We start from the raw sequence: 57,671 nt of genomic DNA, 5'->3' as shown, positions 1-57,671 counted from the left end.
TCGTTTGTCACGTCCTTCTTCGGCTTCTAGTGCCAAGGCATCCACCGTGCGCCCTTATTAACTTAACCTTATTTTTGGTCTTGCGACCTAAACTCTTTAAATATTTACAGCGTTTCGGTTTATTTTCTTGTTACTATTTGATATAGATATTCAATTTTCAATGTTCAATCTTAACACCCTTACAGTGTTAATGGAGCCTAGCGGGATCGAACCGCTGACCTCCTGCGTGCAAAGCAGGCGCTCTCCCAGCTGAGCTAAGGCCCCACAAGACCTCTCAAAACTAAACAAGACCAACGTACAGGTTTCCATTTCCTTAGAAAGGAGGTGATCCAGCCGCACCTTCCGATACGGCTACCTTGTTACGACTTCACCCCAATCATCTATCCCACCTTAGGCGGCTGGCTCCTTACGGTTACCTCACCGACTTCGGGTGTTACAAACTCTCGTGGTGTGACGGGCGGTGTGTACAAGGCCCGGGAACGTATTCACCGCGGCGTGCTGATCCGCGATTACTAGCGATTCCGACTTCATGTAGGCGAGTTGCAGCCTACAATCCGAACTGAGACTGGCTTTAAGAGATTAGCTTGCCGTCACCGACTCGCGACTCGTTGTACCAGCCATTGTAGCACGTGTGTAGCCCAGGTCATAAGGGGCATGATGATTTGACGTCATCCCCACCTTCCTCCGGTTTATTACCGGCAGTCTCGCTAGAGTGCCCAACTCAATGATGGCAACTAACAATAGGGGTTGCGCTCGTTGCGGGACTTAACCCAACATCTCACGACACGAGCTGACGACAACCATGCACCACCTGTCACCTCTGTCCCGAAGGAAAACTCTATCTCTAGAGCGGTCAGAGGGATGTCAAGACCTGGTAAGGTTCTTCGCGTTGCTTCGAATTAAACCACATGCTCCACCGCTTGTGCGGGCCCCCGTCAATTCCTTTGAGTTTCAACCTTGCGGTCGTACTCCCCAGGCGGAGTGCTTAATGCGTTAGCTGCGGCACTGAGTCCCGGAAAGGACCCAACACCTAGCACTCATCGTTTACGGCGTGGACTACCAGGGTATCTAATCCTGTTTGCTCCCCACGCTTTCGAGCCTCAGCGTCAGTTACAGACCAGAGAGCCGCTTTCGCCACCGGTGTTCCTCCATATATCTACGCATTTCACCGCTACACATGGAATTCCACTCTCCCCTTCTGCACTCAAGTTAAACAGTTTCCAAAGCGTACTATGGTTAAGCCACAGCCTTTAACTTCAGACTTATCTAACCGCCTGCGCTCGCTTTACGCCCAATAAATCCGGATAACGCTCGGGACCTACGTATTACCGCGGCTGCTGGCACGTAGTTAGCCGTCCCTTTCTGGTAAGTTACCGTCACAGTGTGAACTTTCCACTCTCACACTCGTTCTTCTCTTACAACAGAGCTTTACGATCCGAAAACCTTCTTCACTCACGCGGCGTTGCTCGGTCAGGGTTGCCCCCATTGCCGAAGATTCCCTACTGCTGCCTCCCGTAGGAGTCTGGGCCGTGTCTCAGTCCCAGTGTGGCCGATCACCCTCTCAGGTCGGCTATGTATCGTCGCCTTGGTGAGCCGTTACCTCACCAACTAGCTAATACAACGCAGGTCCATCTCTTAGTGATGCATTTGCACCTTTCAAATCAATATCATGCGATATCGACTTTTATGCGGTATTAGCTATCGTTTCCAATAGTTATCCCCCGCTAAGAGGCAGGTTACCTACGCGTTACTCACCCGTTCGCAACTCATCCGCTCGGTGCAAGCACCAAGCTTCAGCGTTCTACTTGCATGTATTAGGCACGCCGCCAGCGTTCATCCTGAGCCAGGATCAAACTCTCATTAAAATAATTGTTTGTCTTAAACTCATTCTGTCACTGACAGATTTATTGTTTTTTTATTGTTCAGTTACTACAACCTTAGTTATAGCGCCCTGCACATTGGTTCGTCTTGTTCAGTTTTCAAAGGTCTTTGTCGCTCTCGCGCGACAACTATATTAGTATATCATGACCTGCCCTTACTGTCAACACTTTTTTCCAAAAAATTTTATTTTTTTGAAAGTTTTTTTGTTTATATAAAAAAATCAGGAGTATAAACGCTCCTGATTCCTCTATAATTTAATTGATGTTTTCAATCTCTTTTTTTGATCTCTATTCTTTTACTTCCAATAGACCGATGTCTCCATCTTCTCTACGGTAGATCACATTTGTTGTATTGTCTTCTGCATCACGATAAATGAAGAAGTCGTGTGCTAATAGATCCATTTGAAGGATCGCTTCATCTAAATCCATTGGCTCTAGATCAATTGTTTTTGAGCGAACAACTTTTTCTGTGGTTGCTGCTTCTTCTACAACTGCATCGGTAAACAATTTACCTGCACCAGATTTAATACGATTTTTCTTTTCGATTTTTGTTTTATTCTTACGAATTTGACGTTCAATTTTATCCACAACCAGATCAATTGAACCGTACATATCTTGAGAGACATCTTCTGCACGAAGTGTGATAGATCCAAGCGGAATGGTCACTTCTACTTTTGCGGTCTTTTCACGGTAAACTTTTAAGTTTACTCGAGCGTCTAGCTCTTGATCTGCCTGAAAATATTTTTCAATCTTTTCGAGTTTAGAAACGACATAGTCGCGAATGGCTTCTGTTACTTCTAGGTTTTCACCACGGATACTATATTTAATCATATTAGTACCTACTTTCTAAACATTATGTTTTTATTTATATGTATATTATAACGCTTTCATAAAGTTTTTGCAAATCTTTTTTTACCTTGCGATTGAAAATGTCTTTATTTCTTTCACACCTTTTTCAATTAGTAGGCGCTTCATTAATTCGATTGTTTTGCCCGTTGTGTAGATATCATCGAAGATTAGATATTTCTGCTTTCCTGAAATTTCTCCTTTTAATTGAAAGTGCTGAGAGGTTTTTAATCTTTCTTCTCTTGTTTTTTTTGATTGGGCTAAAGTGTCTTCTTTTTGGAAGACACTGCTGTACTTTATCTCTGCAAAATCTAGTATAGTCGATACTTGATTGAATCCTCTTTCCTGCCTTTTTTCATGGCTGATTGGAGTCGGTATTATCGTATAGCTTTTATACTTTTTCAAGGCTTTTTTGAGGTCACTTGCAAATACCATTCCTAATAAACGATCGCCTTCAAATTTATATCGCTTGAAATAGTCCTTCATTGCTGTATTATATCTATATAATGCTTCATGTTCGACCATATTCCCCTTTTGTATCCAGTATTCGCAATCTTTACATACTTTCTCCTCCTTATCTTTATAACATCTAGGACAATGGATTTCGCCAATTTGTTCGAAGTCTTCTTTGCATTCTTTACAAATCCATTCTTCTTGTTGATTCATAAAAATAAGGTCTGTGAAATGTTCACCAGTTTTCAACTCTTTAGTACAAAGCAAACATTCTTTCAAAATCCAGCCTCCTGATTCATTTCCTTTATTTCTTTGATCGCTTTCTTCATTTCTCGTGTTATGCCATCTGATAGAAAAAGTAGTTTACCTGTTGGTCTTTCTTTACTTCGACCGACCCTTCCTGAAATTTGTACGAGAGCACTTTTAGTAAATAATTTGTGATTACTTTCTAAAACAAAGACATCTACAAACGGAAAAGTCACTCCTCTTTCTAAAATTGTTGTAGAGACTAGCATGGTTATGGCTCTGTTTCTAAACTCTTCTACCATTCGTAGACGGTCTGTTGTCTGTGAGGATACAAAACCTACTGTTTCTTTGGGAAAGTATTTTTTTAAGTTCTCGGTAAATTGTTGTCCTAATTCTATTTCAGATACAAAGATTAACAATGGGTAGTGAGTTTGTATTTGTTTCTTGATCAGTTGCAATAGTTGGTAAGGGATTCTTCCTTTTTCTATTTTTTCTCTAATTTTCGGCACCCATTTTATTTCAGGGACCACTAGTGGGTTCCCATGAAATCTTCTTGGAAGGCTATAACGAATGATTTCTTTTTTCTTGACCTTTTTATCTAACTCATCTGTAGAGGTTGCTGTTAAATATAGGGTATTCCCCTCTTTTTTTATTGCATTCTGAGCTGCTTTATATAGGATTGGATTGTCTACATAGGGAAAAGCATCTACTTCATCTATAATAAGGAGATCAAAGGCCTGATAAAACTTTAGCAATTGGTGGGTTGTAGCGATCACCAAGGGTGTTCTAAAATAGGGTTCCGATTCTCCATGAAGCAAAGAGATGGGGCAGGAAAAATCTTCCTTCATTCTTCCGTACAATTCTATACAGACATCGATTCTTGGGGTAGCAATACAGACTGCTTTTCCTGCCTTGATCGCTGTTGCTACAACCTGATACATCATTTCTGTTTTTCCAGCTCCTGTCACAGCATGTACCAAGGCATGTTTTCCTGCTTTAACTGCTTGGATAAGTCCTTCAGATACCTCTTGTTGATAGGAAGTCAAGGTTCCCTTCCAGTTTAACACCTCCTGTCCTTCAAAGTCCTTCTGTGCAATAGCATAAAGTTTTTGATCACTCCGGATCCTTCCCAATTGGATACAGGCTCTACAATACAGCACCTCCTCACTCAACTTCCAAAGTTTTTGATCAATCAAACTGCCACATCGAAAACATTGGTACCTTCCATTCTGTTTTTCCATAGCTGGAAGTTCTTGGGCAATTTCTTTCAGATCATTTGTCATTTGACTCTCCGTTAAGAGTCTTCCATAAGAATCTTCTATCTTCATACTTATTAATTCGCAAAAGTTGGAGAAAATCATTCTTTTTTTGTAAAATAAGAATATGGAATATGTTACATTTAAAGAGAACGGCACTGTTCAAGAAGAAATCAAAAAATCAAAATTCATTTGTCATGTCAAGCGAGTCTCCTCTGAAGAGGAAGCTAGAGATTTTATCAATGCCATCAAAAAGGAACACTATAAGGCTACACATAACTGCTCTGCTTTCATCATTGGGGAACAAAGTGACATCAAACGGACCAGTGACGATGGAGAGCCTAGTGGAACCGCTGGGGTACCGATGTTAGGAGTTTTGGAGAATCATCGCATCACTAATAGTTGTGTCGTGGTTACCCGCTATTTCGGAGGTATTAAATTAGGCGCTGGCGGTCTGATTCGTGCTTATGCTGGAAGTGTTGCACAAGCAGTTCGAGAGATTGGACTGGTAGAAATCAAAGAGCAAGTGGTACTTGGGATCACACTTTCTTATTCCCAATACCAAGAATTTGCTAATTTCTTAAAAGACCATCAATTGGCGGAACAAGATCCGATGTTTACAGATCAGGTGATGTCAACTATTTTTGTAGATAAAGAAAACACAAACTCTATCACAGCAGCTTTAGTCGAATTTTACAATGGCAAAGTCATTATTGAGGATCAAGGAATTCGTGAGGTTGAAGTACCCCTACTTTCTGTAGAAAAATAACCAAAGAAGCTATCGGAAACGATAGTTTTTTTTTATCACACCCATAAAATTTCTATATTTTACATTCTTCCCGCAAGGGACTATACTTGTTAGTATCAAGAAAACCTAGAACTGAGGTATATTATGGCTATTTATGAAAATATTACAGAATTGATCGGGAACACTCCTATTGTCAAATTGAACCGTCTTGTTCCTGAAGGAGCTGCAGATGTCTATGTCAAACTCGAAGCCTTCAATCCTGGATCATCTGTTAAAGACCGGATTGCTTTGAGCATGATTGAAAAAGCTGAAGCGGATGGCTTGATCAAACCAGGTGATACCATTGTCGAAGCAACTAGTGGGAACACAGGGATTGGCTTGTCATGGGTCGGTGCAGCTAAAGGCTACAAAGTTGTGATTGTCATGCCTGAAACCATGAGTGTGGAACGTCGTAAAATCATCCAAGCCTATGGAGCTGAACTCGTTTTGACTCCTGGAAGTGAAGGAATGAAAGGCGCTATCGCTAAAGCTGAAGCAATCGCTGCAGAAAGAAATGGCTTCCTTCCTCTTCAATTTGAAAACCCTGCTAACCCAGAGGTACATGAAAGAACAACAGGACAAGAAATCGTTGATGCCTTTGGAAAAGATGGTTTAGATGCTTTTGTCGCAGGTGTTGGTACTGGTGGTACTGTTTCTGGTATTTCTCATACTTTGAAAAAGAATAATCCTACTGTCAAAGTCTATGCCGTTGAGGCCAATGAATCCGCAGTCCTTTCTGGCGAAAAACCTGGACCACATAAAATCCAAGGGATTTCAGCTGGTTTTATCCCAAATACTTTAGACACTAATGCATATGATGGTGTTCGTCGCGTATCTTCAGAAGAAGCTTTCGAACTTGCACGCGCTATCGGTGGAGCTGAAGGATTCTTAGTCGGTATCTCAAGCGCAGCTGCTATCTATGCTGCTATTGAAGTCGCAAAAGAATTGGGTAGCGGTAAAAAAGTTCTTGCTCTTGCACCAGATAATGGAGAACGTTATCTTTCTACTACCCTTTACGAATTTGAATAATTCTCTATATCAAAAAAACTTCGATAGGTTTCATCAACCTATCGAAGTTTTTATTTCTTTTCTTGTTTGCTAAAGAATACCTTTCCTTCTTTAACCCAGGTCGGCATCTGTTGAGCTAAGGGCGCAAAACCACTCTTGTGGCGGTCATTTGAAAAACGATGGTGTCGAATACTTCGTTGTGGTGTTTCTTCTAGTGTTCTCAGAGAGAGGCTAGCTTTCTTAGAATATTCATCAACATCGATGACTTGGACAAAGACTTTTTCTCCAATTGAAAGAATATCATGAATATTACTTACATAACCACTTCTAATCTCTGAGATATGAATCAAGCCCGTGACACCCGACTCTAGTTCGACAAAGGCACCATAAGGTTGAATGCCTGTAATGGTCCCTTCTAACTTATCTCCAATTTTCATATTAGTCCTCAATCTCGATGGTTTCAATCACGACATCTTCTACTGGCTTATCCATCATCCCTGTCTCAACAGCCGCGATCTCATCCAACACAGCAAAAGAAGCTTCATCCATCAATTGTCCAAATACGGTATGGCGTTGATCTAGGTGAGGAGTTCCCCCTTCTGTCGTATAGATTTCAGCAATTTCTTCAGGCCAGCCACCGCGGACCAATTCCTTTTTCGAATATGGGAGATGTTGATTTTGTACAATAAAGAATTGGCTACCATTTGTGTTTGGTCCAGCATTTGCCATCGAAAGGGCTCCACGAATATTGTACAGTTCTTTTGAAAATTCGTCTTCGAAGCTCTCACCATAGATGGATTCACCACCCATACCTGTACCAGTAGGATCTCCCCCTTGGATCATAAAATCTTTAATAATCCGATGGAAAATGACACCATCATAATAACCAGACTTAGCAAGAGCTACAAAGTTTGCAACTGTTTTTGGCGCTTGATCCGGGAACAATTGAATGTTCATCTTACCGTGATTGGTTTTGATCACAGCGACAGGACCGTCAGCCGTAGCAAGTTCTAACTGTGGTAACGTCAATTCTTTTTCAACCATATTTAACTCCTCTAAGGCATAGAATATGCCATCTTCTTCTAAATTCTTAGTGATATAATCAGCTTTTTCTTGTAACTCTGGGGCAGATTTTCCCATTGCGATACTAATTCCAGCATAATCAAACAGTTCTAGATCATTTAATCCATCCCCAAATACTAAAACATTCTCTGGCTTCAAGCCCAAATGATTTACAAGATGAGAAACTCCTGAAGCTTTTGAAGCTTCAAAGCGAACAACATCTGATGAATGGGGATGCCACGAAACTAGGCGCAAGTTCTCTTGCAAAGAAGGGGGCAACTCTAGCTCACTATCCTGTTCATCAAAGGTCCACATTTGGAAAATAGGTTCTTTCAAATGCAGATCTGGATCTACGGGTAAGTTAGGATAAATGATGTCAATAGCATCACTAATCAAGGGTGTCCGATTAGACAGGGCGGCTTGATGACTAGCTACTAACCCATAATCAATCTCGGATTCTTTGGCCCAATCCACAAAAGAAGAAACGATTGCTTCATTGATTGGTGATTGGTAGATCACAGTTCCTTTTGTATCTTCTATATAGGCACCGTTTAAGGTTACTAGAAAATCAGGTTTTAAATCCATAATTTCAGGAACAACCCCAAAAACCCCTCTGCCGGTTGCAATCCCTGTTCGAATTCCTTTTTCTTTCAACTGATGAAAGACATCTTTGACAGATTCTGGGATCAATCCCGTTTCTTTTGCACGTAACGTATCATCAATATCAAAAAAGACGATTTTTACTTTTTTTGCTTTATAACGTAATTTTGCGTCCACTTGTCTCCCCCTATTTTCCTTGCTCTATTATAGCATGTTTCAACTTAAAAATCTTCCTGATTCACCAGATGGTGACGGAAAGCATAAACGACTGCTTGTGTCCGATCACTAACTTCTAGTTTCGATAAAATATTGGAAACGTGGGTTTTCACTGTTTTCAGAGAAATAAAGAGTTCATCTGCTATGCGTTGATTTTCATATCCTTTCGTCAATAAAGCCAGAATATCCCGTTCTCTAGCTGTTAGGTCATCGTGCAATTCAGCATGGTTCTTGCGTGACTCAACTTTTTGACTGACTTCAGTCTCAATCGCAAATTCTCCTATTGCAACCTTCCGGACAGCCTGTAAGATCTCCGTTGCTGACGAGGTCTTTAAAATATAACCTTTGGCACCGGCATCTAAGACAGGGTAAATCTTTTCGTTATCTAAATAAGACGTCAAAATGACAATTTTAGCTTCCGGCCACTCTTTTAGGATGGCTAGAGTCGCATCGATTCCATTTAGCTCTGGCATCACAATATCCATGATGATGACGTCTGGTCTTTCTTTCAGCGCCAAGTCCACCCCTTCATGCCCATTTTTCGCCTCTAAGACTTGCTCAATATCGGTTTGCATGGACAAAAAGCTTTTCAATCCCAACCGGACCATTTCATGGTCGTCTACTAATAATACTTTCATACAGTTTCCTTTTCATTTTTATCTTTTACAAGGAGGGGAACGCGAATATCCACAGCCACTCCCTTTTGAGGACTCGTTCTTATTTTAATGGTTCCCGCCATGTCTTCTACACGTTCTTGAATATTTTTCAACCCATAACTCAATCGTTCCAATTTTTCCTGCTCAAAGCCGATTCCATCATCTACCATCCGTAAATGAAGTTGTTTTCCTTCCTGATGCAAAAAGACATCCATTTGTTGAGCTCTAGCATGTTTCAAGGTATTGCTGACAATTTCTTGGACGATTCGAAATAGATGTTCTTCCATATCTTTTGGAATGCTCACGTCATTATGATGGAAGACAACTGTTAGGTTACTCTTTTCCTTCAATTCTCTAAAAATCATCTCCATACCTTCTACCAAGCTTTTTCCTTCCAATTCTGTAGGACGAAGATGTAAGAGCAAGACGCGTAAATCATTTTGGGCTGTCCCTAGAATATCTGACACACCATTTAGTTGCTGCTGGATCTGACTTTTCTCTAACTCAAGGGCCTGCGCTGCTACTCCAGATAAAATCATATTGGCTGCAAACAATTCTTGACTAACCGTATCATGTAGATCACGCGCAATTCTCTTACGCTCGATTTCCACAATTTCTTCTTCATTTCGCATCACACGATTTTCACTCTTTTGTAAATTTTCTTCTAGTCGAAGTAATTTGCTGTCCAATAAATCTAACTGTTGATTCAATTCTTTGGGGGCAATTTCTTTTCGCTGTGAAGCAGTCAGGATAGATTCTACCTTTTGTTGTACTGCATGAACTGTTACAAATTGCGTGATTTTGATAATTAAGACAACCAAAGCCGTCAATGCAAGCGTCAGACTAAAAACCAAAAATAGGAATGACTGAAGCAAGGAAAGATCTGAGAGAAGTTTGCCCCACTGAAAACCAACAAAATGGAAAATGGTATGACAAATGACCGCAACCACCATTAGGGAATAGAAATACAATAGGAGATAGTCTAATTTCTTCATGCGCGAATCACCTCAACATCCCCAACAATACCAACTAACACAATTTTTACAGAACGGTGCGATCTCCGATAATGTGCCGTTTCAATGTCTATGGTTTCATTCCTCATTTTACGGACAGGAAGATCCAAAAACTTCAGATCTCCATACAGGGTGTTAATTTGTAAATGCAACTCCAAATCAATCGGTAAGATAATTTTTGTATTTCCAAACCCTTTCCGTATGATCACTACATTGTCCCAATTGCAAATGGCTACCTCCTCTAAATGGAGGGTGTCATTCCCAAAAACTCGGATCACATTCAGATCTCGATACCCTCGACTTTGTTTTGAAAAATGTTGTAAATCACCAATCCATCGAGTTTTTTCCTGACGAATTTTCGTATCCTCTTCAACATCAAACACAACGGCTTCATTTTCCTTATACATATAAGGGTAGGCGATCAATAAACCATAAACCACCGCAAATAAAATGGCTGCAATCACAAAAGGATTCAGCATCACGATAAAAAACAAGAGCACACTCAGCGCGATTAATAGAAAATTCGCTTTTTGTTTGCCAAAATAGTAATACAAAAGGAGCAAAAAGAGAACCATCAAGACAACAAATCTGGAAAAATCGATTGATAAAATGGTGATCGCTGCTAATGTTAACAAAACGGCTTCAACGAAAATAAAAATTTGTATTTTCCACATAGTCTACCTCATCTTTTCCTATTTTATCAAATTTTTCCTCATTTGACTTCCGTCTGTGGTTGGATAATACTTAGAGCAAAAAAACACCCAAAAGATAGAAATCCTTTGGGTGTCCTTGGTATCGGAATGAATTGTTATTAAATAAGTTCTTTCCGATAACGGTTGTCTAGAGGCATTATTTATACATGAATGCCCAGTAATAGTTACCGTCGCCATTGATGACTGCTGCTACCGCACCTTCTGTGGCATTTGGATCGAGCATTAATTCTCTCAATCCACTGTTATACCATTTCGTTGCGACTGTTGTTGCATTGTCTTCACGGCGAGCTACAAAACCTGTGCTATCGTACTGACGTGAAATAGTATGGGCTTTTGGTAAGGCACGTGAGTTATAGACATCATCTGACCAAGTCAATTCTTTTAAACCTTGTGCTTTTCGCAATTCGTTAATCTTAGCAAATGCTTCCTTCGCTTTATCTAACTCGATATAGTTTGTATTGTCTGTTGCTTCTACACGATAAACGAATTTCACATAGCCAAACTCAACATCTTTGTAGTTCTTGTCATCTACTCCACTCTTCAAGTTAGCGATTAAAACATAGTCTTTAGCCCATGGGTTTTCTTTAGATTGCTCAAAGAGTTCTGGGTCCTCGATTTCCCATTCTACTTTGGCATCCCAGCCAGCATTGTCAATAAATTTAGGATTCATTTTCTTAATGACATAGTCCTTAAATTCATCCACATTCTTAAATGGAAGAGCTTGACCTGCTTTAGCTGTTTCTACAAGATTTGTAGAATAGAGCTTCACGCTTGAGTCACGATCGCTATAGGCATATTCATCATCTTTAGCATCTTCATGGAATTTTGGATCGATTTCAGGATCTTTCGGATCTGTCATTCCATAAAGTTTCCATTTATCTCCATTCCATTTCCAATAAGCAGAGTAACCAGTTGCTTCCGTATCAGAAGGAACGTAGTAATAGTGAGTCGACCCGTCAAAGTAGTAGTTCTTATCTCGACGCAAAGCTGCTGATCCAGGTTTGCCAGGAGGATAGACTATCTTTGGTGCTCGTCCATTTGGAGCCCATGGAAGATGTTCTAATCCTTCTGCTGGTGTCTCAACGTATGGAGGAATTTGGTTTTCACTAGGCTGATCTGTTGATACCAAACCATCATTTCCAGGCACTTCAGGTTGCACCGGTTCTTCTGGTTTTGGTTCACTTGGATTTTCTGGGGTTGGTGCGAAAGGATCAAACTCTCCATCTGCTCCTACAAATGGAGGATTTTCTGGGAAGATCAAGTTGCCGTGATCTTCTGGTGTAGATGGTTCTGATGGATTAACTGGTTGATCCGGTTTATCGCTTGGATCTGGCTCTTCAGGTGTTGGAGTTGGATCCGGAGTCGGTGTTGGAACCGGATCAGGAGTATCAGGATTTTCCGTTGAATTCTTCACAAATACCCATTTGCCATTTTTATAGTAGTAATAATCCCCATTATCCAATACATAATAATGGTAGCCATTTTCATATACATAATGAGGGTCATTGGCAAGGTTATTAGTAGAGTTATTCCGATTAGTTAGAGGCTTCCACTCACCATTGCGGTAGATCCGGTAAGTTCCATCACTCATCCGATAATAATGATTGCCATTCCAATAAATGTAGTTTACATCATTTTCCAAGGAATAACCATAGTTCCAACCATTATAGCCATAATAATTATTCCAGCTAGGATAACCATAGTTATAGCCATAATAATAGTTCCAATTTGGATATCCATAGCCATAACTATAGGTCCATGAATTATAGCCATTATAACCGTTCCAATTATTGTAACCATAGTTATAATAGTTTGAACGATAAGAGGAGGTATTCCATCCTCTATTTTCTGCAGCTACTTTTGTTGCTATAAATGCCGGGACAATCATAGCTGTTGCTAAGATTGCTTGACTAACCACTCTATATTTTCTGTCCATTTAAATAATCTCCATTGGGAAAGTATAGGCGAAAGATACATCAACTATGTGCACATATTTCAAAAGTCATTCTACCTCCCTGTTTCTCAGTTCACAATATTTTTCTCCACTAGTTGTCAAGGCCTATTCAACTAGCAGAAAAAAATCTATTCGTTTACCAATTTCCTATCAAAGCAGGTCTGAACGACTTTTTACTCTTTGATCTCCTTTCATGCAGATTATAGCATGTGGGCTAAAACAAAGGCAAATAATTTGATATTCAATCTATTTTCAACCTCAAATCACCTTATGTTTAATTGACTATTTTATTTTACCGGACTTGAAACCCCTTGTTTGTTAAGGAGTTCACATAATCTATTCATCTGTAGAAAAATAGTTTCTTGAAGCGACCTCAAAGTTTTTCCCTCAACAGGGAAATAAAAAAATCACGACATAGCAACAAAAAAATACAAAAAGACTCAGAAATATATCTGAGTCTGAAATTCATTTTTTAATCTGTATCTGTTGAACTACTACTGCTAGAGGTTTCGGTATCCGATCGTTCTGAAGAAGAGGAACTAGATGTTTCTGAACTTGATGAGGCTTTTGTACTCGAAGAAGCTGTCACTTTAGGTTCATATACCGTTAAAACGATTCGTGTTCGGTTAATATCCACCGTACTTGAAACCTCTGGTGTTTGACTGACAATTTGACCGGCAGAAACAACTACCCCATCAGGGAGATGATCCGTCTTTCTTAATTCAATATTGGCTTCTTTAATTCCAAAGATATCAGTCAAATTGCTTCGAGCAAATTCATAGGTTGAACCAATATAGTTTGGCATCTCAATCGATGTTGTTTCCTTCGCCACTTTCAAAACAATCTTAGTCTTTGAATTCAGAGAATATTGTTCTCCGGCTGCTGGCGTTTGTTCAAGAACTGTCCCTGCAGCATAATCAAAGGTCTCAACTTCTTCAACGGTGATCATTTTGCTTGATACTTTATAAGTGTTTTTCAGATCCTTTTCAGCTGCTGCCCGTGTTTTACCCACGTAATTTGGCATTTCAAAGCTGCTTGGTCCTTTTGAAACGATCAAATCAATTCGACTTTGTTCTTTCTTTTGGGCCCCTGCATTTGGATTGGTTCGAATGACGTAGCCTTCTGCAACCGAATCACTGTACTCTTCTTTCTCTTCACCAACTTGAAGGTCTTGTCCCTCAATAACCGCTCTAGCTTCGGCAACGGTTTTGCCGGAAACATCAGGAACTGTTTTATTGGCTGGGCTCATATACAACAAGAAAGTAAAGGCAGCAAGAACTAGGGCAATGGCAACAAACAAGACCTTGTAGCGCGCCCGCAAGCGTCTTCTTGGCTTTTTACTTGGCGCCATTGTCTGCTGGTCAGATAATGGTCGATTCGGATCAACCGAACTGATTTCACTGCGTACTTCAGAGATTGGAACAGGAGCTGTCTTTGGAGTTGGACTCACTTTTGGAAGAGTCTTTGTATCAGCTTTCGCTTGGTCTTCAAAAACTAGTTTTTTCTCATTTCTTCTCTCATAGGACAAGCAACTTGAAAGATCCACATACATCTCAGCCACTGATTTATAGCGATCCGTCAGTTTTTTAGCTGTCGCCTTGATCACCACATTTTCTAAAGCTTGTGGAACATTCTTATTTTCTTCACGAATAGATGGGAGCGGCTTTTGAAAATGCTGCAAAGCGATTGTAACGGCGCTATCTCCATCATAAGGAATGTGTCCTGTCAACATTTCATAGAAAATGATCCCCATCGCGTAGATGTCACTTTGCACCGTAGCTTTTGAACCACGCGCCTGCTCAGGGGACAAATAATGAACCGACCCCAACATCGAGTTGGTCTGGGTCAAGCTAGTCTCTGCGAAGGCCACTGCAATCCCAAAGTCTGAAACTTTTGCTGTTCCATCTGGTGTCAAGAGGACATTCTGTGGTTTTAAATCTCTATGGATAATGCCACGCGTATGGGCAAGACGCATAGCTAGAAGGATCTGCCCCATCAAACGAACAGCTTCTTCATTTGATAAAGGAGCATTTTCTTTGATATAGCGTTTCAAGTCTAAACCTGCAACATATTCCATTGCAAGGTATTGTTGTCCTTCTTCTTCGCCAATGTCTGTAATCCGAACGATATTTGGATGGTCCAGCTCTGCCATCGCCTTTGCTTCACGCTGAAAACGCGCAACTGCAATGGGATCCGTCTGGTAATTCGTACGCAGTACCTTGACTGCAACTTCTTCCCCATCTAAAATCAAATCACGCGCAAGATAAACATCTGCCATCCCGCCGCGTCCAATTTGTTGGATGATTTTATATCGCCCGGCAAAAATTTTGCCGATTTGAATCATGCTGCGTCCTCCTCAGTAAAGTGGAGCAGTACAACAGTGATATTATCCAAGCCTCCAGCATTATTGGCAAAACGAATCAAGGTTTGAGCTTTTTCTTCCAGTGAAACATCACTCAAGACAATGTCTCTGATTTCATCTGGGCCAATCATATTGGTTAAACCGTCACTATTGATCAAAATATAATCATCTGCTTCAACCGTCCCCAAACCATAATCCGGCTCTAACTCATCTTTTTGACCAATGGACTGAGTGATGATATTACGTTGAGGATGATGGGCTGCTTCTTCCTCTGTAATTTGACCAGCTCGCAACAGTGCATTTACAAGAGAATGGTCACTGGTCAACTGCTGGTATTCGCCCTGACGAATGAGGCCAATCCGCGAATCCCCAACGTGGGCATAAATCACTTGTCCTTCTACAAAAGCCAAAGCTTCCAGTGTCGTTCCCATTCCTTTGTGCTCATCATCTTGCCCAGCTAAATGGATCCGACGGTTCACAGCTTCTAAATGTTCTGCAAACCATTCCCGTACTTGATTAACCGTCTCGATCTCAGAAGAAACCCAAGCCGCACCTAGGTCTGTGACTGCCATTTCACTAGCAATATTTCCGGCACGGTGTCCTCCCATACCATCAGCAAGTAAAACCATAGATTTTCCTGCCTTGTTTTTATATTGATTTGCATAGTCTTGGTTATTTGTCCGTCTTTGACCTACATCGGTTAAGATCGTCATATCCATACTGTCAGTTTCCTCCTGATATTATGAGATTCTCTTAAAACGACTGATAAAGAAGCCGTCGCTTCCATATAATTCGGGTGTAATAAGGATACAATCATTTTTAAGAATATCTTTTCTTTCGTGATCCAATGGGACTTGTTCGAAATTTGGATGGTTTTTCAAAAATTGGTCCACCACTTCAAAATTCTCTTTACCCATAATTGTACACGTACTGTACACTATTATACCACCTTTACGCACACTTTGACAAACACTATCCAGAATGGCCAATTGAATAGCTTGTAAAGATACAAAATCTGCACTCTCTTTATTGTACTTGATATCAGGCTTTCTCCGTATCAAACCAATCCCTGAACAAGGCGCATCCACCAAAATTTTATCGAAAGCATCAGGTCCAAATGTTTCAAAGACTTTTGTCGCATCTAACTTCTTTGTCAAAATTTTGTCCGCAACATGGAGCCGATTAGCATTTTCTTGAATCAATTTGAGCTTATGGTCATAGAGATCCAAGGCTGTGACTTTCCCAGTTGTGAGATAAGAAGCCAGGTGAGTCGTCTTTCCACCTGGCGCCGCACAGGCATCTAAAACCCACTCATCTCCTTGCAAATCCAAAGCCGGTGCCACCAATTGACTGGACTCGTCTTGAATAGTAATGCGCCCTTCTTTGAACAAGGAATGCGCTGCAAAATGTCCCTGTTCTTTCACGAGAGCGGACGGAGCAAGTAGAGAGGAGGTTGCTTCGAGTAGCTGAGCCAACTCTTCTTTTTCGTCTAGATCAATCACACGAATACTGGATTTATTACGCTGATAGAGACTCTTAAAAATAGCGCAAGCACGTTCCTCACCGTATTCTTCGATCAATGCTTTGACCAACCATACAGGTAGGGAATACTCTACCGAATAACGTTTGTTCTTTCGCTTGATCGTATCAATAGCTGGTAGCCCCTCGCGGAGGAGCTTTCTAAGAATAGCATTGACAAACTTCTCACTGCCTTCTTTTCGACGTTTTGCTATCCGAACAGCTTCATTGACGATGGCATGATCGGGAATGCGGTCTAAATAAACAAGTTGATACAAACTCATCATCAAAAGATAATAGAGCCAAGGATCCAATTTCGTCCGGTCTTCAATTACGTGGGCGAGATACCACTCGAGTGTTATCTTCCGTGCTACAGTACCGTATACAACTTCCGTAACAAAGCTTCTATCTTTATCTGAAAGTTGAGAGTGTTCTAGCGCTTGATTTAGTGCAATATTAGAATAAGCTCCCTGTTCAAAAACCTCTTCTAACACTCGAACGATCTGTTCACGCGCATTCATTTGTTTAATTTCCAAAGTGATCTCCTACTTTCAATTGACGGCCAGCGCCATTCAAAAAGTCTGTGATGGACATTTTTGGTTTTCCTGCCGGCTGCACAACTTTGAGGGACAATGCGCCTTCTCCTGCAGCGACCAGCAACTCTTTTTTGGTCAAAGCAATCACTTCTCCTGGATTTCCATTTCCTTCGCATAGCTCTGCTTCATAAACTTTAAAGCGTTGCCCATTTAATAACGTATGAGCGACCGGCCAAGGATTCATCCCTCGGATCTGATTAAAGACTTGGCGATTGGTTTTGGTCCAGTCCAAAACCTCTTCTTCCGGTAAAATATTCGGTGAAAATGTGACCAAACTTGGATCTTGTGGACTTGGCTTGATCTCCCCTGCCAGGTAAGCTGGCAAAGTATCTAGGAGTAAGTCACGTCCAAGGACTGCCAATTTTTCAAACAAAGTTCCCACATTGTCCTCATCTAAAATTGGGAGAGAACGAGCTGCAATCATGTCTCCGGCATCCATTTCCTTGACCATTTCCATAATTGTAACTCCAGCTTCTTCATCACCATTGATCAGGGCATAGTGAATGGGAGCTCCACCTCTATATTTAGGCAATAAAGACGCGTGGACATTCACCGCAAATTGGAAGTTCTCCAACAATTTTGTCGGTAAAAATTGTCCAAAAGCAGCGGTCACAATTCCATCTGCATCTAGGGATAAGAGAGTTTCCATTTCTGGACTACCCGATAATTTCTCCGGCTGAAGAACCGGTAGTTGATGTTCCAAAGCTACCTGCTTCACTGGGGTCATTCGAATCTCTTTTTTGCGACCTACTTTGCGGTCCGGTTGCGTCACAACTGCCAAAATTTCATAGCGCGAATCTGCTAACAATCCCTTTAAAACCGTCGCTGAAAAATCAGGCGTTCCCATAAAAATTAATTTTGTCATTTCTTTCTTCCTTACATAAAACTTTGAGGTTCATTATCAATACTGACACGGAGATCTTGGTTGCCTCTTTCTTGTGTAAATTCTAAGATTTGATTCAAGACCTGAGTCATGCCTTCTTCAAAACGATATTTCACAATGATTTGATAATGATACAAATTATGTGTGCGTGCAATTGGTTTAGGAGTTGGTCCTAAGATTTGGACCTGATCGGATAAGCCAGAACGGAGGATTTCCATAACCTGATGTGACTTCTCCATCACAATTTCCTCACTCTTATGGGATAGGGTTAACCCAACTGTGAAGTAATAAGGCGTATAGCCTAACTGCCGGCGAATTTGCATTTCATAGGCAAAAAAGCCTTCATAATCTTGGTCTTTGGCAAATCGAATCGCATAATGATTGGGGTTGTAGCTCTGAATGATAACCTCTCCTTCTTTCTCTGCTCGTCCGGCCCTTCCTGCCACCTGAGTCAAGAGTTGAAAGGTTCTCTCTGAGGATCGATAATCCGGTAAATTTAAAGAAGTATCCGCATTCAAGACACCCACTAACGTCACATTTGGAAAATCCAAGCCCTTCGCAATCATTTGCGTCCCTAATAAAATATCCGCTTCTCCATTCCCGAAAGCATCTAATATTGCTGCGTGGCTCCCTTTTTTTCGGGTAGTATCCACATCCATACGCAAAATTTTAGCCTCAGGAAAGATCTCTTGTAATTCATCATAGGCTTTTTGTGTTCCTGTCCCGTAATAACGAATGGAAGGACTTTGGCAATTTGGACAGTGTCGAGGAATCGCTTTGCTATAGCCACAATAATGACAGTTCATGGTTTTAGTATCCATGTGGAGGGTCAGTGAGATATCACAATTGGGACAAGTATCCACAGTTCCACACTCGCGACACATGACAAAGCTGGAATAACCACGGCGGTTCAACATCAAGACGACCTGCTCTTTTTTCTGCAAGCGATCAGCAATAGCTTCCACTAGAACCGGAGTGAAGTTACCAGCTTCATTTTGGCCAATATAATCACGGAAATCAACGACTTTAACTTCTGGAATTTTGGCTGCCGGATTGGCCCGTTGGGTGAGACGAATTAATTCATAAACCCCTTTTGTTGCACGAGCCCTCGATTCTAAACTTGGTGTAGCAGATCCAAGAAGCAAGACTGCTTGATTGTACTGAGCCCTTAGGACTGCGACTTCCCTTGCGTGGTAGCGTGGATTACTATCTTGTTTGTAGGAAGCCTCATGCTCCTCATCAATGATGATGGCTCCGATGTTTTTTAAAGGGGCAAAGATGGCTGAGCGCGCTCCAACGACTACCTTGGCCTCCCCACGTTCAACTTTTCGCCATTGATCATACTTCTCACCATTTGATAAGCCCGAGTGCAGAATAGCTACTTCCTGGCCAAAACGCGAGATAAAACGATCCGTCATCTGTGGCGTCAGGGAAATCTCAGGAACCAACATAATAGCCGTTTTCCCCTTATTTAGAACTTCTTGAATAATCTGCAGATAAACTTCTGTTTTCCCACTTCCAGTCACACCTTCTAGTAAAAAAGGTTTTGATGTTTTCCCAATTTGAGAAACTACTGTTTCGACAGCTTTTGCTTGCTCTGAATTTAAAAGCAGAGCCTGGGTCTGTTCTTTGCCTTCATAATATGCAGCCGCCCGATTCACTTCTCGTTCTGTAATTTCTAAAACACCCTGTTCGATAAAATAAGCCACCACTTCTCGTGAAAAATCCTGATACAATCCTGCTAAGGGTTGCTCCCCTTGCTCTAGTAACAGGCGCTCTTTCAATGCTAGCCTTTTTTTAGCTCTTCCTGATGGTTGAAGTTCTTTTAATCCTTCCTGGTTAACGCGATACCATTTTTCTGTTTTAATTTGTTTCCTATCCTTGGCCTTGTATTCAAGTACCAAATCTCCTTTTCTGACCAACCGCATCACTTGGGCTTGATCGGCCGCATCTAGAGAAGAAAAAGAAACTTCATTTTTTTCACCAAAAAGTTTCACTTTGAGAGTTGGATCTAAAGAAGGTTGAGGATACAAAATCTTATCATAACTCGAATTGAGGAGAGAAGGAAGCATGGTTTTTAAAATCGTGATCTTATAAGAAAAAACACTTTTTCGTAATTGATCTGCCAACCAGAACTGCTCTTGATTTAAGACCGGAGTGTAATCCAAGACCTCCACAATCGCTTTTAATTCCTCGCTTGTGTCTGCCTCTTCTAAAACATCTACCACAATCCCTTGAATGAGGCGATTCCCTTTACCAAAGGGGACATGAACTCGCATACCTGCCTCCACCATATCCTCAAATTCTAATGGAATCTGATAAGAATAGGGTTTATCTGTCTGCATCAATGGGACATCTACGATGACTTTTGCTATCACTTTTTCACCTCCAGCCTCTATCATATGAGCTTTACTTTATCACGGAACCCTTTAAATAGCAAAAAATAAGATTGAGAAGCCCCAACCTTAAATTTTTTCACCATCTTCTTTTTCTTTGGCAATTTGTTCCTTAATTTTGCGCTCTTCTTCTTCTTTGCGAATCCGCTCTGCTTCAATCCGACGACGAAGCGCTTCACGTTTTGCTTCTGGATCCGGGTGAACAACTACGTTTCCAGACTCGATTTCTTCAAGCGCTTGTAATGTTGATTTAACTGATTGGAATTCTTGAGTTGGTACTGCACCACTTTCCAATTCGTGGGCCCGTTTTGCCTCAAGAATGACCAATGAATATTTTGATGGTACTTTGTCAAGCAATGTATCAATAGAAGGTTTTAACATCATATTCCTATACCTAATTTCTAATTATTTATCTCTTCACAATAGTTTGTGTTTTTGGTAACATATCCAGATAATGGCCAATGACACGGTCTACACGGAAATGCTCTGCTTCGATCACACGTTTGACACGCTCAGCAGCAAGAGGAACTTCATCGTTCACAATGGCGTAGTCATATTCACGCATCATGGCGATTTCTTCTTTTGCTTTTTCAATCCGTTGCGCAATAACTTCTGCACTATCTGTCCCGCGACCCACTAATCGATCTTGCAATTCATCCAAATCAGGCGGAGTTAAGAAAATAAAAACTGCATCTGGAACTTTCTTCTTTACTTGAAGGGCACCCTGAACTTCAATTTCAAGGAATACATCGATTCCCTTGTCCAAGGTTTCATTCACATAGGTTAAAGGAGTCCCATAGTAATTTCCAACGTACTCAGCGTACTCCAACATTTGCCCTTGACGGATCAAATCTTCAAATTCTTCACGTGTACGGAAAAAATAGTCGACACCATCCACTTCACCTGGACGTTGTGCACGCGTCGTCATCGATACAGAATACTGAAACTGATTGTCCGAGTTTTCAAAAATTTCTCGTCTGACCGTTCCTTTTCCAACCCCCGAAGGGCCAGAAAATACGATTAATAAGCCACGATCCGCCATGATTTCTCCTTCAATGTCTTTCTATCTAGTGTAACAAAAATCGGCCTAATTTTCAACTGATTTTTTCATTCAAAAAGCTTGAGATGCTAGATCTCAAGCTTTTTGTTTATTTTGCGTAATCGACTGCACGCAATTCTCGAATAACGGTAACCTTAATGTTTCCAGGATATTCAAGATTGGACTCGATCTTCTCACGAATATCATGAGCCAAGATCGTCACTTTATCATCCTTGATTGCCTCAGGGCTAACCATAATACGGATTTCACGACCCGCTTGAAGGGCGAAACTTGTCTTAACTCCTTCAAAACTATTTGCAATTTCTTCAAGATCTTGCAAGCGTTTGATGTAGCTTTCAAGTGACTCACTTCGTGCTCCAGGCCGAGCTGCACTCAAGGCATCCGCTGCAGCGACAATGACTGCGATGACACTTTCTGGTTCCACGTCACCATGGTGACTGGCAATGGTATTGACCACCACTGGGTGTTCCTTGTACTTCCGTGCCAATTCAGTTCCAATCTCGACGTGACTTCCTTCCACTTCACGGTCAATTGCTTTACCGATATCATGTAAGAATCCTGCACGTCGTGCCAAAGTAGCATTTTCACCCAACTCGCTGGCAATAATACCAGAAAGTTTGGCAACTTCAATGGAGTGACGCAAAACGTTTTGACCATAAGAAGTACGGAATTGCAACCGTCCCATGATTTTCATCAAATCTGGATGGAGGTTTGGCGCACCAATTTCATAGGCAGCTGCCTCACCGTATTCACGAATACGATTGTCAATTTCCTGACGGTTCTTCTCAACCAGCTCTTCGATGCGGGCTGGATGGATCCGACCATCTTTGAGAAGGCTCTCCATTGTCATGCGGGCGATTTCACGACGAATCGGATCAAACCCTGACAAGGTCACCACTTCAGGCGTATCATCAATAATCACATCGACACCTGTCAAGCTCTCAAAGGTACGAATGTTGCGACCTTCACGACCGATAATCCGCCCCTTCATACTATCGTCCGGCAAATGAACGGTTGAGTTTGTTTGCTCAGCAACAAAATCACCCGCCATTCGCTGCATGGCTTGCACGAGAATGTCTTTTGCGATTTTATCAGAACGTTCTTTCACTTCCAATTCAGCATCACGAATCCGTGAGGCAATTTCTTTTGAAAGTTGCTCTTCCGTCTGACTCAAAATAATGTCACGCGCTTCTCCTTGACTTAGAGCAGCGACACGTTCCAGTTCTTCTACTTTCTTGTGTTCAAGCTCTTCCAGCTGTTGTTCACGCGCATCAATGTGTTTAGTTCTATCTGTAAGACTTTGCTCTTTGTGTTCAAGAGACTGTTCTTTGCTTGTTAAAATGTCGTCTTTACGATCAAGATTGCTAGCACGTTCTGCCAAACGGCTTTCTAATTGCTTCAATTCTTGTCGTTCTGACTTAAACTCAGCATCGACCTCTTCACGATATTTTCTGGCTTCTTCCTTTGCCTCCAAAAGTGCTTCTTTTTTAAGTGAACTTGACTCATGCTTCGCCTCTTTTAAAATCAAATCGGCTTCGCGTTCAGCCTGTCCACGTAAATTCGTTGCTTCTTGTTCAGCATTCAAAAGGGTGAGTTCCGCAGCTTCTTTTGAAGCTTTCATTTTAAGAGCAGTTCCCACATATCCAATGACTAAACCAATGACCGCGGCAAAAACACCTGTAATTACAAAATTCATGCTTTTACCCCAAATCTATTTAATTAGTTGAATTAAAAATTCTTTTACATTTTACCATAAATTACTAAAATTAACAATCTAAAAAAACAGGAAAAACCTTTTATATTTTTGCTTAACCCTTGTTCTTTTATCCACGTTTCTTTCATGGAACATCTGTGAGGAATTCATTTATTTCCACTTTGTTGAATCTGCTTTTTTATGCTATAATCAAGAAAAACAAAGAAGGATTTGAGTATGACAAAAGAAGTAATTGTTGAAAGTTTTGAATTGGACCACACAGCTGTAAAGGCTCCCTATGTACGCTTGATTGGTGAGGAAACTGGACCCAAAGGAGATATCATCTCTAACTTTGATATTCGCCTGGTGCAACCCAATGAAAATGCGATTCCAACGGCAGGGCTCCACACCATCGAGCACCTTCTTGCAATGCTTATTCGCAAACGCATCGATGGAATGATTGATTGTTCCCCATTTGGATGTCGCACCGGTTTTCATATGATCATGTGGGGACAGCATTCAAGTACGGAAATTGCTAAAGTGATTAAAGATTCTCTAGAAGAAATTGCTTCTATCAGCACTTGGGAGGATGTCCCAGGCACAACCATTGAGTCTTGCGGAAATTACAAGGATCACAGCCTCTTCTCAGCCAAAGAATGGTGTCGCTTGATTCTAGATCAAGGAATCTCGGACGATCCATTTGAACGTCATCTTGTTTAATACGAAAAAGAGGCTGGGACAAAAGTCCTAGCCTCTCAATTATTTTTGGATTGTCGAGCAAGACGCAGTGGTTGAGTGGGCTCTACTACGCTGATTTCATCAGCTTTTACAGCCCTACTCAACTGTGCGGAGGTGGGACGACGAAATCGAATTCCAACGAATTACCGATTTCTGTCCCACTCTCTTTTTTATTGTAATTTTTCCCAGAAAAGGGATGTCTGATCAAGCATTAATAATCCAGAGCATCTGAATGACCTTTTCCGTTTCCTACGAAATAACCAGTCTTGGCATTGATACTAAAGAGATAGGTTCCATCTGGTTTGAAGAGATTGTAATAGCCATTACCGTTAATGATATTGACACGCTCTAAAATGTATTGATTGCCAGTGATATGCCCACGTTTACGAGCAATATTCAATACTTTTTCAAGAATACCATCACCAAATACCCAAGCTGGGTTATTGACATCATTGATAGCTGCTTGGTTATATGGCACACGACTCAAGTTCCGCTGAAGCGGGACACCATCGCTTGGAAGACCGTACCCTGAATAGCCTGGACTTGTCGTTCCTGCACCACTTGTAGCAGCATTGACAGTTGGGGCCGTAGGCGTTGCTGCTTGAGCTGGGGCTGGAGTTGCATTAGAAGTATCTGTACCACCTGTTCCAGTCACTGGTGCCGGTGTCGCAACTTGTTGTGAACGTCCTTGCGCAACCGCCTCATTCAATAAGCTATCTAATTTTTCATTGCCTGTCTTTGTTTCTGCAAAGGTCGCATCACTTTTCGCTTTGGCAGTTGCATCAAGAACTCCATCTTTGATGACTGGAGAACTAAATTGAGAATTCACTTTTTGAATGGCAGAAACTTGCTTCACAAGGTCTTCATATTTTGTTTTAGCCGCATTATAATCACTGCTTCCTTCTAATTTGTCCAGCAGTTTCTTCAGATTTTCCAAGTCTCCGAATTTATCATTTTTAAGAGCACTTTTTGATTCATCTACAAAAAAGGCATCGTAGGCTTTGGTAAACTCTTCCAATTTTTGAGCTTGTGTTTCACTGCTACTTGATTTAGAAGTAGAAGATGACTTGCTAGATGAAGACGATACAACAGTTGTACCACCAGATTTTCCACGACTGTGCATCCAGTTATAGGTCACAAAAATGGCCGAACCGACAATCGCAAGACCTAATGCAGAGTATAGAACCGCTTTGATTCGTTTACCCGCATTGCTTGGTGTTTCCTCAGGAAGTTCCTCAGCTTCTACAATTGGTTCAGTTGGTGTGGGACCAAATTTAATCTTAGCAGGTAATTCAGTTGAGATAGCATCCATTTCAGGCCTTTGTTCCAAGACCGTTTCCGTCACTTCCGGCGCCTCCACTGCTTCAGCTACTTCAGCAACTGTTTCTGAAGCTGCCAACTCTTCAGCTTTAGCCAATTCTTCTTTGGCCAAAATTTTTGTATCGTATTTTTCAGCTTCAATTTCTGCTCGGTGTTGTTTGATGTATTTGTCTAAGACATTATCACCTTCCGTTACACCTGCTTCGATTTCTTCTGCCTTTCGATTGGCCTGCCCAATCGTCATCTCTTTAGCATCTTCAAAATCTAAAATTGATTCTGTTTCTTGCTCTAATGGCTTATTATCCTTCTCTGTCATAAAAATCCTTTCTATGCCTTTATCTGCCGTTTTACTCGTTCCCCAAAATATTGGTAGAGATCAACTTTTAGGGTTCCGTTATAAAGTTTTCGTTTTTTATCTGCTTTACTACCGAATTTAGATTCAAAACCTTCATCACTGGTTAAGATAAATTTACTCCAGGTTTTGAGAGGTGCAAATACGTGCCCCATTTCAGTATACAATTTCGTCACACCTTCATCATCAGATAATCGTTCTCCATATGGAGGGTTGGAGATAATCACCCCGTTGATCTTATCTGAGTGAAGATCTTGAACTCGCATTTGTTTAAAAGTAATGTCCCTGCTAACGCCCGCTTTCTGGGCATTTTCTTTGGCAATCTCAACCATCCGTGCATCGATATCAGTTCCCATAATATCCAATTCGATCTCGCGATTGATTTTTCTACTTGCTTCTTGACGGACTTCATGAATCAAGCGATCATCCATCCAGTTCCATTCTTCAAAAGAAAAGGTCCGACGTAAACCAGGTGCCATATTTCTCGCAATCATCGCCGCCTCAATACAAAACGTTCCAGAACCACATGTCGGGTCAATCAAGGGCTTATCTGGATACCAGTTTGACAGCATAAGAATTGCCGCTGCCATATTTTCCTTAATAGGGGCTCCCCCTTTTTCAGTCCGATAACCACGTTTGAAGAGGCTACTACCAGTGGTGTCAATCAAGACAGTGGCTTGATCTTTAAGGATCGATACTTCGATCTTGAACTCTGCCCCATTTTCCATGAGAGGAACACCTTCTGGCCGGGCATAATGTTTTTGTAACTTTTTAACCACTGCTTTTTTCGAAATGGCCTGAACGCTAGGTTCATTATGAAGTTTTGATTTGACACATTTAGCCTTAGAAATAGGAAAACGTGCTCCTAAAGGCAAATAATTTTCCCAATCCAAAGCAAAGACACCTTGAAAGAGTTCTTCGAAGGTTTTGGCTGGAAAAGTCCCAACCACAATTTTCACTCGATCAGCCGCTCGCAACCAGAGGTTGGTTTCTATGATTGCTCGACGGTCTCCTTGAAATCGAACCCGTCCATTTTCAACCTGGCAATCGTAGCCAAGATCGCGTAGTTCTCGACCAACAACAGCCTCTATACCAGCAGCGGCCGTTGCAATCAATTCAAATTGTTTTTTCATCTTATTCCTATCACTTTAAAAAAGGAGGTTGAGATCTCTCTCCACCTCATCAACCTATATGCAATTTTCTATAAGCCATGTTTTGTTCCAGAAATGACTAGGTACCATTTCCTTTGATAATCATCTGTCTACTGTTTCCAGTCAGAATGCTATGTTCGTTTCCACGCATTCCATGCCCCGACCAAAGTTTGGGTTGCTAGCTTGAGGGGTTTACCGCGTTCCACTTTTTAGGTTTCCCTAAAAACTACGTCACTGTGGCACTTTCAGAGTTACTAGAGCTTATCCTTAGACTTAGCTCCTTCACTCGCCGTAACTTGAATACCAAGTCCCTAGGCTTATGGATTCACCTAGCACAAACACTACAGGCATCACAGCCTGTGCTAGCATGGACTTTCCTCATGAGAATATTCTCTCACGCGATTATCCAAAAATTGCACAATCTATGGGATTAATAATCGCGATCTACGATCTGTTTCCCAAAAACTTCTTTTTCCAAACGATTGAGACGTTTGAGAATATCAAAGTTCGTCGCTGTTGTCACTTGCGGGTATTCTTGCGTAGCAGTGCTAGCAATCGGAGATGTTTGTGGTGTTTCCTGTGCTTTTTGGGCAAGTTCTTCACGAAGGCGTGCGTTTTCTTCACGCAATTCCTTCACCAAAGCAGCATAGGTTTCATAGTCTTTTATGACATCATCCAAAAATTCATTTACTTCATCTTTATTATAACCACGAACTTCTCGTTTGAAATCTTGATCAAAAATATCTTTCGCAGTAAAAATAATACTCGCCATTACTCTCTCCAATCTAGTTCATCATCTCAATTATATAAAAAAATGGTAAGAAAAATCAAGGTATAACACTTAGTTTTCGTAAAAATTTTCAGCAAGTTCATTTAAGTCATCAAAACTTAATTGTTTGACATAAAATGGTTCTTTTTCTACCATCATTTTGTAAAGATATTTTAAATTGGTTTCATTTTCTGGATCATAAAAAACATAAGCTCCATCCGCGTTATCTATCAAAAACTGATTGTATTCTTTTAGTTGACCCGGATTGCTATAGTGTGGATAGGCATATTTCACGAAATCCACCTGTTTGAAGCGTGCTAATAATTCCTGATTGCTTTCATTCCAATTTTCGCCAACATTCTCAAATAGGAAGATCGTCGCCATTTGAAAATCGTAATCTTTTTTTAATGCAAAGGCGACCTCTAGTACCCAAGCCTCAAATCCCAAATTACCAGAAAAGACCAGCCATTTCACTCCTTCTTCAAATAGACGACGAAGATCTCTTTCAATGGCTTTTTTGATAATGGTCAGTCGAGGGTCTTTATTGGAAAAGACTCCCACATCAAAACTCTTATAACCTGCAACAAGTATGGTATTCATTTTTTCCTCATTATTCTAATTTATGATATAATAGAGTGATGTAATTGTACCAATAAGGAGAACTATGGTCAACTATCCACATAAAGTAGCCAAAAAAACCTTGGTCTCTACACAAAGGAAACATCCAGTCGACTTTGCGAATCGTGGGATGACATTTGAAAAAATGATCAATGAAAGTAATCAATACTATCTTTCTCGAGGTCTGGCAGTCATCCATAAAAAACCAACACCGATTCAAATCGTGAAAGTAGATTATCCACGTCGCAGTCGGGCAAAGATTGTCGAAGCCTATTTCAGGCAAGCCTCAACGACAGACTATTCTGGAGTATACAAGGGACGCTATATCGATTTTGAAGCTAAGGAAACACAGCAAAAGCAATCCATGCCGATGAAAAATTTTCATCAACATCAGATCGATCATATGGAGGCGGTTGTCCAGCAAGGCGGTATCTGTTTCGTTCTCTTGCATTTTGCAAAGTTGAGTGAAACCTACTTACTACCTGCTCCTGCATTAATTCACTATTACAACATCGATCATGGTAGTAAATCCATGCCCCTCTCCTATATTCAGGAGCACGGCTTTCTAGTAGATGAGAATCGACTTCCGAGCGTTCCTTATCTTGATATTATCGAACAGAAACTTCTAGGCGGTATTTAAATGAATAAACAAACAGTCATTCAATGGTTGAAATATGTTGCGATCGCAGCCATTTCATTTTTCTTACTTTTATTTGTCCTTGGTGGACTGATATTTAGTTACTATGCTATGAAAGCACCAACCTTGTCTGAAAAAGATTTGGTTGCAACAACATCTAGTAAGATCTATGACAACCAAAATAACTTGATCGCAGATTTGGGGGCTGAGAAACGAATCAATGTCACAGCCAATGAAATCCCTACTGATTTGGTCAATGCTATCGTTGCGATTGAAGACCACCGTTTCTTCAATCACCGTGGGGTCGACATCATTCGGATCGGCGGTTCCTTCCTTCACAACTTACGAGGAGGAAGTCAAGGTGGGTCAACCTTGACGCAACAATTGATCAAATTAACCTATTTCTCCACTTCGGCCTCTGACCGTACCCTCTCTCGTAAGATCCAAGAAGCTTGGTTAGCAACCCAATTGGAAAAGAAAGCAACCAAACAAGAAATCTTGACCTATTACGTCAATAAAGTATTTATGGCGAATGGGAACTACGGAATGCAGACAGCTGCGAAAAGTTATTACGGAAAAGATCTAAAAGATCTTTCACTCCCTCAATTGGCACTCCTTGCAGGGATGCCCCAAGCACCAAACCAATACGATCCATACTCCCATCCTGAAGCAGCGCAACAACGCCGAAACTTAGTATTAAAAGAAATGCTCGATATGAAGACCATTTCCAACAAACAATACGAAGCAGCGGTCAATACACCTGTTACAGATGGTCTGCAAAGTCTCAGTTCTTCAAGCAGTTACCCAGCCTATATGGATAATTACCTGAAAGAAGTGATCGAGCAGGTCGAAGAAGAAACGGGCTACAATTTGCTTACAACTGGGATGGATGTCTATACTAACGTTGACACCGAAGCGCAAAAGAAATTGTGGGACATCTACAATACAGATGAATATGTCAACTATCCAGATGATGAATTGCAAGTAGCTTCAACAGTTATCGATGTTAATACTGGTAAAGTCATTGCTCAGCTGGGTTCTCGTCACCAATCCAGCAATGTTTCCTTTGGTACAAACCAAGCGGTTGAAACGAACCGTGACTGGGGTTCAACAATGAAACCAATCACAGATTACGCACCAGCTCTTGAACATGAGGAATATACCTCTACAGCAGCTACTACAACAGATGCGCCATACAACTTCCCTCATTCATCAACGCCTGTCTACAACTGGGACCGTTCATACTATGGTAGCATGTCCATTACCTACGCAATTCAACAATCTCGTAACGTGCCTGCGGTGAAGGCCCTGGAAAAAGTTGGTCTTAAACAAGCTAAGAAATTCCTCAATGGATTAGGGATCGATTACCCAGAAATGGTTTACGCCAACGCTATCTCGAGTAACACTAGCGATTCTAGCAACAAATACGGAGCCAGCAGTGAGAAAATGGCAGCTGCCTATGCTGCTTTTGCCAATGGCGGTACCTATTACAAACCATCCTATGTTAGTCGGGTTGTCTTTAGTGATGGCACAACCAAGGAATTTGAGTCCGAAGGAACTCGTGCAATGAAAGCAACAACTGCCTACATGATGACAGATATGATGAAGACAGTTCTCTTGTCTGGTACCGGTACAAATGCTGCCATTTCGGGAATCTACCAAGCTGGTAAGACAGGTACATCAAACTATGCTGATAACGAAATCGGTAAATTGACAAAAAATGCTTATTCAAATATTGTAACACCGGATGAATTGTTTGTAGGCTACACTCCTGAATATGCCATGGCAGTATGGACAGGTTATTCCAATCGCTTTACACCAGTATTGGATAATGGAATACAGGTCGCAACGGATGTCTACCGTCAAATGATGCTCTATCTTGCTAATAATAATAACTCTGGTCATACGGATTGGACGCAACCAAGTGGACTGTATCGAAGTGGTTCTTATCTCTACTTAAACAATGGTAAGAACAACTACAATAACTACTACTATGAGCCAAGTTATTCCACTGATCAGTATTCGTATGAAGAACCATCGTCTAGCTCTTCGAACGAAGAAAATCAATCTAAACCATCTGAGCCTTCTTCGCAAGACTCTAACAATCATAACGAATAATAGAATGGAGAAGTCGGGCTTTTGCCCGGCTTTTTTTAAAACAATGGTTAAAAAACCAGAACGAATAAAATCTGATTTATTTAGTTAGACTTCCCAGCTTTTTTATTTTTGAGTATATAAAAAAAAAAGAGCCTTTCGGCTCTTATTAGAATGTAGACAAACTATTTTAAAGCAAAATAAGTTAAGTGATTCTGCAAAAAACAAAATTGAGTTCCAATATTTAAATCGATTTAAGAAAATACTGAAACTTTCCGCTGTGAGAAAAGTGCTTGAAACGTTATTGTTTCAGGCACTCGGAATTATTGAGACCTTAGACTCAATAATTAGTCATGGAACTTTAAAGAAGTTCGCTGACGTCCGTACTCACCTAAGGAAAGTTTTTAAGATATTTTGTCTTCAATCTGAAAAGAGCCTTTCGGCTCTTTTCTATATCATTATTTTGCTAAAGCTCCCATTGGATCCCACGGTGCTAGGACAATTGGTTCTGCTTCATAGGCTGCTAATTCGTCTGCTGTTAGGAATTCTTTACGAACCACGATTTGATAGGTATATTCATCCATCCAAGCATCAGAAGCCACAAAGTAACCATCTGTACCGACCTTGTCTCCCCATGAATTTTCAACCTTCCATTTACGAGGCTGACCTGCTTCGTCTAAATCAACCCCTGTCAAGACCATAGCGTGTGTCATGAGACTTTCTGCATAGTCCAAGCGACCCGCCTTGTCTTGTGTCAAATGAATGTCCATGCCTGCTTCAAAATCGTAGACATCTGTTGCCAGGATTCCGGCTTTACGGTTGCTGACTTGGCCTACATCTGAACCAAACCAGACAGTTTCTCCTGCTTTCATTTGAGCAATAGCTAATTCTTTCAATCGATCCATTGGAACATTTAGGTAGCGGACTGGACGGCTACCAACCACATTGCCCAGCATATCTACGGTGTAAGATTTTCCATATGGCTTATCTGTAGTTGGGGCATTGATAATGGAGACGTAATCGTCTAATTGAAGGTCTACATATTTTTTGTAGAAGCTTTGTGGAGTTAAGCCACTTTCGGTATGGAATTGGTTGTCCTTATCACGGTATGAAAAGTCAAATTCACGCGGAGGCAATCCTAAAGACATAGCCAAGAAGTTAAAGATTTCTTGCAACAACGCTTGTTTCTTGCTCGCAACTGCCTCACTATCTGCGCCTGAGTGAATCAAGTCACGCAAGATTTGCGCATCTTGACGCAAGAGTTTATTGAGGTAGGTGTTCAATTCCCGGCTATTACTTGAAGAAATCGATTCCGGATAAACTGATTTTGGAACCACTCCGTATTTCTCAAAGAGGGATACCACCATATCCCATTGACCACCATCTTGTTGTGGGGTTTGTAGGAGAAAAGCCACCTTACGGCTGGTCAATTCTTGATCTGCTGTAGCAATCACTTGCTCCAAAAACCAGTTTGATTTTTCATACTTATCCCAAAAGAAAGTATGTGCTTGAGACAATTCAAAATCCTCCAATTGGAAGCTTGAAATCATCTTGTGACGGAAGGTATTTAAAGCCGCAAACATCCAACAACGTCCAGATGCTTTTTGGTTTGTCACCTTATCCTTGGTCAAATCAAGTGAAAAAACTGGTGTATTTTCTACTGCACTCTTGCGCGTTTCAAGCGATGCATGGATCCCATTGTGGGTAACAGCATTTTCAAGAGCCGCATATTTCACATTTGCTTCATAATTAGCATAGAGCTGGTCTGTAAATTCTTTCGTTAATTCTGACATAGCAATCTCCTTTTTTCGTTATTTACTATTATAATCCTTTGAGCAGAATCTTCAAGTAAAAATCACCCTATAGAGAGGGATTCTGTATAGAATAGATGATTTTATCCCCACAATATCCTTTGCGTTGAATGGCATGAGGGATGGTTTCTACATACTGCATTCCTGTCTTTTCCATGACTTTCCCTGAAGCAGGATTTAAACTGACATAAGTGGCTTTGATTTCTTTAAATCCGACTTCGTTCAATAAGAAAGCCAAAACAGCTATGACGGCTTCTGTCATGAATCCCTGCCCCCAGAATTTCTTGCCAAGGATATAACCTAGCTCGCATGATTGACTTTCCGGGTCCTGAGAAACCACACTAATATCTCCAATTACCTGATCCGGTGATGTTTTCAAACAAATCGCCCATTTATAAGTATCTGATTTACGATACTGTTCGATCCATCTTTTGATCGATTCTCTAGTTCTCTCAGAAGATGCATGGGCATCCCAGGTGACATATTTCAGGGTTTCAGGATCAGAAGCCCAATTTTCAAACATCGCTGATGCATCCTCCAAAACGAAAGGCCTCATGTATAAACGCTCCGTCTCTATGACAAGACTTCCAAGATGCTTCATAGATTGTCTCCCTTCATTTTTTCATGCAACTTGAACTTTGCAAGTTGGTTACTTTAATCTAGAAGAAAAGGACGGATGAAACCGCCCTTCTTTTTAATGCTTTTCACAATATTGTATGGTGAGACTACGAAATAGAACTCTACGAGTTACCGATTTCTACCTCGTTCTCCTATTTTAAGACTCGGGCTAAAAAGGTCCACTGGACCTTTTTACTCCCAAAAATGATCAAATACTGTGATTGGCAAGTGGCGTTTGTGTTGGCCTTTGTACCACCATTTTTCAATAGTGGCTTGAGCTTCTGGACTCACTTGTTTGCCTTCTAGGTAATCATCAATTTCATTATAGGTGACACCCAGTGCTACTTCATCTGCTATTCCTGGTTTTTCTTCTTCCAAATCTGCTGTTGGGATTTTCTCATAAAGAGCAGGATCGGCTCCTAAGGCCTTAAGCAATTGTTTTCCTTGGCGTTTATTCAAACGGAAAAGGGGCAAAATATCTGCACCACCATCTCCAAACTTTGTAAAGAAGCCAGTAATATTTTCTGCAGCATGATCCGTCCCAATCACCGCTCCGCTACGTGCTCCAGCTAGAGCATATTGAGCAATCATACGACTGCGAGCCTTAATATTGCCTTTGTTAAAATCAGAAACCTCTGTTCCAGTCGCCTCTACTGCTCGTACCATTTCGTCAGCAGACTCCTTGATATTCACAACCAGGCTAACATCCGGCTGGATAAAGGCCAAAGCTTTTTGTGCATCTGCTTCATCTGCCTGTACCCCATAAGGAAGACGAACGGCAATAAATTGATAGGAGGCATCTCCTGTTTCTGCGCGCATTTCTTCCATGGCTAATTGAGCTAATCGTCCAGCAAGCGTTGAATCTTGTCCTCCTGAGATCCCTAATACAAATGTTTTCAAGAAGGGATGTTTTTTTAGATATCTTTTTAAGAAATCAACCGAGCGGCGAATCTCTTCCTGAGGATCAATGCTAGACTTGACACCCAATTGTTGGATAATCTCTTCTTGCAAACTCATTTTGCTTCTCCTTCTCCATTGGCCTTGTTACGCATTTCCTCGATCAGATCCATCTTATCCTGCCAAATATCTTTGGCCAAGTCAACTGGGTAATGCTGTGGATTGAGGACGCGCTTGTATTCATCCCATAATTGATCGTAATTTTTACGAGCATATTCTTGAATTTCTGATAATGTTGGCAGTTGATAAACCAATTGACCCTCTTTAAAAATATCCACTAAAAGAGGAATGGCCTCAAAGTTTTGGACCGTTTTATTGATGTAGGTATAAGTCGGATGGAACATTTTAAGTTCAGTCAGTTGTGAAACATCTACTCCATCATAAGTGATGTAGTCCCCTTCTGATTTACCTTTTTCACGGCTGGTAATCCGCCAGACTTGCTTTTTACCTGGAGTAGAAACTTTCTCCGCATTATTGGAAAGCTTGATGGTATTGATCATCTCTCCTGCTTCGTTTTCAACAGAGACAATTTTGTATACCGCTCCAAGCGCTGGTTGATCGTAAGCTGTAATTAACTTGGTTCCTACACCCCAAACATCAATTTTTGCTTTTTGCATTTTTAAGTTGAGGATGGTATTTTCATCCAAGTCATTAGAAGCGTAGATTTTAGCATTTGTAAAACCAGCCTCATCTAATTGCTGGCGAACCTTTTTAGAAATATAAGCAATATCTCCTGAGTCAATCCGGACGCCTAGGAAATTGATTTTATCTCCCATTTCACGCGCTACCTGAATAGCTGCAGGGACTCCAATACGAAGCGTATCATAGGTATCGACGAGGAAGACACAATCTTTATGGGTTTCCGCATAAGCCTTAAAGGCCTGGTAGTCATTTCCATAAACCTGTACAAGAGAATGGGCATGAGTTCCTAAAACTGGGATTCCAAAGAGTTTTCCTGCACGAACATTACTAGTTCCATTGGCACCTCCGATGACTGCTGCACGAGTTCCCCAAATGGCAGCATCCATTTCTTGCGCACGACGTGTTCCAAATTCCATCAAAGGCTCATCTTCAATGACTGAACGAATACGAGCAGCTTTTGTTGCTATCAAGGTTTGAAAGTTGACGATATTCAAAAGGGCTGTTTCCACCAATTGACACTGAGCCAGAGGACCCTCTACCTGAACAATTGGTTCATTGGCAAAGACTAAATCTCCTTCTTGAGCAGAACGTACCGTCAATTCCAACTTGAGATCACGAAGATATTCCAAGAAGGCCCCATGATAACCAAGTGACTCTAAATAGGCAATATCGCTCTCAGAAAAACTCAAGTTTTCCAAGTATTTCACAATTCTTTCTAAACCAGCAAATACTGCGTAGCCGTTTTTAAAAGGCTGTTGACGAAAATAGACTTCAAATACGGCATGTTTATTGTGGATACCTTGATCAAAATAGACTTGCATCATGTTGATTTGGTATAAATCAGTATGCAAGGTTAAACTGTCATCCGGATACATATGAATACCTCTTTTTTATAGATTTGTTCTATGAATTCCTACCATAAAATTAGTACCATTATAGCACATTTCAGCTCTATTGAATACTGAAAGGAAAGCATGAAAAAAATCTGAGACAGGAAGCTCAGATTTTTTTGGATTAAAAGTTTTCTGTGATATATTTATAAACTTCTTGGCCAGCAATCGCACCGTCTCCGACGGCTGTCGTCACTTGACGTAGATCTTTTTGACGAACATCGCCAACTGCAAAAACACCTGGGACTGTGGTTCTCATATGATCATCCGTGATCACCCAGCCATTTTCATCTAAAATACCAAGTTCTGTCGCAAAATCACTGACAGGATCTAAACCAACATAGATAAAGACACCACCGAAGGCTTGCTCTCTAACCTCTCCTGTCTTCACATCTTTTAAAAGGACAGACGTTACTTTTTGTTCACCCTTAATTTCTTCAACAACCGTATTCCAAGCAAAGTGAATTTTATCATTGGCAAAGGCACGATCTTGAAGAACTTTTTGGGCACGCAATTGATCACGACGATGGGCAATGGTCACTGTTTTTGCAAACTGAGTCAAAAAGACAGCTTCTTCTACCGCAGAATCGCCACCACCAACGACTAGAAGATCCTCATCTCTAAAGAAAGCTCCATCACAAACAGCACAGTAGGAAACCCCTCTACTATTCAGCTCTTCTTCACCAAGGACATTCAATGAACGGTGGTTAGACCCTGTGGCAATCACAACGGTTTTAGCTTCAAATTCCCCATCATCTGTGACAATCTTTTTGGTTGCTCCGTGGTCTTCGATGCGCTCTACCTGACCAAACAAATGTTCCACACCAAGATTTTCTAAAGGCTCAAACATTTTTTCAGCCAAGTCTGGGCCACTAATATTCGCATAGCCAGGATAGTTTTCAATGTCAGACGTATTGTTCATTTGACCGCCTGGAATTCCTCTCTCAATCAATGCGACTTTTAAATTGCTTCGTGCTGCATAAAGGGCAGCAGTCATCCCTGCAGGACCTGCTCCAATAATCACTGTATCAAACATACTCAACCTCTTTCTGTTTCGTTGTAACCATTATAATTCTATCACGGCCTTTTTGCAATTATCGTGCTTGAAAGATAAACAAAATCCCTATGACCGCAAAGGTTAAAATAGGAATCGTCATGATATCAATTAAGAGGATATCATACAAATGGGCTTGACGTTGCTTGGCTGTTTTATCTTTCTTCTTAAGGGCACGGTAGCCAATCCAAATACAAGAAGCGATCCCAACTAAAATCGTTGTCGTCACTAAACTTTGTAAATATAAGGACAATAATTTATTTAACATCACGACTCCAAATATTTTTACATTTTCAGAAAACAAACCCAGCTAGCATCGCCAGCTGAGTCTTACCTCTTCTCTATTATATCAAACATAGGTCCGTTTGTAACTAGCAAAGAATTCTTTTGTCCGTTCTTCTTTTGGATGTTGCATGATTTCCTCTGGTGTTCCAGATTCAATAATCCGTCCTTTATCCAAAAATAAGACCTTATCTGCTACTTGCGCTACAAAAGACATATCATGGCTGACCAGTACCATGGTTTGTCCTGATTTTGCCGCATTGGCAATGGATTTTTCAACTTCTCCAACCAATTCTGGATCCAAGGCTGAAGTCGGTTCATCCAGCAAAAGAACTTCTGGTTTCATGGCCAAAGCACGGGCCAAAGCCACCCGTTGTTTTTGTCCACCTGAGAGGTGACGAGGATAATGATTTTCACGATCCGATAAACCGACTTTTGCTAGTTCTTCTCGAGCAATTTTCATTGCTTCTTGATCGGATAAGCCCTTCACAACAATGAGCCCTTCTTTCACATTTTCAAGGGCTGTTTTTCTACCAAACAAATTAAACTGTTGGAACACCATGGCCAATTTTCTTCTTAAGGTTAAGATTTGATCTTGGCTAATGTGCTCAAAATCAACCTCGAAATCATCAATCTTAATTCTACCGCTATCTGGTGCTTCCAAATAGTTTAAACTGCGTAAGAAGGTTGATTTACCAGCTCCCGAAGACCCGATTAAGGCCACGACTTCCCCTTTTTGAATTTCCAAACTTAGATTATTTAAAACCTTTTGACCTGAAAATGTCTTTGATAATTCTGAAATATAAATCATTAGATCCGGACCTCCTGATCTGGTAAATCAATTGCTACGGGAGTCTCAATATCCAGTCGACGTTCAATGTGACGGCCTAGTATTTCAATGAGAATATTCACAATCCAGTAAACAATCGATACCGTGATAAAGCGTTCAAAGTACTTCAAATCGCTCCCCCCAATAATCCGTGCTTGAGCAAAAATTTCAACTACACTGGCACTAAAGGCTAGCGAGGTCCCCTTGGTCAAGCCAATGAGAGAATTGATTAAGGTTGGAGTTGCAACGACTGCTGCATTGGGAATAATAATCCGGCGATAAACTTGACGGTTGGTCATTCCAAGACTACGCGCTGCCTCAATTTCACCAGGATCAACCGATAAAATGGCTGCCCGGATGGTCTCACTCGCATAAGCTGCCTCATTAAAGGCAAGAGCTACAATTGCAAATAACTCAGCTGGAATGGCATTAATATTAAAAGCTGTTCCATAAGACTGATTGATCGCTTTTAAAATAAGAGGAATCCCATAATAGGTCAACATCAACTGAACCAACAAAGGAGTCCCCCGTAAAAAACTGACAAAAACAGCTTGAATCGGGTAAAGAATTCGTACACGATTAATTTTGACCAGAGCAAAAATCATGGCAAAAATAATCCCAAAAAATGCGCCTCCTAGGGCTAATAAAATCGTCACAGGCAATTTCCCTATGACAGCCGGAAATGCATCCAATACGGCTCTCAAACTAAACAGCTTGCTATCTGGAACGTGTTTTAAAAAGTCAGCATACCAGTTGGCAGTTAAAAGATTAGTTGTAAACATTTTTGTTACTTCCTTTCTCGAACATAAACATTCTATCACATTCACTATCGGAATTCCAAAAATTGCTACAGAAATAGAAAAATGATAGACTACTCAAATTTAGTCTATCATAATTTTAGACAAGTTCCTAATAGTTTTTCTTTATGGAGTTCATAAAGAAAATCTATGTTTTCTTCTGAACATTTGAAAGAAGGGGTTAGAAAGTTTGACGTTTGGCCTTTCGTTCGGCCCGACCACGCGCACGGTTTTCAGCTCGCTTAGCTTTTCTCCGCTTTTCATCAACTGCCCATTTGATTTTTTTCTTGTAGCCTGGTTTGATTTTTTTCTTTTTCTTCTTCACCAGACCAATCATTTCGATGTCGAGTTTCTCTTGCTTTTTCTCACGATTCGCCCGTCTGTCCCGATCATAAGTATCTTCAATAACCCCATTTTTCAAGACTTTAGGTACGAAACGAATTCCCATTTTTTCTAGTTCACGGATATCTGAATCATCACTCGGTTGATAAAGAGTAATAGCGACACCTGGTAGACCATTGCGCCCTGTCCGGCCAACACGGTGAACAAAGAAGGAAAGATCTTGTGGAATAGCATCATTGATGACATGACTCACCCCTTCGATATCAATTCCACGAGCCGCCAAATCGGTGGCCACAATATACTCAAAATCAAGATTTTTAACCTGATTCATGATCCGTTTCCGTTCACGTGGTGGGATATCTCCGTGAATCTTCGCCACTTTTAATCCCTGAGCCACTAAATAGGCATGGAGATCATCTGCTCTCGTTTTGGTATTGACGAAAATCATGGCCAAATAAGGTTGCAAGGTCTTGGTCAATTGGTAAATTTGCTCATTTTTATCCCGACCCTTGGTCGAAACTAGCCAATTATCGATGGTATCTGAAATCACCGTCTTGGTCTTAATCTGCTCCATGACTGGATTTGAGAGATATTTTTTCAAGAAAGGCTGCAATTTTTGCGGAATGGTGGCTGAAAAAACTAAAAATTGCAGTTGTTGCGGAAGCCTTGAAGCAATCTTATCCACGGTAGACAAGAATCCCATGTCCAGTGTCATATCCGCCTCATCTACCACAAAAGTATGGGCCTTATGAATAGCCAGATCACCAGATGCAACTAGATCGTAGATCCGGCCTGGAGTTCCAATCACGATATGTGGTTGTTTGACCTGGAGTTTTTCAATCTGACGGCTTTTATCCGTTCCTCCAACATAATTCACAATCCGAATCTCTTTTTCAGAATGACTAGCGATTTGACGAGCAGCTTGGTAAATTTGCGTCGCCAACTCCCGACTAGGAGCCGTGATGACCGCTTCAACTTGCTCACTGTCTTCATTTAATGTTTGAAAAATCGGTAAGAGGAAAGTATGGGTTTTCCCAGAACCAGTCTTTGACTCTCCTACCAAATCATTTCCAGCTAGGACAATCGGAATTAGTTTTTCCTGTACTTCGGTTGCTTCTCTAAAATTGATTTCTTTCAGTGCCTCTTGAATATAGGGCTTAAAATTAAACTCTGTAAATTTCATTTTCTCAGTTCCTTTCATGATCTCTATTATTATATCAGAAAAGCTGTCTTCTTGCTTCTCTTATGAGTCATTTTTCCTAACCAGCAAAGTCTTTCTGAGTTAGCAAAAAACGATGGGCAAGCCCACCGTCGTTTTATAGGTAGAGAAGGACTAGAGTCACGACACTTGTCACCAAGGCAATGCTCCACATAAAGGCATCCACTTTCCATTCTGACCAGTTTTGCCCATTGCCAGAAAGGCCACCCAGTTCTAAATGATGGTGGAAAGGAGTCATTCGGAAAATCCGACGTCCTTCCCCGTACCGTTTCTTGGTCCATTTGAAATAGGTCACTTGTAGCATCACTGAACCTGTTTCAATGACATAGACCAGACCAATCAAGAGCAGCGTCCACTCGACATGCAAAGCCATTGACAAGGCTGCAAGCATCCCTCCAAGAGCTAGACTACCGACATCTCCCATAAAGATTTTAGCCGGCTTGTGGTTGAAGACAAAGAATCCTAGCAAGGCCCCAATCATACTCAAGGTGACAAAGAGAATGTCCCATTTTCCTTGCATATAGGCAATAAAGGAATAGGCACTCAGGCTAATGGCAACGGAAATGCTGGCTAATCCATCAATCCCATCTGTCAAATTGACGGCATTTGAAAAACCAACCAACCAAAACAAAGCAAAGAGAATGTAGAAATGGCCCAAGTAAAGATCGTAACCAAAGACATTCAAAAGGCTTCCTGCACCGTGGCGTTCAGAAAAAATATAGAAGATGATTCCACCAACGAGTTGAAGAGCTAATTTTTGCTTTGGATTGAGCCCTTCATTAATCTTACGAAAAACCTTTAAAAAGTCATCCAAAAATCCAACAATTCCATATAGAATCAAGATAAATAGAGTAAGTTGAACAGGTCGCGTGAAATTTCCAGTCAATACGGTAACGACAAAACTGACTAGAACTGCTGTAATGAGAAACACCACTCCACCCATTGTTGGAGTGCCAGCTTTCGCTTTGTGTTGTTTCACATCTTCATGCATTTGTTGCCCAGAAATATGAGCACGATGGTAAAATCGAATAAAGGCTGGAATAGCAGCCACTGTTAATAGAAACGATACAAGGATCGTAGCAATATACATCTTAGTCTCCTAATGTTAACGTAATCTTTTTGGTTTTATTGAGTGAGGTGTTCATTTTGACACTTTGTTTGGTTACTTTCTTTCCACTACCTTTATAGGTAATTTCAATTCCAGTCCATTCTCCAAAGATGTCTGCATTTTTCTTAGTCCAACCATACATATCTGGAACCGCATCAAAGTCTTCTGTCAATAACAATACTTGTTGATTGGCTTTGACTTTAGAGCCTACATCCACAGACATTTTGCGGATATTTTTCCCGGTTCCTAGGACAATTGGTTGCACCAAATTGCGACGCAATTCCTCTGAATAAGCACCTGGGCTTAGATTTTGCTTCAGATTCAACTCTTTAGAGAGAGTTTCCACTGAAGGGATTTTGTAGGTCGTTTCTTTGGTCACATCATCCAAAGTTGGTGCCTCTGATGTTAAGTGCAATTCATCTTTTAAAGCAACTGCATCTTCCAAAATAGGATTGACCAGTTCTTCCCAGCTAGTGGCTGAGAATTTCACTTCTGGTTGTTGGACTGTTACATACATGATGAATTCAGGGTCTTCTGCAGGTGTCATCGCTACAACCGAGTTGATATAATCATTTTCTCCTTGCAAGTATCCTTGATCTGTCGCCATTTGGGCAGTCCCTGATTTCACTGCAACGTTTTGACCGGGTACCTGAATGATAGGTCCATCACTGTACAAGGTTCCATACTCTGGATCTGTTCCGACGGTGATCATATAATTTCGAGTCTGTTGCGCAGCTGATCCTGAAACTGGTTTTCCAACAACTTCTTTTTTTGATTTGCGGGCTGTGTCTGATTTTTTATCGTAAATGGCACTAATAAACTTCGGCTCCAACATTTGCCCATCATTGGCGATAGCACTAAAGGCCCGTAACATTTGAGTTTGACTGACGGAAATCCCTTGACCAAAGGCAGATTGTGCCTGACTGACGTAGTTATCGCCCGGAAGACCACCATAAGCTTCATTTCCCATTCCAAAACGAGTTGGAAGACCGAATTTAAAACGGGTTAGGTAGTCCATCCAGACAGCATTTCCCATCTTTTGCTCTAAGCGGGTCATCCCCACGTTACTTGAGTAAGCAAAGCCCTGCGCGATATTCATATAGCGACCTTCAGCCAGTCCCATATTGACATCCCAGTCACGGATGGTCGCATCTTTTACTTGTAGTTCGTTACTGTAGTATACCTCATTATAAGCTGGGAAGGTTCCATGATCAATCGCCGAAGCTAATAACATGACCTTCATCGTTGAACCCGGTTCATATTGATCTTGATAAAGGATGGTATTCCAGGTTTTCAAGTTTTTCAGATCCAGCCCTTGTTTGGTATCCGCATTATAGGAAGGACGTTGCGTTGTCGCTAGGATCTCTCCTGTTTTTGCACTCACAAGAGTCGCACTAACATACTTTCCTTTTACTTTTTCTTGGAAAACATCCATACGTGTCTCAAGGTAGGTCTGCAATTCTGCCGAAATGGTCGTATAAACATCTTTTCCATCTTCTGTTTTGACAGAAACCTTATCTGAACCAGGAACGATATTGCCGTTTCGGTCTTTGTCATAGGTGATGACTCCATTTTGACCAGCGAGAATACGATCGAGGGATTTCTCCATTCCTGATTGCCCCTTCAAGGTTTTATTCCCCTCTTTATCTTCTTGAAGAGAGGCCTGCCCTATAAATTGAGAGGCAAAAACTCCATTTTTATAGCTTCGATTTGGACTAGTTGTAAAGGCAACCCCTTCAATCTTCGCTGCTTCCATGGCCTCACGGATAGCCGTCATATTACTATAAGTAATGCCATTTCCGTTCGAGCCAAAAGAAACCTGTTTCAATTTCTTTTGCGACAACTGTTGAATGACGTAATCCTCATCCATCCCTAAGTACTGCTTAAAGATTTCTGCTACTTTTTTAAATTGGCTCTCTTCTACATAGAGGATTTTCCCGGTTGCTGATTTGTACTTTTTATCAATAACGGCATAAACGTTATAGGTCGTAGCATCTTCAGCAATTACTGCTCCATTTCGATCATAGATCGTTCCACGTTTTGCAGGAACAATGACCGTCTGCTCATGGACTTTCTTGGCTTGATCCGATAAGGTCACACCAAATTTTTTGTCAGTCCCAATGATCATTGCAAAATTAATCAGAAAGAGAAAAAAGAGGAAAATCGCCAGTACACTGAGATTTTTCCCAACTTGTTTTCGATTCTGATCCGGCAAGCGACGTTTCTTTATCGAATACCCGATCAAAAATTTTTTGAATTTATTCATCACTACTTGCACTCACTGTTTTTCGATTTTCTTTTTGCAGCTTCATTCCTTGGGAGCTAGCCAACTGTGATAAGCGGTCATAACGTGTTAATTCATTGACCTCTTGACGAACATCTGCCAATTCCGTCTTTTTGGCTTCTAGTTCCGTATTCAAATCAGTCAGTTCACTTTGAACTTGTAAAATCCGTGTCTGCATAAAGACGATACTAATGGCTAAAATAACAGCTGTTAGGACAATCGACCCATAAAAAGCCTTTTCTACTCTAGAGAAACGGCGAAAGCGGTCTTGCAGTATCTGTGTTCTTGTTCTCTCATCTCTTGCTGCCATATCAATTCCTCTTACTTGTGTATTTTTCGAGCAACCCGTAGTTTTGCTGAATGGGATCGATTATTATCCTCAAGCTCTTCATCACTTGGCAAAATAGGTTTCCTGTTGACCAACTCCATCGTTGGTTTCAAATCATCTGGAATAAAGGGAAGTCCCTTTGGAACCTCAACCGTCGAAGCTTCTTTAAACAATTGTTTGGTCAATCGATCCTCTAACGAATGAAAGGTAATCACAGAAATACGACCATCGAGGGCCAACAAATCCATGGCTTGCTGAATCGATTCATCTGCAGCTCCCAGTTCATCATTGACTTCGATACGAATGGCTTGGAAAATCTGTTTAGCAGGATGGCCCTTTTTCTTGAGCTCCTTAGCTGGTTTAGCAGATTTAATAATCTCTGCTAATTCAGTCGTCGTTTCAATCGGTTTAATTGCTCGTGCTTGCTCAATTTTCCGCGCAATTTGCTTGGAAAATTTGTCCTCTCCATATTTGAAAAAAATACGGACTAGATCATGGTAATCGTAGCTATTAACGACTTCATAGGCTGTCAAGGAAGCTTCTTGATTCATCCGCATGTCTAACGGCGCATCTTTCTTGTAAGAAAATCCGCGTTCCCGTTCATCTAACTGAGGACTAGAGACACCTAGGTCATAACAGATTCCATCAATTTCAGTCACACCCAATTCGTTTAGACGTTCCTTCAAATGACGAAAGTTATCCTTAATGAAGGTCACCATGCCTTTCTCAATAAAAGGTGCTAAACGAATCTTAGCATTCTCAATTGCATGCTGATCTTGGTCAAAGGCATAAAGATGGCCCGATTCATTTAATTTTGTTAACAAATATTCGCTGTGGCCTGCCCCACCCAATGTGGCGTCTACATAGATCCCATCTGGCTTAACATCCAGCATATCGATCGTTTCATGAAGCAAAACCGTTACATGATGAAATTCTTTACTCATATCTTTACTATTTTACCACAAATGGAACCAAGATGCACTCCTGAAAGAAAATTCACTAACTAATCCTATCTGCCCTTTTCGGATCCTACAAAATACCTAGAAAGGCTTGATTTCACTTGTTTCCTCTAGGATTTATGATACAATACTCTTATGAAAATAAGAAAACAGATTCTCATCCCACTTTTATTGGTCGATGCTATCGCTCTCTACTTTTTTCTAACCACTATTGAGGCTTGGATTTTTTGGCTTGCTGCCCTGATCCTAGTCGGCTCACTTTGGTGGCTCAAAAAAGCTATTCAAAAACAAAAAACAGAGATGGAAGAAAAATAATTTCTTCCATCTCTGTTTTTTTCTAATCCCCCAAGAAATTTCTTACAAAAAGGAAACTAGCTCTGAAATAATAAAGAGGCTGGGACAAAAGTCCTAGCCTCTCAATTATTTTTGGATTTTCGAGCAAGACGCAGTGGTTGAGTGGGCTCTACTACGCTGATTTCATCAGCTTTTACAGCCCTACTCAACTGTGCGGAGGTGAGACGACGAAATCGAATTCTAACGAATTACCGATTTCTGTCCCACTCTCTTGCGGTTTATTTACTATGTTTCCAATTGCTGTAAATCCCAAAAAGAATGATCCAGATGGTTGCTCCAATCGCTCCAATGTATGTTGATTCTTGCAAGAAGAGACAAACGAATACAAAGAGGAAGAAAACAATGGTCAATGGATTCAACACTTTATAGGCTGGCATGACAAAACCATCTGGCATAAATTCTTTCGATTTACGGTACTTAAGATGGGCAAGCATGGTCAAAATGTAAATAGCAATGTAGACACCAGAAGAAGATGCCGTAATCAAGGCAAAGGCATCTGAGACACCTGGCAAGACATTGATAAAGGCAGAAACAGCAACCACAATCGCAGAAAAAATAATCGCGCGACTTGGAATCCCCATACGAGATAAGCTATTCAGTTTCAAACGATTCATCACTTTGCTGTTTGGTGTTTCTTTTGCAATCTGGTACAAGTGACGCCCTGTTGAATAGAGGGTGGAATTCAAGGAAGATGCAGCAGCTGTCAGTACAACAAAATTAATCAATCCAGCTGCCCACTTGATTCCTACCATCTGAAAGACCGTTACAAACGGTGACTTATTGACAGGAAGCTGTTGCCAAGGGAAAATAGCCATAATCGCCAACAAAGCTCCTACATAAAAGATTACAATCCGGATTGGAATTTCTTTAATAGCTTTTGGCAATACTTGGCGGGGATTAGCGGTTTCAGAAGTAGTAATTCCAACAAACTCGATCGCTTGGTAAGCAAAGAAGACCATTTGGAATGCCATGACGAACTTGACCCAACCATTTGGAAACATTTGAAAACCACTGGTAATATTGGTTAAACTAGCGTGTCCAGCTGGTGTTTCAAAATTCGTCGTCACCATAAAGATCCCTGTTGCGATCAGGGCTAAAATCGTGACAATCTTGATCATTCCAAACCAGAATTCAACCTCTCCAAAAACCTTCACAGCGATCAAGTTTACACAACTTAAAAGCGCTAAAAAGACAATTTGAATCTGCCAGGCTGGCCAATTTGGAAACCAAAGCTGGACATAGTTGGAAACAGCCGTGATCTCTGCCATTCCCAAAAATACCAAGGAGACCCAATAGGACCATCCTGAAAAATAACCCCAACCTTTTCCTATATACTTGGTGATAAAGTTGATAAAGGTGTGTTGATCAGGGTCCATATAGAGCATTTCTCCGATTGCCCGCATCATCAAGTACATGAAGGCGCCAGTCAGCATATAGACTAAAATAATAGAGGGCCCTGTCAAAGAAAGGGAACGACCGGCTCCAAGAAAGAGTCCTGTCCCGATGGTTCCTGCAATAGCGATCAGCTGAACATGCCGATTTTGCAGACCACGAACCATCCCATTTTCGGTTTCTTCACCAGGATGATGTTTTTTTGACATATAATTACTCCAATTCTTTTTCTGTACATTTTCAGAAAAGTATACTTCAAATTTTCATACAATCTACTATACCATGTTTTTAAAAATTGGTCAATCCAGTCCAGAATATTCTGAATTTTATAGATTAAAAAGAGTGCTGAAATCTCTTCCAGCACTCTTTTGCTTATGAATTAGGGTCATCGAGACTACGGCCATGCAAACCTTTTTCCCGTTGCACTTGGCGTAGTTTCTCAGGGGTTACATCATTTCCATCTTCATCCACAATTTTGATACCTTCAATGTGGTGACGAACCGAACGACGATAACCTTCAATGTATTCTTCACGAAGTTTTGCTTGTTCCACTGTTTCTTCTGGCGTCAAACCTTCTGTTTTTTTCTTTTTAGCAAGCTCATTGATACGAGCGATTTTTTCAGGTGTCATAATAAAACCTACTTTCTACCTGTCATCAGGTACTTATTTTGTGTTCAATTGGTTGAAGGCTGCAACAGCATTAGCTTTCGCTACAAGGCCTGCAAGAAGGGCCAAACGGTTGTTTTTAACCGCCTCATCTTCTGCCATAACCATGGTATTGTCAAAGAAAGCATCAATGATTGGGCTAAGAGCAAAGAGTTGAGCCAATTTGTCGCTAGCTGAACCAGTCAATTCAAGATCTTCAATTGCTTTAGCAAGGGCTTTTTCTTGATCGTTTTCAAAGAGACTAGCGTCGACTGCTACTGAAGCATCTGCTTTTTCTGCCAAGTTGAAAGCACGTGAGAGGGATTCAACAGCTGCCTTGTAACCATCGGTCTTCGCAGCTTCTGAAAGAGCTTCAGCTGCTTCCAGCATATCAGCCACGACAAAGTTTGAACCAGCAAGAACAGCGTCTTTGATATCTTTTGCTGTGCGTCCCATCATCTTGTCCACACGCGCCTTGATGAAGTTGAGCACTTCTGCTTGATTGTCATAGGAAAGGCTATCAAATGAAAGTCCATAAAGGCTGTCAATCAACTCATCCATAGGGATATGCCAACCAAAAGCATCCAAGATTCGAACAACCCCTTGTGTTGCACGACGAAGCGCATAAGGGTCATTTGAACCTGATGGAATCAAGCCAACTGAGAAGAATGAAAGGAGGGTATCCAATTTATCTGCAAGGGCAAGGATAGCACCAACCTTAGTCTCTGGAAGAGCTCCGTCTGCTGAATCAGGAAGGTAGTGCTCACGGATAGCTGTCGCTACCGCAGCATCTTCACCAGCGAGGAGGGCGTATTTTTCACCCATGATTCCTTGCAATTCATCGAACTCTCCGACCATACCCGTCAAGAGGTCAAATTTGTAAATTTCAGCTGCACGAGCGACGGCTGCCATTTCTTCAGCAGTCAAACCAGCTTGCTCAGCCAATGACGCTGCAATAACACCAGCACGCGCCATGTGTTCAGAGAGAGAACCAATTTTTTCATGGAAGGTCACATGAGCCAATTTAGCAACGAGATCTTCAATCTTAAGTTTTTGGTCTTCACGCCAGAAGAATTCACCGTCTTCAAGACGTGCCACCAATACTTTTTCATTTCCTCGAACGACATTTTCCAAATGCTCAGCGTTCCCATTACGGACTGAGATGAAGTTTGGTTTAAGCTGACCATCAAGGTCACGAACAACAAAGTAACGTTGGTGCGTTTCCATTGAGGTCACCAAGACTTCTTCTGGAACGTCCAAATATTTAGTATCAAAGCTTCCCATGAAGGCAGTTGGGTATTCGACCAAGTTCAAGACTTCATTCAAAAGTCCTTCTTCGATTTGAACTTGCACACCTTGTTCTGCTTCGATGGCTTTGATTTGCTCATGAATCATGTTTTCACGTTCTTTGCTATCCGCAATCACGTAAACGGTACGAAGGTCTTCTTCATACGAATCCGCATTGGTAATTTCTACTTCATGTCCAAGGAAACGGTGCCCACGACTCACACGACCCGACTTAATATCCAAGAAATCAAGGTCGAGTGCTTCGTCGCCCAAAAGAACGATCAAGGTGTGAACTGGGCGAATGTATTCAAAGGTGTTGTTAGCCCAGTGCATGCTAACAGGGAAGGTCAATGAAGCAAGCACCTCTGGAACGCCAGCCAAGACTTCTTTAGCTGGTTTTCCAGCTTCGTGCTTCGTAACATAAACGTACTCTTCACCCTTGACTTCACGGAATTCGATATCATCAACCGTCAAGCCTTTTCCGCGGACGAATCCTTGAGCCGCTTTTGAGAAGTTTCCATCTGCATCCAAGGCGATTTTCTTAGAAGGTCCTTTAAAATCTTCGGTCAAATCTGATTGTTGATCAGCCAAACCAATCACACGGACGGCCAAACGGCGTGGTGTTGAGAAGGTTTGAATGCTTTCGTATGAAAGACGGTTGTCATCCAAGAAGGCTGCCATTTTCTCACCGAGTTGTTTTTCACTTGGTGTGACAACGTAGGCTGGCAACTCTTCAAGTCCAAGTTCTACTAATAAGTTTTTTGTCATGTTTTTTCTCCGAAAAATATCTTTTTTTCCAGTTTGCCTTATGTGATTGGCACGCAAGCAACCGACTTCGTCGTTTCATTGCTAAAATTGGAGCCTAAGGTCTCCAATTTTGCCTGGTATCGTTAGTTTCTCTAACGATACCTTTATCACTGCGGCAACTGGTTCTGTAGGATTGCTCTATCATCCAATCCCATCTAATACGCTCTCTTTACTCTTCCTCTTCTGCTAGGAGTTTGGCGCGTGTTGCTTCGTCAAGAAGTGGGTAACCGAGTTTCTTGCGTTCTGCGACGAAGGTTTTGGCTACGACACGGGCCAAGTTACGGATGCGGGCAATGTAGCCGGCACGTTCTGTAACAGAAACAGCACCACGAGCGTCAAGCAAGTTAAAGGTATGCGAACATTTCAAAACGTAGTCATAGGCAGGGTGAACAAGACCCAATTCCAAAGCACGTCCTGCTTCTTTTTCAAATTTTTCGAAATTTTCAAGAAGCATATCTTGGTCAGAAACTTCAAAGCTGTATTTTGAGTGCTCGTATTCTGGTTGAAGGAAGATTTCTCCGTATTTAACACCTGGAGCCCACTCAATATCGTAAACAGAATCTACTTCTTGGATGTAAGAAGCCAAACGTTCCAAACCATAAGTAACCTCAGAAGTTACCGGACCAGTTGTCAAGCCACCAACTTGTTGGAAGTAGGTGAACTGAGTGATTTCCATACCGTCCAACCAAACTTCCCAACCAAGACCAGCTGAACCAGTTGATGGGTTTTCCCAGTTATCTTCAACGAAACGAATATCGTGTTCCAAAGGATTGATCCCCAATTTTTCCAATGATTCAAGGTAGAGCTCTTGGATGTTTGATGGTGATGGTTTCATCACCACTTGGAATTGGTGGTGTTGGTAAAGACGGTTTGGGTTTTCCCCGTAACGTCCATCTGCTGGACGACGTGATGGCTCTACATAAGCCGCATTCCATGGCTCAGGACCAATGGCACGAAGGAAGGTGTAAGGACTCATGGTTCCCGCACCTTTTTCATTATCATAAGCCTGCATCAGCATACAACCCTGGTCATTCCAGTATTGTTGCAAAGTCAAAATAATTTCTTGAAAGGTTAATTTCTTAGACATTAAATACTCCTTGATTTAAATGATTTCTTGCGACACGAGTCTGCCCCGTCGATTACACGAAGCAAGACGAGTTAGTACTGCGTCTAGCTCAGGCACCCTAGTGCTGAGCGTGTGGCAGTCCGACTGTAAGGAGATCTCTGCCACTGACGCAGTGGAAAGTCAATTTTTTAGACATGTTTTACTCCTTATTCATAAAGTTTCTTGTGACTTAGGACACAAAAAGAACCGTGTCTCTGCTCCTAAGTCTATGACCTAGGGGCGTCAGAAACGCGGTTCCACCCTAATTTATTACTTCATTTTATTTTACTTTACTCAGCTTTTTACTGAGAGAAAGCGCCACTTGCTTACTTTGCTCTACTTGGCTCTCACTATCCCAAGCTCGCTAGAAAAACGCCGTAAGCCCTTCTTTCTTGACTAGTATTATAACAGATTTTTAGTGACTTGTAAATTAAAATCCGCATGAAACAATCGTTTCATACGGATTTTAGGCTAACAAACAAGGTTGTTTTTCTTATGGACGTCTCGCAGCTTTTGGTTTTTTACCATGAAGTTTTTTCTTGGCATTCTTCAAGGCTGTCAAAGCATCTTTCACATCTTGTTGGCTTGCTCCTGGATTTGAAAGGATAGTTTGCGCATCCTTGAAGGCTGCTAGGTAAGCTTCTTTTTCTTCATTTCCAGCATAGATGAATTTAGCATTCTTTTCTTGGAACTTCAATTCTTCCTTGATGTATTTTTCAAGGCTTGAAAAATCAGTTGCTTTCCCGTTTAATTTTCCTTCCGCACGGCTAAGCTCAGCAAGTGCTTGATTGATTTGTTCTTGTTTCACAGTTGGATCAACTGCAAGCAAGGCAACTGTTTGGAAAGCACGATCGTAGTCGCGACGTACTTTTTCTTTGGCATTGGCATAACGACCAGTTTTAGTCGTAGCATCGTAAGCCTGCATAGCTTCTTTCAAGGCCGCAACGTTTGAATCTTTCCCATCCAAAGCTTGGCTGGCAGCTTCAAGACTAGCTAGAGCTTGGTTGACTTGCTCTTGACTAACCTTGTTGGTCAAGGCTGCTTGGGCAGCTTGCAAGGCTTGATCATAGGCTTCCTTCTTATCCGCACTGGCATTGAAATATTGCGCTGTCTTTGTAACATCTGCTTGGTTGTTCAAAGCAGCTAAGAGATCCACTTTTGAGATCACTCCAATACGATAATTGTTGTTGCGCCCTGCGACAACTGAGATCACTGGTGCTTCCTCAGCTAGTTCATAGCCTGTAGGAAGAGTTGCAACCAAGGTATATTGACCAGTTGCTACAGATTTACCAAAGCCATTTTTACCATATTTTTCAGCAGGCAAGACAAAGTTTTCACCATCTGCCCCTTTTAATACGATCGTAGCTGCTTTTGAAACCGGTTGATCAAATCTGATGCTAACTGGTGCATATTCTAAAGTATTGGCAAGAAAAGCAATCGTTTGGAAACTATTATCCTCTGTCAAATCAAATTCTTGTGTCAAGCTGCTGACAAATTTCACTTCTGTACGATCATACGTAAAGATTTCTGCAGTATAATGACCAAAGTTCAAGAAGTTAATATCTTTTGTCTTATCAACTGACACATATTGACCATTACTATCTTTGATTCGGTAAACATACATAGTATCCAAATCTTTGTTCGTCTTAGCGTCACGAACAGCAATTTGAATCCGGCCACTATTTTGATCCCGAACTAAATCAGCTAGTGAAACATAGTCTACGTTCCCTGCAAAGTCCTCTACGTAGTAATAGATATTCTTCTTATCGATATTTTCAGGAAGATCGAAACTACCATCTGCATTCGCTTTAATGACATGGTAATTTTCAAGGGCACGTGTCCCATTCTTATCATCACTAGTTTGGACCATTGTTCCCTTATCATCAAATGGTGTGACGTAAACGAGTTTTTCAGATAAGATTCCGCCGTCTCCAACATCTTTGGCTTTACGAGCTACAAACTGTTGTGCCCCATCTTTAAAGCGAATATATCCAGATGTGATCACTGGTTTTTGAGTATCAACTTGAACCTTAAAGGTCGTTGATTGCTCTTCAGCACCAGGAACCATTGGTGTGTAACGAATGACATAATCATATAGACCATCTGCTACTGCATTCCCATTCGCATCAATACCATTCCAAGTAGTATTAGCTAATGTGTAGCTGCGTGGGTTCTTTTGGTCACCGTTGAAGAAGTTCTTACGATGGTCAGATGGAGTTCCTTCCCACAGTGGATTTTTATGTTCCGTATCACTTGCTGCATAAACAGTTGCACGAAGGTTTTCAATGTTTCTAAGGGCGACTGTCTTGTATTCAACGAGGTCTTTATTTCCATCTTCATTTGGCGAAATGGCAATGCGAACATTCCCATTCTCATCTAATTGAAGAGAATGTGTACCTTCCGCATTTTCTTCAATACCAAGAACTGTAATCCGACGACCATCTCGTTTTCCTTGTGTGAGGAGAAGGTCATTTTGCAGGGTAACAAGCGCAGAAACATTGGCACTAGAGGAGATATTCAAATCTTTTGGAACATGATAGTAGAAGCCATCTTTTCCTTCGCGAACCAAATCATAGATTGGTTTTTCAACAGCTGGAAGGTTTTGGAATTCTCCCTTGAATCCCATAAACGGCAAGCTAACTACATCCCCATCATCTGCTGGATCGACAAAACGAACAAATCCTTCAAGGAAATAGCCATTTGGCATTTCTTTGCTTAATTCTTCTGTGAATTTACTTGTGTCGACTTTCACTGTAACTGTTTCAGAACTATGTGCTTTCACGGTTACTTCAGGCCAAGCAGTTTCTGTTAATTTACGTGGACGTAGGGTAAATTTACCATCCTTCACTTCATCTGTGTCAGTATTCACCAACATTTTCAAGGTACGATCGGTATCTGAAATATTGTGGACTGTGACATCAAAGGTAAAGCTATCTCCAACATTACCAAGAGTAACGCTTGGATAGTTGTTTTCACCAGTCACATACAAGTCTGTTGAAACGGCTGCGGCTGTGTCTACAACCCCTGCTCCTTGTTGGCGTGGAGACGTATAGACACCGGTTTCTTTGTTAACATGTGGTTTAGCCGTAGACATAATCAAGGCTTTCACAGTTGCAGAAACTTGTTCAGGAGTCAATTCTGGATGGTTCTTCACAAGGTATTCTTTAACCAAGGCTGCAACACCAGCTACGTGAGGTGAGGCCATACTAGTACCACTCATATCCCCGTAGGTATTGTCATTTAAAGAAGAGAAGATATTCCCACCAGGTGCTGTGACATCTGGTTTCAACTGACCATCTGTTGTCACTCCCCAGCTTGAGAAATCAGATAATTGATCTGTCTCTGGAGATGGACGGTTGGCCATAGTATTGTTAAAGACAATTTTGTAGGAACCTGCCTTAAGAGCTTCCCCATAGCGTTTTGAAATAAAGACAGATGGGATCTTTTTCGCATCTCCTTCAATTGCCATTCCAAGGTTAGATCCTTCCACATTATTGTAGACCAAAGCTCCTGCTGCTCCATGATGGAATGCATTCGCAATCTTTTCTGAGAAGGGAATTTCCCCACGTTGGATTAAAGCTAATTTACCGGTAAGGTCCAAATCTTTGAAATCATCTTCTTTTCCAAGACCAACTGACACATATTCGTACTCTTTGCCTTTTTCAAAATCAGCATCTGCAGCAGATTTACTGTAATCAAACTTACCGTTATCCGCTTCCGCATTGCCTTCTAGACCTTTCACCTCAAATACTTCTGTCGTAATAACATTATTATTGATAGAAGCAACAGAGATGGAGTCCTCTACCGTTGATGGGTTTCCGACCAAACCATAATCTGGATTTTCAGCAGAAGGTCTTGAGTAACCATTTCCAAAGCTATTGCTATTTCCTGCAGAAATTAAGACAGATACGCCTTTAGCGCGCGCTCGTTTAATGGCATCTACAATATCTGAATCCGCATTGACCGTAGAACCAGTCGTAGAGCCAAGACTCATGTTGATAGTATCTGCACCAAGAGCTACAGCATCATCAATTGCTTTTACATAAAGAGCAGATCCTGTTGTTTTTTGACGATCTGAAAAGACACGCATAAACATAACTTGCGCTTCTGGTGCTACACCATAGATCTTTTCACCGTTTCCTGCTTCTTTATCAGGATTCCCTGTTGCAATCCCTGTAACGTGCATCCCGTGAGAATCTCTTTCGGCCTCTTTGATATTGTCGGTACCATCAAAGTAGTCATAAGCGTAGACAACCTTGTCGTTGTACCATTTACCATAATCAATTCCTGCCGCTTTCTTAGCAGCTTCGATTTCTTCTTGGTTTTTAAACTTAGCTTTTGAAGGATCGGTAATCCGAAGAACCTCGTGGTTCACATCCAAGCCAGAGTCGATAACGGCAACAACCATCCCTTCCCCTTTATAGCCTTGCTTCCAGGTTTGGGGAACAGTAATAATTTCGTCACTTTCGATGCTTTGAGGTTTTTCAGCTGCCTCATGGCGATTCGTTGTTTCTGAACTTGTCGCAGAAGCCACTTCTGTTGCTTTTTCTACAGGTTTTTCTGCTACTTCCGGTTTTGTTTCTGGAACAGTAGCTGCTTCTTTCGGAGCTTCTGTTTTTTCAATAAGAGCTGCTTCTGTTGTATTCGTTGTCTTTTCAGCAACTGTTACTTCTTTTGCAACTTCTACTTTCTCACTAGCAACTGCTGTACTTGCTTCTGTTGCTTGTGAATGCTCTTCTTCAGCAGGTGCCTGTTGAGTAGTGGCTACAAGCTGTGTTCCAGCACTCGTTTGGCTGGCCGCTTGTTCTTCTGCACTCGCTTGTGCAGATCCAAATACCAAAACAGCCCCTAATAAAACTGAGGCTACACCAAATTTGTATTTTCTTAATGAAAAACGTTCTTGTCTATTCATAGAAACTCCCCTTTTATTTTAATAGTAACTATTATAACGCAAAATTATCTGAAAATTCATTCAAAAAACAAATTGTAACACAAATGTAACATTTACGAATATTACTAGCTATTAATTTATTTTCGTTCGGAAAATTGTAAATTAGAATGGGAAAGTATTATAGAACATCTGTTTTTGTTGGAGTTTTAAAATTATTTAATCATTGAAAGGATTTTAAAAACCGAGAACGAAACTGTCCTCGGTTTTTATTAATGAATAGAAATTCCCTTTTAAAAATCTTTGGTGTCCGGATCTGGTGCACCTGCTTCAACCGGAAGATGGCGAAGGAGTTCCACATCATCTGCTGTCAATTCAAAATCAAAGCAATTTAAATTACTCGCAATCCGCTCAGGTGTAACCGATTTGGGCAATGGAAGGAAACCTTCTTGCAAACTCCAAGCCAAGGCTAGTTGAGCGACGGTCTTTCCATATTTAGTAGCCATTTCTTTTACTTGTTCATTTTGGAACAATTCTCCTTGGCCAAAAGGTCCCCAAGCCTCTAGTAAAATGCCATGCTTGCGACTTGCTGCAATGGCTTCACTTTGGTAAACCCCAGGTGCTAGACGAATTTGGTTCACAGCCGGAATGACCCGAGCTGTTCCAAGGAGGGCTTCCAAATGATGAGGCAGAAAATTGCTAATACCAATAGCCCGAACCTTGCCAGCAGCTAGCATATCTTCCATTGCTCGCCAAACCTCAGCATTTCGTTGTTTCCAAGCATCATTTTCTCGAAGTGATTTTGGATTTGGCCAATGAATCAAATAAAGATCCACATAGTCCAAGCCTAGTTTCTCAAGAGACTCTTCCAAAGCAGCTTGAGCGTCTTCATAGGTGTGATGAGTATTCCAAAGTTTGGTGGTAATAAACAGGTCTTCGCGCGCAAGACCACTGTCTTTAATGGCCCGACCCACACTCTCTTCATTCTGATAAATCGCAGCTGTATCGATATGGCGATAACCTGCTTTTAAAGCAGCTAAGACAGCTTGATAGGCTTCTTCTCCATCCGCTGCTTTCCACGTCCCAAATCCCAATACAGGAATCTCCACCCCATTATTTAAACGATAATGATTCATTTTTTCTTTCCTTTCTTCGATTTCGGTTTCTTAGGCCCTCGAAGCTTAAGCTCTGGCTTAAAAATATTCTTCTTGGTTGGCTCCATCTTCTTGCTATAAAAACTATAGAGTAAAAATGCCCCACCAACGATCACAATAAAGATATTTTTTCTTACAATCCCATAGAGCAAGAAAAAAATTCCCATCAATAAAAAACGTATATCAATTGCCTTCATAAGCTACCTCACATTTCAATTCCCATTATAGCATGAAAAGACAGCATTCACAAAATTGCACTACCATCGGTAAACAAAAAGCCCCTCAAGACTGTTTAACCCCATGAATACGTCACAAAAACCTCTCTAGGTATGACCTAGAGAGGAAGTATTCTATCTTCGTTTCTTGAATCTAGTTAGTCGCCTGGTAACGTTTGACCCCATCGAGATAGGTCGCAACCAGATCCAAATTTTGATCAAGCACGATGAAGTCAGCATCATACCCTTCGCGAATTTGACCACAAACATCATCAATATGGACTGATTTTGCCGGATTGAGGCTGGCCATCATCACTGCTTCGTGAGGGTTAGCAATCCCCCACTCTACAACATTTTTTAATCCATCTTTCAATTTCAAGATTGAGCCAGCTAGATTACCAGTTGATTTCAAGCGAGCCGTCCCTTCAGCGACCACAACCGGGAATTCCCCAAGCATGTAGTCCCCGTCTTCTAAGCCCCCAGCTGTCATACAGTCAGTAATCAAGGCAACATTTTCTTTTCCTTTTTGTTTCATCAGGATATCACACGCTAGCGGATCCACGTGATGGCCATCACAGATCAACTCTGCTGTTGTATGAGGCAACTCATACATAGCACCAACCATACCGAGTTCACGGTGCGTCAAACCACGCATACCATTGTAGGCATGCACCCAGACACTCGCACCTGCATCTACCGCTTTTTTAGCTTCTTCAAAAGTTGCATTGGAGTGTCCCAAAGCAACAGTCACCCCTTCTCCTGTAATGGTCCGAACAAAGTCTTCTACACCTTCACGCTCAGGAGCAAGGGCAATCTTATTCAACAGA

48 protein-coding genes, 1 tRNA gene, 2 rRNA genes and 1 other RNA gene (2 of these 52 running past the window's edge) are annotated in these 57,671 nt (G+C 41.2%); 6 read left to right on the top strand and 46 right to left on the bottom strand.

What is annotated here, in order from left to right; all coding sequences use genetic code 11:
• The 6 genes from RIN70_RS02860 to RIN70_RS02835 all read right to left on the bottom strand — a co-directional run.
• A 23S ribosomal RNA gene (locus RIN70_RS02860) occupies window positions 1-68 on the bottom strand; it reaches 2,833 nt to the left of the window's first position.
• Window positions 69-191: 123 nt separating this feature from the next.
• Window positions 192-264, bottom strand: a tRNA-Ala gene (locus RIN70_RS02855).
• Between the two features lie 53 nt (window positions 265-317).
• Window positions 318-1,865, bottom strand: a 16S ribosomal RNA gene (locus tag RIN70_RS02850).
• The 16S and 23S rRNA genes sit together here with 1 tRNA gene alongside, the layout of an rRNA operon.
• A 303-nt stretch (window positions 1,866-2,168) precedes the next feature.
• Entirely contained in the window at window positions 2,169-2,711 is a 543-nt protein-coding gene (gene hpf / locus RIN70_RS02845) for a ribosome hibernation-promoting factor, HPF/YfiA family (RefSeq protein ID WP_003010301.1), read from the bottom strand.
• Window positions 2,712-2,792: 81 nt separating this feature from the next.
• Window positions 2,793-3,458, bottom strand: a complete 666-nt coding sequence (locus RIN70_RS02840) for a ComF family protein (protein WP_151191408.1) — start codon at window positions 3,456-3,458, stop codon at window positions 2,793-2,795.
• Window positions 3,455-4,753, bottom strand: a complete 1,299-nt coding sequence (locus RIN70_RS02835; RefSeq protein ID WP_003010307.1) for an ATP-dependent helicase ComFA — start codon at window positions 4,751-4,753, stop codon at window positions 3,455-3,457. Before RIN70_RS02835 ends, RIN70_RS02840 begins: the two co-directional genes overlap by 4 nt.
• A 55-nt stretch (window positions 4,754-4,808) precedes the next feature.
• Here RIN70_RS02835 and RIN70_RS02830 point away from each other — a divergent pair, with 55 nt between their 5' ends.
• Complete coding sequence (locus tag RIN70_RS02830) at window positions 4,809-5,450, top strand: YigZ family protein (protein WP_195623707.1); 642 nt, start codon at window positions 4,809-4,811, stop codon at window positions 5,448-5,450.
• Window positions 5,451-5,573: 123 nt separating this feature from the next.
• Window positions 5,574-6,497, top strand: coding sequence for a cysteine synthase A (gene cysK / locus RIN70_RS02825; protein ID WP_195623708.1), 924 nt, complete (start codon window positions 5,574-5,576; stop codon window positions 6,495-6,497).
• Window positions 6,498-6,547: 50 nt separating this feature from the next.
• Here the strand turns inward: cysK and RIN70_RS02820 are convergent, their stop codons facing one another.
• The 14 genes from RIN70_RS02820 to RIN70_RS02755 form a co-directional block, all read right to left on the bottom strand.
• A complete protein-coding gene (locus RIN70_RS02820) occupies window positions 6,548-6,913 on the bottom strand; it encodes a S1 RNA-binding domain-containing protein (protein WP_023920312.1) in 366 nt (121 codons plus the stop codon).
• Between the two features lies 1 nt (window position 6,914).
• Window positions 6,915-8,315, bottom strand: a complete 1,401-nt coding sequence (locus RIN70_RS02815; protein WP_195623709.1) for a bifunctional Cof-type HAD-IIB family hydrolase/peptidylprolyl isomerase — start codon at window positions 8,313-8,315, stop codon at window positions 6,915-6,917.
• Between the two features lie 44 nt (window positions 8,316-8,359).
• Window positions 8,360-8,992, bottom strand: a complete 633-nt coding sequence (locus RIN70_RS02810) for a response regulator transcription factor (RefSeq protein ID WP_195623710.1) — start codon at window positions 8,990-8,992, stop codon at window positions 8,360-8,362.
• Window positions 8,989-10,005, bottom strand: a complete 1,017-nt coding sequence (locus tag RIN70_RS02805; protein ID WP_129824776.1) for an envelope stress sensor histidine kinase LiaS — start codon at window positions 10,003-10,005, stop codon at window positions 8,989-8,991. Before RIN70_RS02805 ends, RIN70_RS02810 begins: the two co-directional genes overlap by 4 nt.
• Entirely contained in the window at window positions 10,002-10,697 is a 696-nt protein-coding gene (gene liaF, locus RIN70_RS02800; RefSeq protein ID WP_049474474.1) for a cell wall-active antibiotics response protein LiaF, read from the bottom strand. Before liaF ends, RIN70_RS02805 begins: the two co-directional genes overlap by 4 nt.
• Before the next feature lie 175 nt (window positions 10,698-10,872).
• Window positions 10,873-12,672: a CAP domain-containing protein gene (locus RIN70_RS02795; protein WP_195623711.1), complete on the bottom strand. Its 1,800-nt coding sequence runs from the start codon at window positions 12,670-12,672 to the stop codon at window positions 10,873-10,875.
• 490 nt (window positions 12,673-13,162) lie between these two features.
• On the bottom strand, window positions 13,163-15,034 hold the full coding sequence (gene pknB, locus RIN70_RS02790; RefSeq protein ID WP_129824774.1) for a Stk1 family PASTA domain-containing Ser/Thr kinase: 1,872 nt from the start codon (window positions 15,032-15,034) through the stop codon (window positions 13,163-13,165).
• Complete coding sequence (locus RIN70_RS02785) at window positions 15,031-15,771, bottom strand: Stp1/IreP family PP2C-type Ser/Thr phosphatase (RefSeq protein ID WP_195623712.1); 741 nt, start codon at window positions 15,769-15,771, stop codon at window positions 15,031-15,033. Before RIN70_RS02785 ends, pknB begins: the two co-directional genes overlap by 4 nt.
• Before the next feature lie 21 nt (window positions 15,772-15,792).
• Window positions 15,793-17,106, bottom strand: coding sequence for a 16S rRNA (cytosine(967)-C(5))-methyltransferase RsmB (gene rsmB / locus RIN70_RS02780; RefSeq protein ID WP_049516133.1), 1,314 nt, complete (start codon window positions 17,104-17,106; stop codon window positions 15,793-15,795).
• Entirely contained in the window at window positions 17,096-18,031 is a 936-nt protein-coding gene (gene fmt / locus RIN70_RS02775; RefSeq protein WP_070448998.1) for a methionyl-tRNA formyltransferase, read from the bottom strand. Before fmt ends, rsmB begins: the two co-directional genes overlap by 11 nt.
• 11 nt (window positions 18,032-18,042) lie before the next feature.
• Complete coding sequence (locus RIN70_RS02770; protein ID WP_049474468.1) at window positions 18,043-20,451, bottom strand: primosomal protein N'; 2,409 nt, start codon at window positions 20,449-20,451, stop codon at window positions 18,043-18,045.
• A 63-nt stretch (window positions 20,452-20,514) separates the two neighbouring features.
• Window positions 20,515-20,829, bottom strand: coding sequence for a DNA-directed RNA polymerase subunit omega (rpoZ, locus tag RIN70_RS02765; protein ID WP_003010339.1), 315 nt, complete (start codon window positions 20,827-20,829; stop codon window positions 20,515-20,517).
• Window positions 20,830-20,854: 25 nt separating this feature from the next.
• The gene (gene gmk / locus RIN70_RS02760; RefSeq protein WP_003003905.1) at window positions 20,855-21,487 is read right to left on the bottom strand and encodes a guanylate kinase; all 633 of its coding nucleotides are present in this window, start codon (window positions 21,485-21,487) and stop codon (window positions 20,855-20,857) included.
• 106 nt (window positions 21,488-21,593) lie between these two features.
• Entirely contained in the window at window positions 21,594-23,201 is a 1,608-nt protein-coding gene (locus tag RIN70_RS02755; RefSeq protein WP_049492366.1) for a ribonuclease Y, read from the bottom strand.
• A 234-nt stretch (window positions 23,202-23,435) separates the two neighbouring features.
• On the opposite strand from RIN70_RS02755, the gene RIN70_RS02750 reads away from it, so the two are divergent.
• Window positions 23,436-23,918 carry an S-ribosylhomocysteine lyase gene (locus tag RIN70_RS02750; RefSeq protein ID WP_009732333.1) on the top strand — a complete coding sequence of 161 codons (483 nt, stop codon included), beginning with the start codon at window positions 23,436-23,438 and terminating at the stop codon, window positions 23,916-23,918.
• A gap of 229 nt (window positions 23,919-24,147) precedes the next feature.
• On the opposite strand, the gene RIN70_RS02745 is transcribed toward RIN70_RS02750, so the two are convergent.
• The 5 genes from RIN70_RS02745 to RIN70_RS02725 all read right to left on the bottom strand — a co-directional run bounded on the left by RIN70_RS02745 (window position 24,148) and on the right by RIN70_RS02725 (window position 28,128).
• Window positions 24,148-25,572 carry a cell division site-positioning protein MapZ family protein gene (locus RIN70_RS02745; protein WP_195623620.1) on the bottom strand — a complete coding sequence of 475 codons (1,425 nt, stop codon included), beginning with the start codon at window positions 25,570-25,572 and terminating at the stop codon, window positions 24,148-24,150.
• An 11-nt stretch (window positions 25,573-25,583) separates the two neighbouring features.
• Window positions 25,584-26,741 carry a THUMP domain-containing class I SAM-dependent RNA methyltransferase gene (locus tag RIN70_RS02740; RefSeq protein WP_031575297.1) on the bottom strand — a complete coding sequence of 386 codons (1,158 nt, stop codon included), beginning with the start codon at window positions 26,739-26,741 and terminating at the stop codon, window positions 25,584-25,586.
• 66 nt (window positions 26,742-26,807) lie between these two features.
• Window positions 26,808-27,173, bottom strand: an RNA gene (gene rnpB, locus RIN70_RS02735) — RNase P RNA component class B.
• 16 nt (window positions 27,174-27,189) lie between these two features.
• Complete coding sequence (gene gpsB, locus RIN70_RS02730) at window positions 27,190-27,531, bottom strand: cell division regulator GpsB (protein ID WP_049496141.1); 342 nt, start codon at window positions 27,529-27,531, stop codon at window positions 27,190-27,192.
• 69 nt (window positions 27,532-27,600) lie between these two features.
• On the bottom strand, window positions 27,601-28,128 hold the full coding sequence (locus tag RIN70_RS02725) for an SLOG family protein (protein WP_023920293.1): 528 nt from the start codon (window positions 28,126-28,128) through the stop codon (window positions 27,601-27,603).
• Between the two features lie 64 nt (window positions 28,129-28,192).
• On the opposite strand from RIN70_RS02725, the gene recU reads away from it, so the two are divergent.
• The gene (gene recU / locus RIN70_RS02720; RefSeq protein WP_118398428.1) at window positions 28,193-28,786 is read left to right on the top strand and encodes a Holliday junction resolvase RecU; all 594 of its coding nucleotides are present in this window, start codon (window positions 28,193-28,195) and stop codon (window positions 28,784-28,786) included.
• Complete coding sequence (gene pbp1a, locus RIN70_RS02715; RefSeq protein ID WP_195623619.1) at window positions 28,787-30,901, top strand: penicillin-binding protein PBP1A; 2,115 nt, start codon at window positions 28,787-28,789, stop codon at window positions 30,899-30,901. It abuts the gene before it with no gap.
• Window positions 30,902-31,335: 434 nt separating this feature from the next.
• On the opposite strand, the gene pepC is transcribed toward pbp1a, so the two are convergent.
• From pepC to rsmH, 13 genes are all read right to left on the bottom strand, one after another.
• The gene (gene pepC / locus RIN70_RS02710) at window positions 31,336-32,670 is read right to left on the bottom strand and encodes an aminopeptidase C (protein WP_009732326.1); all 1,335 of its coding nucleotides are present in this window, start codon (window positions 32,668-32,670) and stop codon (window positions 31,336-31,338) included.
• A gap of 67 nt (window positions 32,671-32,737) precedes the next feature.
• Window positions 32,738-33,289 (bottom strand): GNAT family N-acetyltransferase, encoded by a 552-nt coding sequence (locus tag RIN70_RS02705; protein WP_049490969.1) that lies wholly within the window; start codon window positions 33,287-33,289, stop codon window positions 32,738-32,740.
• A gap of 209 nt (window positions 33,290-33,498) precedes the next feature.
• Complete coding sequence (gene nadE, locus RIN70_RS02700) at window positions 33,499-34,323, bottom strand: NAD(+) synthase (protein WP_313790662.1); 825 nt, start codon at window positions 34,321-34,323, stop codon at window positions 33,499-33,501.
• Window positions 34,320-35,780, bottom strand: a complete 1,461-nt coding sequence (locus tag RIN70_RS02695; protein WP_313790661.1) for a nicotinate phosphoribosyltransferase — start codon at window positions 35,778-35,780, stop codon at window positions 34,320-34,322. The genes nadE and RIN70_RS02695 overlap by 4 nt, the downstream gene beginning before the upstream one ends.
• Before the next feature lie 139 nt (window positions 35,781-35,919).
• Window positions 35,920-36,831 (bottom strand): thioredoxin-disulfide reductase, encoded by a 912-nt coding sequence (gene trxB, locus RIN70_RS02690; protein ID WP_195623618.1) that lies wholly within the window; start codon window positions 36,829-36,831, stop codon window positions 35,920-35,922.
• A 58-nt stretch (window positions 36,832-36,889) separates the two neighbouring features.
• Window positions 36,890-37,117: a DUF4059 family protein gene (locus RIN70_RS02685; RefSeq protein ID WP_003003995.1), complete on the bottom strand. Its 228-nt coding sequence runs from the start codon at window positions 37,115-37,117 to the stop codon at window positions 36,890-36,892.
• A gap of 81 nt (window positions 37,118-37,198) precedes the next feature.
• Complete coding sequence (locus RIN70_RS02680; protein WP_195623617.1) at window positions 37,199-37,942, bottom strand: amino acid ABC transporter ATP-binding protein; 744 nt, start codon at window positions 37,940-37,942, stop codon at window positions 37,199-37,201.
• A complete protein-coding gene (locus RIN70_RS02675) occupies window positions 37,942-38,742 on the bottom strand; it encodes an amino acid ABC transporter permease (RefSeq protein WP_049498839.1) in 801 nt (266 codons plus the stop codon). Before RIN70_RS02675 ends, RIN70_RS02680 begins: the two co-directional genes overlap by 1 nt.
• Before the next feature lie 196 nt (window positions 38,743-38,938).
• Complete coding sequence (locus RIN70_RS02670; RefSeq protein ID WP_049514924.1) at window positions 38,939-40,282, bottom strand: DEAD/DEAH box helicase; 1,344 nt, start codon at window positions 40,280-40,282, stop codon at window positions 38,939-38,941.
• 133 nt (window positions 40,283-40,415) lie between these two features.
• On the bottom strand, window positions 40,416-41,408 hold the full coding sequence (mraY, locus tag RIN70_RS02665; protein ID WP_151379206.1) for a phospho-N-acetylmuramoyl-pentapeptide-transferase: 993 nt from the start codon (window positions 41,406-41,408) through the stop codon (window positions 40,416-40,418).
• Window position 41,409: 1 nt separating this feature from the next.
• A complete protein-coding gene (pbp2x, locus tag RIN70_RS02660) occupies window positions 41,410-43,692 on the bottom strand; it encodes a penicillin-binding protein PBP2X (protein WP_195623616.1) in 2,283 nt (760 codons plus the stop codon).
• Window positions 43,685-44,020, bottom strand: coding sequence for a cell division protein FtsL (ftsL, locus tag RIN70_RS02655; protein ID WP_049485557.1), 336 nt, complete (start codon window positions 44,018-44,020; stop codon window positions 43,685-43,687). The genes pbp2x and ftsL overlap by 8 nt, the downstream gene beginning before the upstream one ends.
• Window positions 44,021-44,031: 11 nt before the next feature.
• Window positions 44,032-44,982: a 16S rRNA (cytosine(1402)-N(4))-methyltransferase RsmH gene (gene rsmH / locus RIN70_RS02650; protein ID WP_061591246.1), complete on the bottom strand. Its 951-nt coding sequence runs from the start codon at window positions 44,980-44,982 to the stop codon at window positions 44,032-44,034.
• 150 nt (window positions 44,983-45,132) lie between these two features.
• Between rsmH and RIN70_RS02645 the strand changes: the two genes are divergently transcribed.
• On the top strand, window positions 45,133-45,312 hold the full coding sequence (locus RIN70_RS02645; RefSeq protein WP_003010379.1) for a hypothetical protein: 180 nt from the start codon (window positions 45,133-45,135) through the stop codon (window positions 45,310-45,312).
• A 257-nt stretch (window positions 45,313-45,569) separates the two neighbouring features.
• Here RIN70_RS02645 and RIN70_RS02640 read toward each other — a convergent pair whose 3' ends face one another.
• The 8 genes from RIN70_RS02640 to nagA all read right to left on the bottom strand — a co-directional run.
• Window positions 45,570-46,952 carry an amino acid permease gene (locus RIN70_RS02640; protein WP_195623615.1) on the bottom strand — a complete coding sequence of 461 codons (1,383 nt, stop codon included), beginning with the start codon at window positions 46,950-46,952 and terminating at the stop codon, window positions 45,570-45,572.
• Window positions 46,953-47,115: 163 nt separating this feature from the next.
• On the bottom strand, window positions 47,116-47,373 hold the full coding sequence (locus RIN70_RS02635; protein WP_118096406.1) for a DUF896 family protein: 258 nt from the start codon (window positions 47,371-47,373) through the stop codon (window positions 47,116-47,118).
• Between the two features lie 33 nt (window positions 47,374-47,406).
• Window positions 47,407-49,443, bottom strand: coding sequence for a glycine--tRNA ligase subunit beta (glyS, locus tag RIN70_RS02630; protein ID WP_313790660.1), 2,037 nt, complete (start codon window positions 49,441-49,443; stop codon window positions 47,407-47,409).
• 208 nt (window positions 49,444-49,651) lie between these two features.
• On the bottom strand, window positions 49,652-50,569 hold the full coding sequence (gene glyQ / locus RIN70_RS02625; protein WP_023920271.1) for a glycine--tRNA ligase subunit alpha: 918 nt from the start codon (window positions 50,567-50,569) through the stop codon (window positions 49,652-49,654).
• A 511-nt stretch (window positions 50,570-51,080) separates the two neighbouring features.
• Window positions 51,081-55,499 (bottom strand): S8 family serine peptidase, encoded by a 4,419-nt coding sequence (locus tag RIN70_RS02620; RefSeq protein WP_313790659.1) that lies wholly within the window; start codon window positions 55,497-55,499, stop codon window positions 51,081-51,083.
• A gap of 269 nt (window positions 55,500-55,768) precedes the next feature.
• Window positions 55,769-56,611 carry an aldo/keto reductase gene (locus RIN70_RS02615; protein ID WP_254733340.1) on the bottom strand — a complete coding sequence of 281 codons (843 nt, stop codon included), beginning with the start codon at window positions 56,609-56,611 and terminating at the stop codon, window positions 55,769-55,771.
• Entirely contained in the window at window positions 56,608-56,826 is a 219-nt protein-coding gene (locus RIN70_RS02610) for a hypothetical protein (protein ID WP_003018530.1), read from the bottom strand. The genes RIN70_RS02615 and RIN70_RS02610 overlap by 4 nt, the downstream gene beginning before the upstream one ends.
• 172 nt (window positions 56,827-56,998) lie before the next feature.
• Window positions 56,999-57,671 carry the 3' portion of an N-acetylglucosamine-6-phosphate deacetylase gene (gene nagA, locus RIN70_RS02605; protein ID WP_201087892.1) on the bottom strand. It continues 485 nt past the right edge of the window, so only the last 673 of its 1,158 coding nucleotides appear in the window; its start codon lies beyond the right edge, outside the window; the stop codon is at window positions 56,999-57,001.

It is taken from the genome of Streptococcus parasanguinis (assembly GCF_032163505.1).
GTDB lineage: Bacteria > Bacillota > Bacilli > Lactobacillales > Streptococcaceae > Streptococcus > Streptococcus parasanguinis_V.
This window is presented reverse-complemented; position numbering and strand designations above follow the sequence as displayed.

Bases quoted from the DNA above. Each gene is read 5' to 3' on its own strand.
- hpf (WP_003010301.1), bottom strand. From the start codon at position 2,711: ATGATTAAATATAGTATCCGTGGTGAAAACCTAGAAGTAACAGAAGCC.
- RIN70_RS02835 (WP_003010307.1), bottom strand. From the start codon at position 4,753: ATGAAGATAGAAGATTCTTATGGAAGACTCTTAACGGAGAGTCAAATG.
- RIN70_RS02830 (WP_195623707.1), top strand. From the start codon at position 4,809: ATGGAATATGTTACATTTAAAGAGAACGGCACTGTTCAAGAAGAAATC.
- cysK (WP_195623708.1), top strand. From the start codon at position 5,574: ATGGCTATTTATGAAAATATTACAGAATTGATCGGGAACACTCCTATT.
- RIN70_RS02820 (WP_023920312.1), bottom strand. From the start codon at position 6,913: ATGAAAATTGGAGATAAGTTAGAAGGGACCATTACAGGCATTCAACCT.
- RIN70_RS02810 (WP_195623710.1), bottom strand. From the start codon at position 8,992: ATGAAAGTATTATTAGTAGACGACCATGAAATGGTCCGGTTGGGATTG.
- RIN70_RS02805 (WP_129824776.1), bottom strand. From the start codon at position 10,005: ATGAAGAAATTAGACTATCTCCTATTGTATTTCTATTCCCTAATGGTG.
- liaF (WP_049474474.1), bottom strand. From the start codon at position 10,697: ATGTGGAAAATACAAATTTTTATTTTCGTTGAAGCCGTTTTGTTAACA.
- RIN70_RS02795 (WP_195623711.1), bottom strand. From the start codon at position 12,672: ATGGACAGAAAATATAGAGTGGTTAGTCAAGCAATCTTAGCAACAGCT.
- pknB (WP_129824774.1), bottom strand. From the start codon at position 15,034: ATGATTCAAATCGGCAAAATTTTTGCCGGGCGATATAAAATCATCCAA.
- RIN70_RS02785 (WP_195623712.1), bottom strand. From the start codon at position 15,771: ATGGATATGACGATCTTAACCGATGTAGGTCAAAGACGGACAAATAAC.
- fmt (WP_070448998.1), bottom strand. From the start codon at position 18,031: ATGACAAAATTAATTTTTATGGGAACGCCTGATTTTTCAGCGACGGTT.
- RIN70_RS02770 (WP_049474468.1), bottom strand. From the start codon at position 20,451: ATGATAGAGGCTGGAGGTGAAAAAGTGATAGCAAAAGTCATCGTAGAT.
- rpoZ (WP_003010339.1), bottom strand. From the start codon at position 20,829: ATGATGTTAAAACCTTCTATTGATACATTGCTTGACAAAGTACCATCA.
- gmk (WP_003003905.1), bottom strand. From the start codon at position 21,487: ATGGCGGATCGTGGCTTATTAATCGTATTTTCTGGCCCTTCGGGGGTT.
- RIN70_RS02755 (WP_049492366.1), bottom strand. From the start codon at position 23,201: ATGAATTTTGTAATTACAGGTGTTTTTGCCGCGGTCATTGGTTTAGTC.
- RIN70_RS02750 (WP_009732333.1), top strand. From the start codon at position 23,436: ATGACAAAAGAAGTAATTGTTGAAAGTTTTGAATTGGACCACACAGCT.
- RIN70_RS02745 (WP_195623620.1), bottom strand. From the start codon at position 25,572: ATGACAGAGAAGGATAATAAGCCATTAGAGCAAGAAACAGAATCAATT.
- RIN70_RS02740 (WP_031575297.1), bottom strand. From the start codon at position 26,741: ATGAAAAAACAATTTGAATTGATTGCAACGGCCGCTGCTGGTATAGAG.
- gpsB (WP_049496141.1), bottom strand. From the start codon at position 27,531: ATGGCGAGTATTATTTTTACTGCGAAAGATATTTTTGATCAAGATTTC.
- RIN70_RS02725 (WP_023920293.1), bottom strand. From the start codon at position 28,128: ATGAATACCATACTTGTTGCAGGTTATAAGAGTTTTGATGTGGGAGTC.
- recU (WP_118398428.1), top strand. From the start codon at position 28,193: ATGGTCAACTATCCACATAAAGTAGCCAAAAAAACCTTGGTCTCTACA.
- pbp1a (WP_195623619.1), top strand. From the start codon at position 28,787: ATGAATAAACAAACAGTCATTCAATGGTTGAAATATGTTGCGATCGCA.
- pepC (WP_009732326.1), bottom strand. From the start codon at position 32,670: ATGTCAGAATTAACGAAAGAATTTACAGACCAGCTCTATGCTAATTAT.
- RIN70_RS02705 (WP_049490969.1), bottom strand. From the start codon at position 33,289: ATGAAGCATCTTGGAAGTCTTGTCATAGAGACGGAGCGTTTATACATG.
- nadE (WP_313790662.1), bottom strand. From the start codon at position 34,323: ATGAGTTTGCAAGAAGAGATTATCCAACAATTGGGTGTCAAGTCTAGC.
- RIN70_RS02695 (WP_313790661.1), bottom strand. From the start codon at position 35,780: ATGTATCCGGATGACAGTTTAACCTTGCATACTGATTTATACCAAATC.
- trxB (WP_195623618.1), bottom strand. From the start codon at position 36,831: ATGTTTGATACAGTGATTATTGGAGCAGGTCCTGCAGGGATGACTGCT.
- RIN70_RS02685 (WP_003003995.1), bottom strand. From the start codon at position 37,117: ATGTTAAATAAATTATTGTCCTTATATTTACAAAGTTTAGTGACGACA.
- RIN70_RS02680 (WP_195623617.1), bottom strand. From the start codon at position 37,942: ATGATTTATATTTCAGAATTATCAAAGACATTTTCAGGTCAAAAGGTT.
- RIN70_RS02675 (WP_049498839.1), bottom strand. From the start codon at position 38,742: ATGTTTACAACTAATCTTTTAACTGCCAACTGGTATGCTGACTTTTTA.
- RIN70_RS02670 (WP_049514924.1), bottom strand. From the start codon at position 40,282: ATGAAATTTACAGAGTTTAATTTTAAGCCCTATATTCAAGAGGCACTG.
- mraY (WP_151379206.1), bottom strand. From the start codon at position 41,408: ATGTATATTGCTACGATCCTTGTATCGTTTCTATTAACAGTGGCTGCT.
- pbp2x (WP_195623616.1), bottom strand. From the start codon at position 43,692: ATGAATAAATTCAAAAAATTTTTGATCGGGTATTCGATAAAGAAACGT.
- ftsL (WP_049485557.1), bottom strand. From the start codon at position 44,020: ATGGCAGCAAGAGATGAGAGAACAAGAACACAGATACTGCAAGACCGC.
- rsmH (WP_061591246.1), bottom strand. From the start codon at position 44,982: ATGAGTAAAGAATTTCATCATGTAACGGTTTTGCTTCATGAAACGATC.
- RIN70_RS02645 (WP_003010379.1), top strand. From the start codon at position 45,133: ATGAAAATAAGAAAACAGATTCTCATCCCACTTTTATTGGTCGATGCT.
- RIN70_RS02640 (WP_195623615.1), bottom strand. From the start codon at position 46,952: ATGTCAAAAAAACATCATCCTGGTGAAGAAACCGAAAATGGGATGGTT.
- RIN70_RS02635 (WP_118096406.1), bottom strand. From the start codon at position 47,373: ATGACACCTGAAAAAATCGCTCGTATCAATGAGCTTGCTAAAAAGAAA.
- glyS (WP_313790660.1), bottom strand. From the start codon at position 49,443: ATGACAAAAAACTTATTAGTAGAACTTGGACTTGAAGAGTTGCCAGCC.
- glyQ (WP_023920271.1), bottom strand. From the start codon at position 50,569: ATGTCTAAGAAATTAACCTTTCAAGAAATTATTTTGACTTTGCAACAA.
- RIN70_RS02620 (WP_313790659.1), bottom strand. From the start codon at position 55,499: ATGAATAGACAAGAACGTTTTTCATTAAGAAAATACAAATTTGGTGTA.
- RIN70_RS02615 (WP_254733340.1), bottom strand. From the start codon at position 56,611: ATGAATCATTATCGTTTAAATAATGGGGTGGAGATTCCTGTATTGGGA.
- RIN70_RS02610 (WP_003018530.1), bottom strand. From the start codon at position 56,826: ATGAAGGCAATTGATATACGTTTTTTATTGATGGGAATTTTTTTCTTG.